Origin of the sequence: Gilliamella sp. B2785, assembly GCF_026537005.1 — a bacterium.
GTDB classification, from domain to species: Bacteria; Pseudomonadota; Gammaproteobacteria; order Enterobacterales; family Orbaceae; genus Gilliamella; species Gilliamella apicola_E.
The window spans coordinates 1-57,671 of record NZ_JAFNNC010000003.1; the positions used below are offsets into that span (position 1 = coordinate 1).

At 36.5% G+C, this 57,671-nt stretch carries 53 protein-coding genes, 1 pseudogene and 1 riboswitch (1 of these 55 running past the window's edge); of the genes and pseudogenes, 26 read left to right on the forward strand and 28 right to left on the reverse strand.

Annotated features, from left to right (window positions below; genetic code table 11):
• Positions 1-612: 612 nt before the first annotated feature.
• Positions 613-1,947 (reverse strand): hypothetical protein, encoded by a 1,335-nt coding sequence (locus J3U24_RS04275; protein WP_267337024.1) that lies wholly within the window; start codon positions 1,945-1,947, stop codon positions 613-615.
• Between the two features lie 595 nt (positions 1,948-2,542).
• Positions 2,543-3,586: a protease SohB gene (gene sohB / locus J3U24_RS04280; protein WP_065734628.1), complete on the reverse strand. Its 1,044-nt coding sequence runs from the start codon at positions 3,584-3,586 to the stop codon at positions 2,543-2,545.
• A 145-nt stretch (positions 3,587-3,731) separates the two neighbouring features.
• Here sohB and J3U24_RS04285 point away from each other — a divergent pair, with 145 nt between their 5' ends.
• Positions 3,732-5,438, forward strand: a complete 1,707-nt coding sequence (locus tag J3U24_RS04285) for a formate--tetrahydrofolate ligase (RefSeq protein WP_267337025.1) — start codon at positions 3,732-3,734, stop codon at positions 5,436-5,438.
• Positions 5,439-5,451: 13 nt separating this feature from the next.
• Positions 5,452-5,838, forward strand: coding sequence for an RnfABCDGE type electron transport complex subunit B (locus J3U24_RS04290; protein WP_065734629.1), 387 nt, complete (start codon positions 5,452-5,454; stop codon positions 5,836-5,838).
• 39 nt (positions 5,839-5,877) lie between these two features.
• On the opposite strand, the gene typA is transcribed toward J3U24_RS04290, so the two are convergent.
• Both typA and hemG read right to left on the reverse strand, forming a co-directional pair.
• Positions 5,878-7,701, reverse strand: coding sequence for a ribosome-dependent GTPase TypA (gene typA, locus J3U24_RS04295; RefSeq protein WP_065563548.1), 1,824 nt, complete (start codon positions 7,699-7,701; stop codon positions 5,878-5,880).
• 154 nt (positions 7,702-7,855) lie between these two features.
• The gene (gene hemG / locus J3U24_RS04300; RefSeq protein ID WP_081299578.1) at positions 7,856-8,392 is read right to left on the reverse strand and encodes a menaquinone-dependent protoporphyrinogen IX dehydrogenase; all 537 of its coding nucleotides are present in this window, start codon (positions 8,390-8,392) and stop codon (positions 7,856-7,858) included.
• A gap of 153 nt (positions 8,393-8,545) precedes the next feature.
• Here hemG and glmU point away from each other — a divergent pair, with 153 nt between their 5' ends.
• Positions 8,546-9,922 carry a bifunctional UDP-N-acetylglucosamine diphosphorylase/glucosamine-1-phosphate N-acetyltransferase GlmU gene (glmU, locus tag J3U24_RS04305; RefSeq protein WP_416380476.1) on the forward strand — a complete coding sequence of 459 codons (1,377 nt, stop codon included), beginning with the start codon at positions 8,546-8,548 and terminating at the stop codon, positions 9,920-9,922.
• Between the two features lie 3 nt (positions 9,923-9,925).
• Positions 9,926-11,758 (forward strand): glutamine--fructose-6-phosphate transaminase (isomerizing), encoded by a 1,833-nt coding sequence (glmS, locus tag J3U24_RS04310; protein WP_267330499.1) that lies wholly within the window; start codon positions 9,926-9,928, stop codon positions 11,756-11,758.
• Positions 11,759-11,916: 158 nt separating this feature from the next.
• On the opposite strand, the gene J3U24_RS04315 is transcribed toward glmS, so the two are convergent.
• Entirely contained in the window at positions 11,917-12,714 is a 798-nt protein-coding gene (locus tag J3U24_RS04315; RefSeq protein WP_267337027.1) for a hypothetical protein, read from the reverse strand.
• A 398-nt stretch (positions 12,715-13,112) separates the two neighbouring features.
• Here J3U24_RS04315 and J3U24_RS04320 point away from each other — a divergent pair, with 398 nt between their 5' ends.
• The 4 genes from J3U24_RS04320 (at position 13,113) to rlmKL (ending at position 19,105) form a co-directional block, all read left to right on the forward strand.
• Positions 13,113-14,996: a PTS mannitol transporter subunit IICBA gene (locus J3U24_RS04320; protein ID WP_267337029.1), complete on the forward strand. Its 1,884-nt coding sequence runs from the start codon at positions 13,113-13,115 to the stop codon at positions 14,994-14,996.
• A gap of 65 nt (positions 14,997-15,061) precedes the next feature.
• Positions 15,062-16,222: a mannitol-1-phosphate 5-dehydrogenase gene (locus J3U24_RS04325; RefSeq protein ID WP_267337030.1), complete on the forward strand. Its 1,161-nt coding sequence runs from the start codon at positions 15,062-15,064 to the stop codon at positions 16,220-16,222.
• A 6-nt stretch (positions 16,223-16,228) separates the two neighbouring features.
• Positions 16,229-16,771 carry an MltR family transcriptional regulator gene (locus tag J3U24_RS04330; protein WP_220225735.1) on the forward strand — a complete coding sequence of 181 codons (543 nt, stop codon included), beginning with the start codon at positions 16,229-16,231 and terminating at the stop codon, positions 16,769-16,771.
• Positions 16,772-16,984: 213 nt separating this feature from the next.
• Positions 16,985-19,105 (forward strand): bifunctional 23S rRNA (guanine(2069)-N(7))-methyltransferase RlmK/23S rRNA (guanine(2445)-N(2))-methyltransferase RlmL, encoded by a 2,121-nt coding sequence (gene rlmKL / locus J3U24_RS04335; RefSeq protein WP_267337032.1) that lies wholly within the window; start codon positions 16,985-16,987, stop codon positions 19,103-19,105.
• A gap of 329 nt (positions 19,106-19,434) precedes the next feature.
• Here the strand turns inward: rlmKL and J3U24_RS04340 are convergent, their stop codons facing one another.
• Positions 19,435-19,863, reverse strand: coding sequence for a universal stress protein (locus tag J3U24_RS04340; protein WP_065734636.1), 429 nt, complete (start codon positions 19,861-19,863; stop codon positions 19,435-19,437).
• Positions 19,864-20,001: 138 nt separating this feature from the next.
• Between J3U24_RS04340 and J3U24_RS04345 the strand changes: the two genes are divergently transcribed.
• Positions 20,002-20,412: a GNAT family N-acetyltransferase gene (locus J3U24_RS04345; protein WP_267337033.1), complete on the forward strand. Its 411-nt coding sequence runs from the start codon at positions 20,002-20,004 to the stop codon at positions 20,410-20,412.
• Positions 20,409-20,990, forward strand: a complete 582-nt coding sequence (locus J3U24_RS04350; protein ID WP_267337034.1) for a Maf family protein — start codon at positions 20,409-20,411, stop codon at positions 20,988-20,990. Before J3U24_RS04345 ends, J3U24_RS04350 begins: the two co-directional genes overlap by 4 nt.
• Before the next feature lie 24 nt (positions 20,991-21,014).
• Here J3U24_RS04350 and J3U24_RS04355 read toward each other — a convergent pair whose 3' ends face one another.
• The 10 genes from J3U24_RS04355 to J3U24_RS04400 all read right to left on the reverse strand — a co-directional run bounded on the left by J3U24_RS04355 (position 21,015) and on the right by J3U24_RS04400 (position 30,395).
• The gene (locus J3U24_RS04355; RefSeq protein ID WP_267337035.1) at positions 21,015-21,680 is read right to left on the reverse strand and encodes an ABC transporter ATP-binding protein; all 666 of its coding nucleotides are present in this window, start codon (positions 21,678-21,680) and stop codon (positions 21,015-21,017) included.
• The gene (locus J3U24_RS04360) at positions 21,680-22,885 is read right to left on the reverse strand and encodes an ABC transporter permease (protein WP_081299563.1); all 1,206 of its coding nucleotides are present in this window, start codon (positions 22,883-22,885) and stop codon (positions 21,680-21,682) included. Before J3U24_RS04360 ends, J3U24_RS04355 begins: the two co-directional genes overlap by 1 nt.
• Before the next feature lie 63 nt (positions 22,886-22,948).
• Positions 22,949-23,416, reverse strand: coding sequence for a DUF4418 family protein (locus tag J3U24_RS04365; protein WP_065563563.1), 468 nt, complete (start codon positions 23,414-23,416; stop codon positions 22,949-22,951).
• A gap of 20 nt (positions 23,417-23,436) precedes the next feature.
• Positions 23,437-24,096 carry an ABC transporter ATP-binding protein gene (locus tag J3U24_RS04370; protein ID WP_065563564.1) on the reverse strand — a complete coding sequence of 220 codons (660 nt, stop codon included), beginning with the start codon at positions 24,094-24,096 and terminating at the stop codon, positions 23,437-23,439.
• Positions 24,097-24,107: 11 nt separating this feature from the next.
• Positions 24,108-25,250, reverse strand: coding sequence for an ABC transporter permease (locus J3U24_RS04375; RefSeq protein WP_267337038.1), 1,143 nt, complete (start codon positions 25,248-25,250; stop codon positions 24,108-24,110).
• A 13-nt stretch (positions 25,251-25,263) separates the two neighbouring features.
• Entirely contained in the window at positions 25,264-26,532 is a 1,269-nt protein-coding gene (locus J3U24_RS04380) for an ABC transporter permease (RefSeq protein ID WP_267330489.1), read from the reverse strand.
• 22 nt (positions 26,533-26,554) lie between these two features.
• Entirely contained in the window at positions 26,555-27,775 is a 1,221-nt protein-coding gene (locus tag J3U24_RS04385; RefSeq protein WP_267337039.1) for a Fe-S-containing protein, read from the reverse strand.
• Between the two features lie 98 nt (positions 27,776-27,873).
• Positions 27,874-28,437, reverse strand: coding sequence for an iron transporter (locus J3U24_RS04390; protein ID WP_065734643.1), 564 nt, complete (start codon positions 28,435-28,437; stop codon positions 27,874-27,876).
• Between the two features lie 132 nt (positions 28,438-28,569).
• Positions 28,570-29,757, reverse strand: a complete 1,188-nt coding sequence (locus J3U24_RS04395) for an FTR1 family iron permease (RefSeq protein WP_065563569.1) — start codon at positions 29,755-29,757, stop codon at positions 28,570-28,572.
• Between the two features lie 11 nt (positions 29,758-29,768).
• Positions 29,769-30,395, reverse strand: coding sequence for a nitroreductase family protein (locus J3U24_RS04400; RefSeq protein WP_065563570.1), 627 nt, complete (start codon positions 30,393-30,395; stop codon positions 29,769-29,771).
• Positions 30,396-30,618: 223 nt separating this feature from the next.
• Here J3U24_RS04400 and J3U24_RS04405 point away from each other — a divergent pair, with 223 nt between their 5' ends.
• The 13 genes from J3U24_RS04405 (at position 30,619) to thiD (ending at position 42,581) form a co-directional block, all read left to right on the forward strand.
• On the forward strand, positions 30,619-32,061 hold the full coding sequence (locus J3U24_RS04405) for an LTA synthase family protein (protein WP_267337040.1): 1,443 nt from the start codon (positions 30,619-30,621) through the stop codon (positions 32,059-32,061).
• The gene (locus tag J3U24_RS04410) at positions 32,058-32,681 is read left to right on the forward strand and encodes a LysE family transporter (RefSeq protein ID WP_267337041.1); all 624 of its coding nucleotides are present in this window, start codon (positions 32,058-32,060) and stop codon (positions 32,679-32,681) included. The genes J3U24_RS04405 and J3U24_RS04410 overlap by 4 nt, the downstream gene beginning before the upstream one ends.
• A 170-nt stretch (positions 32,682-32,851) precedes the next feature.
• Complete coding sequence (gene gutQ, locus J3U24_RS04415) at positions 32,852-33,814, forward strand: arabinose-5-phosphate isomerase GutQ (protein ID WP_065563573.1); 963 nt, start codon at positions 32,852-32,854, stop codon at positions 33,812-33,814.
• A 188-nt stretch (positions 33,815-34,002) separates the two neighbouring features.
• On the forward strand, positions 34,003-34,524 hold the full coding sequence (gene aroK / locus J3U24_RS04420) for a shikimate kinase AroK (protein ID WP_065563574.1): 522 nt from the start codon (positions 34,003-34,005) through the stop codon (positions 34,522-34,524).
• 60 nt (positions 34,525-34,584) lie between these two features.
• The gene (locus tag J3U24_RS04425; protein ID WP_267337042.1) at positions 34,585-35,394 is read left to right on the forward strand and encodes an SPOR domain-containing protein; all 810 of its coding nucleotides are present in this window, start codon (positions 34,585-34,587) and stop codon (positions 35,392-35,394) included.
• A gap of 9 nt (positions 35,395-35,403) precedes the next feature.
• On the forward strand, positions 35,404-36,222 hold the full coding sequence (locus J3U24_RS04430) for a Dam family site-specific DNA-(adenine-N6)-methyltransferase (RefSeq protein WP_065563576.1): 819 nt from the start codon (positions 35,404-35,406) through the stop codon (positions 36,220-36,222).
• Positions 36,223-36,261: 39 nt separating this feature from the next.
• Positions 36,262-36,939, forward strand: coding sequence for a ribulose-phosphate 3-epimerase (gene rpe, locus J3U24_RS04435; RefSeq protein ID WP_065734647.1), 678 nt, complete (start codon positions 36,262-36,264; stop codon positions 36,937-36,939).
• The gene (locus J3U24_RS04440) at positions 36,932-37,627 is read left to right on the forward strand and encodes a phosphoglycolate phosphatase (protein ID WP_065563578.1); all 696 of its coding nucleotides are present in this window, start codon (positions 36,932-36,934) and stop codon (positions 37,625-37,627) included. Before rpe ends, J3U24_RS04440 begins: the two co-directional genes overlap by 8 nt.
• Before the next feature lie 23 nt (positions 37,628-37,650).
• A complete protein-coding gene (gene trpS / locus J3U24_RS04445) occupies positions 37,651-38,646 on the forward strand; it encodes a tryptophan--tRNA ligase (RefSeq protein ID WP_065563579.1) in 996 nt (331 codons plus the stop codon).
• 114 nt (positions 38,647-38,760) lie between these two features.
• Complete coding sequence (gene trkA, locus J3U24_RS04450; protein WP_065563580.1) at positions 38,761-40,122, forward strand: Trk system potassium transporter TrkA; 1,362 nt, start codon at positions 38,761-38,763, stop codon at positions 40,120-40,122.
• A 54-nt stretch (positions 40,123-40,176) separates the two neighbouring features.
• Positions 40,177-40,278: riboswitch (TPP riboswitch) on the forward strand.
• Between the two features lie 52 nt (positions 40,279-40,330).
• Positions 40,331-41,116, forward strand: a complete 786-nt coding sequence (gene thiM, locus J3U24_RS04455; RefSeq protein WP_267337043.1) for a hydroxyethylthiazole kinase — start codon at positions 40,331-40,333, stop codon at positions 41,114-41,116.
• On the forward strand, positions 41,116-41,757 hold the full coding sequence (thiE, locus tag J3U24_RS04460; RefSeq protein WP_267337044.1) for a thiamine phosphate synthase: 642 nt from the start codon (positions 41,116-41,118) through the stop codon (positions 41,755-41,757). Before thiM ends, thiE begins: the two co-directional genes overlap by 1 nt.
• 11 nt (positions 41,758-41,768) lie before the next feature.
• On the forward strand, positions 41,769-42,581 hold the full coding sequence (gene thiD, locus J3U24_RS04465) for a bifunctional hydroxymethylpyrimidine kinase/phosphomethylpyrimidine kinase (protein WP_267337045.1): 813 nt from the start codon (positions 41,769-41,771) through the stop codon (positions 42,579-42,581).
• 196 nt (positions 42,582-42,777) lie between these two features.
• Here the strand turns inward: thiD and J3U24_RS04470 are convergent, their stop codons facing one another.
• On the reverse strand, positions 42,778-42,984 hold the full coding sequence (locus J3U24_RS04470) for a heavy-metal-associated domain-containing protein (RefSeq protein ID WP_065563584.1): 207 nt from the start codon (positions 42,982-42,984) through the stop codon (positions 42,778-42,780).
• A 428-nt stretch (positions 42,985-43,412) separates the two neighbouring features.
• Between J3U24_RS04470 and J3U24_RS04475 the strand changes: the two genes are divergently transcribed.
• Both J3U24_RS04475 and J3U24_RS04480 read left to right on the forward strand, forming a co-directional pair.
• On the forward strand, positions 43,413-44,585 hold the full coding sequence (locus J3U24_RS04475; RefSeq protein WP_267337046.1) for a M20 aminoacylase family protein: 1,173 nt from the start codon (positions 43,413-43,415) through the stop codon (positions 44,583-44,585).
• A gap of 15 nt (positions 44,586-44,600) precedes the next feature.
• The gene (locus J3U24_RS04480; RefSeq protein ID WP_267337047.1) at positions 44,601-46,025 is read left to right on the forward strand and encodes an MFS transporter; all 1,425 of its coding nucleotides are present in this window, start codon (positions 44,601-44,603) and stop codon (positions 46,023-46,025) included.
• 89 nt (positions 46,026-46,114) lie between these two features.
• Here the strand turns inward: J3U24_RS04480 and mnmE are convergent, their stop codons facing one another.
• The 3 genes from mnmE to J3U24_RS04495 all read right to left on the reverse strand — a co-directional run bounded on the left by mnmE (position 46,115) and on the right by J3U24_RS04495 (position 48,736).
• Complete coding sequence (gene mnmE / locus J3U24_RS04485) at positions 46,115-47,476, reverse strand: tRNA uridine-5-carboxymethylaminomethyl(34) synthesis GTPase MnmE (RefSeq protein WP_267337048.1); 1,362 nt, start codon at positions 47,474-47,476, stop codon at positions 46,115-46,117.
• Between the two features lie 95 nt (positions 47,477-47,571).
• Positions 47,572-48,174: a YdcF family protein gene (locus tag J3U24_RS04490; protein ID WP_081303381.1), complete on the reverse strand. Its 603-nt coding sequence runs from the start codon at positions 48,172-48,174 to the stop codon at positions 47,572-47,574.
• 10 nt (positions 48,175-48,184) lie between these two features.
• A complete protein-coding gene (locus tag J3U24_RS04495; RefSeq protein WP_065563588.1) occupies positions 48,185-48,736 on the reverse strand; it encodes a DNA-3-methyladenine glycosylase I in 552 nt (183 codons plus the stop codon).
• Positions 48,737-48,979: 243 nt separating this feature from the next.
• Here J3U24_RS04495 and J3U24_RS04500 point away from each other — a divergent pair, with 243 nt between their 5' ends.
• The gene (locus J3U24_RS04500; RefSeq protein WP_065734657.1) at positions 48,980-50,329 is read left to right on the forward strand and encodes an MFS transporter; all 1,350 of its coding nucleotides are present in this window, start codon (positions 48,980-48,982) and stop codon (positions 50,327-50,329) included.
• Between the two features lie 72 nt (positions 50,330-50,401).
• Here the strand turns inward: J3U24_RS04500 and gorA are convergent, their stop codons facing one another.
• The 8 genes and pseudogenes from gorA to nadR all read right to left on the reverse strand — a co-directional run.
• Positions 50,402-51,754 carry a glutathione-disulfide reductase gene (gorA, locus tag J3U24_RS04505; RefSeq protein WP_220225717.1) on the reverse strand — a complete coding sequence of 451 codons (1,353 nt, stop codon included), beginning with the start codon at positions 51,752-51,754 and terminating at the stop codon, positions 50,402-50,404.
• Between the two features lie 192 nt (positions 51,755-51,946).
• Positions 51,947-53,371, reverse strand: a complete 1,425-nt coding sequence (gene hldE, locus J3U24_RS04510; RefSeq protein ID WP_065563591.1) for a bifunctional D-glycero-beta-D-manno-heptose-7-phosphate kinase/D-glycero-beta-D-manno-heptose 1-phosphate adenylyltransferase HldE — start codon at positions 53,369-53,371, stop codon at positions 51,947-51,949.
• A gap of 44 nt (positions 53,372-53,415) precedes the next feature.
• Positions 53,416-54,177, reverse strand: coding sequence for a twin-arginine translocase subunit TatC (gene tatC / locus J3U24_RS04515; protein WP_065563592.1), 762 nt, complete (start codon positions 54,175-54,177; stop codon positions 53,416-53,418).
• A gap of 14 nt (positions 54,178-54,191) precedes the next feature.
• A pseudogene (gene tatB, locus J3U24_RS04520) lies at positions 54,192-54,515 on the reverse strand (Sec-independent protein translocase protein TatB); the annotation flags it as partial.
• 3 nt (positions 54,516-54,518) lie between these two features.
• A complete protein-coding gene (gene tatA / locus J3U24_RS04525) occupies positions 54,519-54,731 on the reverse strand; it encodes a twin-arginine translocase TatA/TatE family subunit (protein WP_065563594.1) in 213 nt (70 codons plus the stop codon).
• A gap of 72 nt (positions 54,732-54,803) precedes the next feature.
• Positions 54,804-56,345 carry a ubiquinone biosynthesis regulatory protein kinase UbiB gene (ubiB, locus tag J3U24_RS04530; RefSeq protein WP_267337049.1) on the reverse strand — a complete coding sequence of 514 codons (1,542 nt, stop codon included), beginning with the start codon at positions 56,343-56,345 and terminating at the stop codon, positions 54,804-54,806.
• A 15-nt stretch (positions 56,346-56,360) separates the two neighbouring features.
• The gene (gene ubiE / locus J3U24_RS04535; protein WP_065563595.1) at positions 56,361-57,131 is read right to left on the reverse strand and encodes a bifunctional demethylmenaquinone methyltransferase/2-methoxy-6-polyprenyl-1,4-benzoquinol methylase UbiE; all 771 of its coding nucleotides are present in this window, start codon (positions 57,129-57,131) and stop codon (positions 56,361-56,363) included.
• Between the two features lie 62 nt (positions 57,132-57,193).
• Positions 57,194-57,671, reverse strand: partial view of a multifunctional transcriptional regulator/nicotinamide-nucleotide adenylyltransferase/ribosylnicotinamide kinase NadR gene (gene nadR / locus J3U24_RS04540; RefSeq protein WP_267337050.1) — the 3' portion only. 458 nt of this gene lie beyond the right edge of the window; 478 of the gene's 936 nt are visible here — the last part of the coding sequence; its start codon lies off the right edge, out of view; the stop codon is at positions 57,194-57,196.

Consider the following 57,671-nt stretch of genomic DNA (forward strand, 5'->3'; position numbering starts at 1 on the left):
GTAAAAAGTATAGTGATTGGAAAAACACGATGCAACACTTTTTTTCGCTCATTTACGTTAACTTTTGTAAATAGGATCTAAAAATAATCTAAGTTATAATTATTTAACCATTGTTTTAATTGAATATATCACAGTTACAAATCTTTAAAATTAGAGCAATTGATCCTCAAAAATTTTATTTTAAGGCTTTGGATTAGAAATTTAGTGATTTTGATCATTTAATAATTTTTAAGTGAAATTTAAAACCTCAAAAACCCCACTCCTCAACTTTTTTTGATAGAAAAACACAGCTACTAAAAAGCGCCATAGTTAGGGCAGAATTATTTATTTGAGACAATATTTCAAACCAGAATTTTTAACCCCAAAAACCCCGTTCCTCAACTTTTTTGATGGAAAAATAGAACTACTAAAAAGCGCCACAGTTAAAGCGGAATTATTTACTTGAGGCAACATTGCAGAATTTAGAACCCCAAAAACCCCGCTCCTCAACTTTTTTTGCGATAAAAAACTCAAAAAAACCGCCCCAATTGAGGCGGATGGTTTAAGTTTCGACACCATAAGTTACTAGAAAAATATAAGCTATTTTACTATCTCTTCCTCAAAAAATAAGAATTAAGGGGTGAGATCTGAAACACAAACCCCGTTGTAGAAGGTTGCAGGATCTACCCAATGAATAAGTCCGTGGTCGGCGTGCGCGTAAAAGTAATACTTATAATCACCACCATGGGTGTACATGTCATTAGTCCAATAATACAAATTAAAGTTAGTATTCGCGTAATATAACAGAAAGCCCCACTCGGTAATAAGACCTGCCCCAATGTTACGTTGGTAATGATTACCCGGTGATGGAGGTGTAGCGGTAATCAATTGGTCATTTGATGGATAAACCGCATTGGTTAAATCCCTTACATTAGGAAGGTGATAACCTATATTTGTACACCAAGATAATTGGTTGTCGTGATTTCCGATAACGTTCCCACGATTGACAAACCACTGCTTTAGTTCAAATCCATATTTAACGACAGCGTTACCACTACTGTCACGACCGACTATCTCGAATGTCTGGGGTAAAGATGGTTTAGCTACTTTTTCCGGATTACTAGAATTCCACTGTTCTAAGGTTGCAGCAGGGCCCGTTAATGTAACGCGGACACTAGTATTTGTTGAATTGGTCATCGTCGCAGTAATTCCACTATGAGAAACCGGATCCCACGTTAATGCCTGATCATTATTGCTAATATCTAAATCAAAGTACAAACCATTAGCGCCAGTAGTCGGGAAATTTAAACCATAAGATGATGGCGTCGCGGTTTGAGTTAGAAAGCCTTTACCATAATTCCAGATAGTTTCGGGACCTACATAGGGAGGTGCGGTATACGCTAGATTATTCGGTTTAGCAAAACAAATCGCAGGTGATTCTTTAGGCTTAAAATAATAGGTAACACTACCTGCTCCGAACGTAATACTATTAGGAACGCCATAACGAGTGGTCAATGTGCCTTCAGTATTAGTTAATGTCGCTTTATAAGGCGCTTTACAATACATAGGTACAGTATTTCGTGATACAGTTTGATTGTTTTTATCAACAATAGACAAGCTTATACTGCCAGTAGCAGTGACTTCACTATCTCCATCATCATCGCCCCAATAATTATAAGGTGCAGCAACAATGGTGTTTAAATCAACGGTATTACTATTAACTGGCACCAACATGCTAATATCAGCAAAACTTTCATCAATAGTTGGTAATTCGATAGGATTGGTTGCACTAGAATTATTATTTGATGGCGAGTATTGTTGACCATTAGAAAGATGGATCCCGAGCAAACCTTCGGTATCCGTTACTCGTGTATTACCACCGTCGAACGTAAAATAAGGCACTTCACCGTGAATAAAATTAGATGTTGTGGATGTTAACGCTGTACTAGTAAATGAAAACGCTAACAATATGCTAAGTACTAAAGGTAATAGGATCTGTCGGGATGATATTGATCTATGTGAGGATCGCGCAAAATTTAGCGTAATTTTATAGATCTTGGTGAAAAAATAGACTTTAGTGGAAAATGAAAAATAAGAGCTTAACTTTGACGAATTTAACTTATAGGTTGGCCAAGTTGCCTGTTGCCTGTTGCCTGTTGAAAATTATAGTGCATATTACTTAATCCTGTCAACTAAATTTATGATTTATTTACTCTTTATGTTTTTACTTAAATTTGGATCGCTTATATAAAACGGTGTAAAAGTATAGTGACTGAAAAAATACGATGCAACAATTTTTCACTTTAGATCGTTAATCTTTGTAAAGAAAAACATCTAAAAAAACAAAAATAACCGAGCAGATGCGGTTTAATTCAAAAACAGCTCATTTACAATTCTTAAAGGATCACATTTTTAAGATAAATTGTTTTGTATTAGAAATTAGACTTTTTAGTAATTTTGAGATTTTTAGATCAAATTTTAGGGTTAAAAAACCCCGCTCCTCAACTTTTTTTGAGGAATCGGGGTTTTAAAGATGTAAAATAGTGATTTTAGGTTAAACCTTTTACAGTCCGTTTCCTTGTCTAAAAAATAACTTTTCCATGCCTTTCACGACATTTTTGGAGAGTTTTTCGGACAGTTTTTGTTTGCGTTGATAGTTAACAGCAATGATTTTATGCGTTTCTAGGTGTGATAAGATAAAATCATCACTGGTGCTAATTTCGTCAACCAGTCCCATTTCTTTGGCTTGAGTAGCAAACCAGTGTTCGCCTGTTGCAACCTGATCTATATCGATATTTGGTCGATATTCTTTTACAAAGTCTTTAAATAATAGATGCGTTTGTTCAAGTTCTTGTTTGAATTTTTGGCGACCTTCGTCCGTGTTTTCACCAAACATGGTTAGGGTTCGTTTGTATTCTCCTGCCGTTTGTAATTCAATATCGACATCATGTTTTTTTAGCAATCGGTTGAAGTTAGGAATTTGGGCAACAACACCAATTGAACCCACAATTGCAAATGGCGCTGCGACAATTTTGCTCGCAGTACAGGCCATCATATAACCGCCACTGGCTGCAACTTTGTCAACCACAGCCGTAAATGGAATGTTACGTGTTCTAAAGCGTAATAGTTGGGAGGCAGCAAGACCATATCCATGCACTACTCCACCAGGGCTTTCAAGTTTTACGACCACTTGATCTTCAGGTTTGATGACAGCTAGGACTGCGGTGATTTCTTGACGCAGTTCTTCAACTTCATGTGCATCCATACTGCCGTTAAACGATAAGACAAATAATTTAGGCTTTGCATCTGATGATTTAGCATTATCATCTTTCTTTTTAGCCGCTTGTTTAGCTTGTTTCTTTTCAAGTTTTTTTTGTTTTTTGAGATCTTTTGTAAACTGTTTAGCTTCGATTTCATCCATGCTCGACGTTAGCATGTCATCTTTGACTTGTTCATATTCTTCGCTAATATCTTTGACAGATAAACGTCCAGCAATTGTTGATGATTTTCGGCGTTGACTTAAAATAAAAATTAATACCGCTAAAATAGCAATAACCACCGTTGCTGTTTCAGCCAAGAAGAGAGAATACTGCGAAAACCAGTTCATTTAATCATTATCCTTTAGTTGAAAATTTTCGCTATTATAACAAGATAATTAGAGATTGTGCCGAAAATCAATAAAGATTAAATTGTTGCTTTATTCGGCATTTTAAATTCTTTATACTGACAGCCTAATTTATTGTTATACGAGAATGAAAATGCCACTACGCCCAATAACTGAAATCGCTAAACAATGTCAGATCCCTGAACAATACGTGCTTCCTTACGGTAAATATGTTGCCAAAATTGATTTATCAATCCTTAATGCAAAGGAAAATCGCGCTAATGGTAAATTAGTTTTAGTTACCGCTATTACACCAACACCATTAGGTGAGGGTAAAACCGTCAATACCATTGGTCTAAGTGAAGGCCTTAATTATTTAGGTAAATCAGCTATCGCTTGTATTCGTCAACCAAGCTTAGGACCTGTTTTTGGCGTAAAAGGCGGTGCAGCCGGTGGTGGGCAAGCAGAAGTTTTGCCGATGGAGACGCTAAATCTTCATCTTACTGGTGATATTCATGCAATAACGGCAGCACATGATTTAGCATCTGCCGCGTTGGATTCTCGTCTTTATCATGAAGATCGTCTTGGCGATGAGTTTACCGCACAAACCGGTTTACCTCGTTTAAATATTGATGTTAATCGCATTGTATGGAAACGGGTTATCGATCACAATGATCGCGCTCTGCGTAATATCACTGTCGGTGTTGGTGGCGGTGTGAATGGTGTTGAACGCCGTGACGGATTTGAGATTACGGCAGCGTCTGAGCTAATGGCAATTTTGGCTTTGGCTTCTGATTTACATGATATGCGTGCGCGTATTGGTCGTATTATTTTGGCCTATAATACGCAAGGCGAGCCAATCACAGCTGAACAGCTCGAAGTTGCAGGCGCGATGACAGTACTTCTTAAAAATGCGATTAATCCTAACTTGATGCAAACCGTTGAGAATACGCCTGTACTAATCCATGCTGGACCATTTGCTAATATTGCTCATGGTAATTCATCAGTTATCGCTGATCGCATTGCAATGAATTTAGCCGATTATGTGATAACCGAAGCTGGTTTTGGTTCTGACATGGGTATGGAGAAATTCTTTAATATTAAATATCGTCAAGCTGGCATTAAGGCTTCTTGCGTGGTTTTAGTGGCAACGGTTCGTAGCTTAAAATCCAATAGTGGTAAATATAATATCAAACCAGGACAAGCTATCCCTAAAGAGATTTCAGAATCAAATGTGGAGTTACTTGAAATTGGTGCGGCCAATTTAGCTTGGCATATTAAGAATGCCAAGAGCTATGGTTTACAAGTGATTGTTGCGATCAATCGATTCCCACATGATAGTGAAGAAGAGTTGGCGTTTTTACAAAAATATGCCGTTGAACATGGTGCTTTTGCTTGCGAAGTAAGCGAAGTGTTCACTCAAGGTGGTAAAGGTGCTGAAAAACTTGCTAAACATGTTATTGAGGCATGTGATATGCCAAGCGAAATCAAATTACCTTATCCTGACAGTATGTCATTGATGGATAAGATCCAAACCATGGTTAAAAAGTACGGTGCCAATAAAGCGAACTTGTCTGAAACCGCGCTTAAAAATATTAAAGAGATTGAAGCGTTAAAACTTGATCACTTACCACTTTGTATTGCCAAGACGCCGATGTCGATTAGCGCTGATGCTAATTTAAAGAATGTACCAACTGACTTTGATGTTGATATCAGCCATTTAGCCATTTCAGCCGGTGCTGGTTTTATTCGAGTTTATGCTGGTAATGTGATGACAATGCCAGGGCTTGGCACTAACCCAGCTTATCGACATATTGATATTGACAAAGATGGTAATATTGTTGGTTTAAGTTAATTTAAATTTTATTATGCAATATAAAGCCTTTATTGATGAAGAAAATTGTATTGGTTGTGGCAAATGTATCCGTGTTTGCCCTACTGATGCTATTGTTGGTAGTAAACAGGTGTTACATACGGTATTACCGCAATTTTGCACTGCGTGTAGTAATTGTATTAATACCTGTCCAACTGATTGTATTACCTTAAGCACTCTTGGCGTTGAATTAAGTGAGCAAGAAGAGTTGCTGTTAACTGAGAAGAAACAACAACGCTTAAATCGTAATCAATTGGTTCCACCGACTATTTTATTTCCTAAGTCGATGCCAGCAAGCAATGCAATGACTCAGAAAGATCGTAAACAATCGATTGCCGATGCTATTGCTCGCGTTAGAGCTAAAAAAAACCTCGCTAATTAGCGAGGTTTTGTTGTTTGATTATTTAAATCATAATTCACATTATTCTTTATTACTTCTAAATGCACGTTTACGATCGTTTTCAGTTAGATGACGTTTACGTAGACGAACAGATAATGGTGTTACTTCAACTAATTCATCATCATCAATAAATTCTAACGCTTGTTCTAACGACATTTTTACTGGTGGTGATAAGGTAGTCGCTTCATCGGTACCTGATGCTCGCATGTTAGTTAATTTTTTACCCGTTAAGCAGTTAACGGTTAAATCATTTGAGCGAGTATGGATACCAATAATTTGCCCTTCATAAACTTCAGCACCATGACCAAGGAATAATTTACCACGATCTTGCAAGCTATAAAGCGCATAAGCCAAAGCTTTACCAGTACCGTTTGAAATCATTACCCCATTATTACGTTGGCCGATTTCACCCGGACGCACATCATCGTAATGGCTAAATGTTGAGTAAAGTAAACCAGTACCTGATGTCATGGTCATAAATTCAGTTCTAAATCCAATAAGACCACGGCTAGGAATCACATAATCTAGACGTACACGTCCTTTACCATCAGGTAACATATTGGTCAAATCACCTTTACGTAAACCTAAGGCTTCCATCACTGAACCTTGGTGTTGCTCTTCGATATCTAAAGTAACTTGTTCGAAAGGCTCTTGTTTTTTGCCATCGATTTCTCTGTAGATAACTTTAGGACGAGATACCCCAAGTTCATAACCTTCACGACGCATATTTTCAATAAGAACAGATAAGTGCAATTCACCACGACCAGAAACTTTGAATGCATCTGGATCTGGGGTTTCTTCAACACGAAGAGCCACGTTATGTACAAGTTCTTTATTTAAACGTTCAAGAATTTGACGAGAAGTTACATATTTACCTTCTTTACCTGCAAATGGTGAACTATTTACATTAAAGAACATGGTAACTGTTGGTTCATCAACGCTTAGTGCTGGCAGAGCTTCAACACAGCTGTTATCACAAATTGTGTCAGAAATACCAAGTTCACCTAATCCAGTGATAGCAATGATATCCCCTGCTTCTGCAACTTCAGCTTCATAACGTTGTAAGCCTAGGTGACCTAATACTTGTCCAACTTTGCCAGTACGTTTGTTACCTTCGCTATCGACAATAGTAACTTGTTGATTTGGTTTAACGCGACCGCGTTTAATACGACCAATCCCAATAACACCAACATAATTGTTGTAATCAAGTTGAGAAATTTGCATTTGGAATGGACCATCTAAATCAACTTTAGGTGGTTCTACATGTTCAACAATTGCTTCAAATAGTGGTGTCATGTCTTGTGCCATATCTTCATGATCAAGACCTGCAATCCCCATTAAAGCTGATGCATAAACGATTGGGAAATCAAGTTGTTCATCAGTTGCACCAAGGTTAACGAATAAGTCGAATACTTGATCCACCACCCAATCTGGGCGCGCACCCGGACGGTCAACTTTATTAATAACCACAATTGGTTTTAAACCATGAGCGAATGCTTTTTGAGTCACAAAACGTGTTTGTGGCATTGGTCCGTCCATTGCATCAACAAGCAGTAGTACAGAGTCAACCATTGACATTACACGTTCTACTTCACCACCAAAATCGGCATGGCCTGGAGTATCAACGATATTAATTCGGTAACCATTCCAATCGATAGCTGTATTTTTAGCTAAAATAGTAATACCACGCTCTTTTTCAAGCGCATTTGAGTCCATTATTCTTTCATTGTCATCACCACGCAAATTATCAAGCGTGCCTGATTGTTTTAATAGTTTATCAACCAAGGTTGTTTTACCATGGTCAACGTGAGCAATAATGGCTATATTTCTTAAATTTTCAATCACAATTAAAATCCCAGTTAGGAGACAGATTCTTTAGGCGCAATATTGTACACCTTTTTAGTAAAAAAGTTGATCTATATCACAAAGTTTCTTCAAAACAACTTTAAGACTTGATATTTAACGAAAATAGTGACTTATTTTATCAAGATAACTAAGATTAATTATCAATAAGTTCCACAAATTGCTCGGCAAATTCATCCACTTTTGTCCAATTTGTGTACTCTATTACTTCTTTTGTCACATCTGTATCACCCTTACCTAACCACATAATAAATCGAATCATATTACGATCAAACCAGTTATATTTAGGATAATAAAGCGCACCAGCAAATACCGCTTTGATAGTCGGTTGCCAGGCAATTTTGGCAAGGAATTTTTTAGTATATAGGTTAGTTTCAGGTGTATTTTTATTTGGTTTTCTAGCCACCACATTTACCCCAAAAAAACCAGTTTTTAACGCATTTAATTGCTGATAATTGGCATCAATAAACTTCTTCATGGTTTTACTGTAAAAACCATATCGAATTGAACAACCAATTAATACGGCTTTGTAGTTACCAAGATCAATCTTGGTATCGGGCAATAACTCAATCAAATCACAATCACATTTACCCTCAAGATGTGTTTTTATTCGTTGCATAATTTTAAGGGTTTGCTTTTCGTGAGTGGTGTAAAGCAATAAGACCTTGGTAATGCTATTCATAACAATGCTTCCTTTTATTAAAACACTTGGTAAATTTCAATAATTCTTTTTTTAGGATAAAAATTAACAATTACGGGATGATTTCGTGGAAAACTTTGATTATAGTATTAGCCTTATTTAACCAGACCGGAACTGATTATGGCAATTTCACCTCCAAAACGTAGTGCAATTATTTTGGCGGCAGGAAAAGGCACACGGATGTATTCCAACCTACCTAAAGTTTTACATAAAATCGGCGGTAAGCCGATGTTACAACATGTTATTGATACAGTTCAACAACTTAATACTGATCGCATCAATATTGTTTATGGTCATGGCAAAAGCGAGTTAGAAAAATCGTTACAAGATCAACCTGTGCAACTTGTTTATCAAGCAGAGCAGTTGGGTACAGGACATGCTGTTCAACAAGCTATTCCCTTTATTGAAGATGATGAAGATATCTTGATTTTATATGGTGATACACCTCTTATCTCAATTGAAACCTTACAGAATCTAATTGCCAGTAAACCACAAGAAGGCATTGCCTTATTGACAGTGATTTTAGATGATCCTACTGGCTATGGGCGAATCGAACGCAAAGACGGTAAAGTGGTAGCGATCGTTGAACAAAAAGATGCCAATGTTGAACAACAAAAAATTAACGAAATTAATACCGGTATTATGCTGGTTACCGGCAAGTTACTTAAAAAGTGGCTATCTCGTTTAACCAATAATAATGCGCAAAAAGAGTATTATTTGACCGATATTATCGCCTTTGCCCACCAAGATGGTTACGACATTTTAACGTCTCACCCAGTTAAAAAATTCGAAGTTGAAGGCGTCAATAATCGCTTGCAACTTGCAACTTTAGAACGGCATTATCAACAGCATCAAGCTGAGCAACTTTTACTTGCCGGTGTCACGTTGCTTGACCCTGCGCGTTTTGATTTACGTGGTAAATTGACTCATGGCAAGGATGTCACTATTGATACAAATGTGATTATTCAAGGTGATGTTACATTGGGTAACAATGTCGTTATCGGTTCAGGTTGTATTTTAAAAAACTGCACCATCGCTGATGATAGCGTAATTAGCCCTTTCTCAGTAATTGAAGATTCAATCATTGCTAAACACTGTACTATCGGACCTTTTGCTCGAATAAGACCTGGTAGCCAACTGGATGATCATGCCCATGTTGGTAACTTTGTCGAATTGAAAAAAGCTCATCTTGGTCATGCCACCAAAGCAGGACATTTAAGTTATTTAGGTGATAGCGAAATTGGCTGTAACGTCAACATTGGTGCTGGCACAATTACTTGTAACTATGATGGTGCGAACAAATTTAAAACCGTGATCGAAGATGATGTATTTGTGGGTTCCGATACTCAACTAATTGCACCAGTCAAAATTGGCAAAGGTGCAACCATTGCAGCTGGAACAACGGTAACCAATGATGTCAATGACAATGAGCTTGTGGTTAGCCGGGTAAAACAGAAACAACTTGCAGGTTGGAAAAGACCAACTAAATTGAAAGAGGAATAAACAATGTGTGGTATTGTGGGCGCGATCGCCAAACGTGATGTGGCAGAAATATTATTAGAAGGTTTAAAACGATTAGAATATCGTGGTTATGATTCTGCTGGGCTTGCTATTATCTCTCCAACAGGTGAATTACAGCGAGTAAGACGTGTCGGAAAAGTAAAAGCGCTTAAAGATGCGGTAGATGAGCATCCAATCAAAGGTTCAACTGGGATTGCTCACACTCGTTGGGCGACGCACGGCGAACCGGTAGAACACAATGCACACCCTCATGTATCGGGTTTTATTGCCGTTGTGCACAATGGTATTATTGAAAATTTTGAGCCTCTGCGTGAAACACTCATCGCAAAAGGATATCAATTCCGTTCAGAAACCGATACCGAAGTTATTGCCCACTTAATTCACGATATTATCTCAACCGAAGATTGCTCACTTTTTGAAGCAGTACAAAAAGCAATCCCACAATTACGAGGTGCTTATGGCACCGTTGTAATGGATACGCGTAATCCCGATATTCTCGTCGCGGCACGTTCAGGTAGTCCACTAGTGATTGGTTGTGGCGTTGGTGAAAACTTTATTGCTTCAGATCAATTAGCTTTATTACCGGTTACTCGTCAATTTATCTTCTTAGAAGAAGGTGATATTGCACTAATCACCCATCGCACTGTGAATATTTTTGATAAAAACCATCAAGAAGTTAACCGTCCATGCATCGAATCTGATGCGAAATATGACGCAGGCAGTAAAGCTGGCTTTAATCACTACATGCAAAAAGAGATTTACGAACAACCTAATGCTATAAAAAATACCCTTGAAGGGCGAATGGCTCATGGCAAAGTGGATTTATCTGAACTTGGCGATGATGCGGAAAATATTCTTAAGCAAGTTGAACATGTGCAAATTGTTGCTTGTGGTACCGCCTATAATGCCGGAATGGTTGCTCGTTATTGGTTTGAGGCATTAGCTGGTATTCCTTGTGATGTGGAGATCGCTTCGGAATTTCGCTATCGAAAACCCGCTCGCCGTAAAAACAGTTTATTCATCACCCTATCACAATCAGGTGAAACGGCAGATACGCTTGCAGCATTACGCTTAGCAAAAGAGAATAATTACTTAAGCACTCTTGCCGTTTGTAATGTGGCTGCCTCGACCTTAGTTCGTGAAGCTGATTTGGTGTTACTAACCAAAGCTGGCGTTGAAATTGGCGTTGCTTCAACTAAAGCCTTTACCACGCAATTAACCGTATTATTGCTTTTAGTTGCCAAATTAGGCCGACTTAATGACATGGCTGAAATCACTGAACAAGCGATCGTCCATGCCTTACAAACTTTGCCAAATCGCATTGAGCAAGTGTTAATGGCCGAGCCTGAAATCAAAAAACTTGCTGGACACTTTGTCGATAAACATCACGCCCTATTTTTAGGCCGTGGCGATGAATATCCAATCGCAATGGAAGCGTCATTAAAACTAAAAGAGATCTCCTACATTCATGCAGAAGCGTATGCCGCAGGTGAATTAAAACATGGTCCTTTAGCGCTTATCGATGCAGATATGCCAGTTATTGTTATGGCTCCGACCAATGACCTACTCGAAAAACTTAAAGCTAATATCGAAGAAGTTCGTGCCCGTGGTGGACAACTTTATGTATTTGCAGAGCAAGATGCAGGCTTTGTGAGTGATGACACAATGCATATCATCAACTTACCTCATATTGAAGAACTTACAGCGCCAATCTACTACACGGTACCAACCCAATTGCTTGCTTACCATGTAGCTTTAATCAAAGGCACAGACGTCGATCAGCCTCGTAATTTGGCAAAATCTGTGACTGTGGAGTAAAGTTCGTTGTATTAATGTGAGAAGTTAGTGGATGGTTTTGAAATCATCATTAAGTTCTCGCATTAAATCAATTAGAAAAGATTAAAGTATGGATTAATTTAGCTAATTACCATCTTATTTGTATTAACAAGTTTTGTGCCAATATTAGTTTTACATAATTACCAATACTCTATTTCTCTCGTAAAATTCCCTATATTTTTTTTATTTAAAACACAAGAACCTTTGGTCCAATCTCCATGTTTGTTATGGTCAGTAAAATAACAATCCATATTAATTACATCTTTGGTTTCACTTAAATGCATTGATTGTTTGGTTTGAAGAAGTTGATTAGCATCATCATATATATATTCTATTACTTCATTACCCATTTCATCCGATGGTGAAAGTTTTGGTTCTATAAAGCTTTCACTAGTAATTAATTTAGCTAAATTTTGGTTTGTATAATCAATTTTTTTTATTATAGAAATACCATTAACTTTTTCTTTAGAATCGATTAATCTTTTATTTTCGTCATAATTATAAATAGTGTTAATAGCAAAATAATCATTTTTAGATAGCGACTCTTTTTTAATATCATTATTTTCATTAAAAGTAATCTCAAATTTAGAAGTATTTGTAAATTCATAATCAGAACTTAAATTAAAAAAAGAGTTACTATGTAATCTAATTTTTTTATCGTAATCAATGTACCACGAACCTTTAATTTTTTTACCAATAAAAAAAATCAAACCATTCTTTTGAGACTCTATAATTGCATTTTCTCCAGCAACTCTAGTAAATATGATGTTAAAAGGTATCGTAGAGGAAATTTTTTGTCGTTTTATCGTATTGGAATGAGGTGACAATTCAGGAGTAGAGTATATTAAGTAATTATTATATATTTTAGTATTTACATCTGCATATGAACAACAACTGATAACACTAAGTACGGCTAATAAACATTTTCTCATCGTCATAATAGAATCTCTTTATTTACCTTTTCAAGATAATTACGATGATATTAAAAAATCATTTAAAGTACCAGCGATTTAGTTTAGTTCAGTTAGTTTAGTTCAGTTAATTTAGTTGCCTAAACAAAATTATGTAAAATTTCTTATCAAGTTTACGATTTAATCATTTTCTGACAAAAAATTACCTCACCAATACTCAAAACCACCAAATAAATTTAGAAAAATTGAGCTTAAAAGCGTTCTATCACTGCATTAATGTGATCCAGATCACAAAACCTAAAAATACCCCACTTTTAACAGTGTGATATATGTCACATTTTTTGATTATTTTGGATGAATCGTGTAACTAAATGCTTCTACAATAACAGCATAATGATTATATCAATCAATAAGGAAAGATTTGTATGACAACATCAAACATTAAACTTAAAGTCCAAAATTTTGGGCGATTTCTAAGTAATATGGTGATGCCCAATATCGGCGCATTTATTGCTTGGGGCTTTATTACTGCAATTTTTTTATATAATGCTAACGATCCATCTGCTGGAGGATGGTTCCCAAATGAAGGCGTATCAACGGCTTTTATTGGACCAATGATCACTTATCTACTTCCATTATTAATTGGTTATACTGGTGGTAAATTAGTTTACGGTGATCGTGGTGGCGTAGTTGGTGCGGTCACCACAATTGGCGTAATTGTTGGCGTAACGATTCCAATGTTTTTAGGTGCAATGATATCTGGACCTTTAGGTGGATGGTGCATTAAACAGTTCGATAAATTCATTGATGGTAAAATCAAAAGTGGCTTTGAAATGTTAGTTAATAACTTTTCAGCTGGCATTATTGGTATGATTCTTGCGCTTATCGCTTATTTTGGAATCGGTCCAGCTGTTGCTTCGTTAACTAATGTACTTATTGTTGCAGTACAATTCATGGTTGATCATGGTTTATTACCACTTACTTCAATTTTGGTTGAACCTGCAAAAATACTCTTCCTTAACAACGCTATCAATCATGGTGTATTTACTTCACTAGGTGTAACACAAGTAGCAGAAACAGGTAAGTCTATCTTCTTCTTGATTGAAGCAAACCCAGGTCCAGGTTTAGGTTTATTACTTGCTTATATGTTCTTTGGTAAAGGTGCGGCAAAAGGATCTGCTAGCGGTGCGGCAATTATTCACTTCTTTGGTGGTATCCATGAAATTTATTTCCCTTATGTTTTAATGAATCCTCGATTAATTATTGCGGTGATTTTAGGTGGTATGACAGGTGTATTTACTTTAACTTTATTTAATGCAGGTTTAACAGCACCAGCATCACCAGGATCTATTTTTGCGGTAATGAGTATGGCAAAAGGTTCATATTTAGGTGTAACGTTATCTGTGCTTGCAGCAACTACAGTATCATTTATTGTGTCGGCTATTTTATTAAAAACAACAAAAGATAATGGCAAAAGTTTAGACGAAGCCATGTCTGATGTCACTGCAATGAAAAGCGAAGCCAAAGGAGTAAGCGAAAATAGTAAACTTGATCTTGCTAAAGTGAAAAAAATCATCGTTGCTTGTGATGCAGGTATGGGCTCAAGTGCTATGGGTGCGGGTGTTTTACGTAAAAAAGCAGAAGATGCTCATTTAGATATCAGTGTTACCAATTTAGCAATTAATAACTTGCCAACTGATGCTGATATCATCATCACACATAAAGATTTAACCGCACGAGCAAAACAATATGCACCAAACGCTTATCATATTTCATTAACTAACTTTTTAGATAGTGATTTATATACTCAGTTAGTGAATGATTTAGTCAAAGCAAAAGGCGGTCATCAAGTTGTACAACCAACACCTACCCACCAACCGCTGTTTAAGTTGAATGCAAAAAATGTCTTCTTAGGTTTAACGGCGCAAACTAAGGAAGAAGCCATCCGTTTTGCTGGCCAAAAACTAGTCGAAAATGGTTACGTAAAAACAGCTTATATTGATGCCATGTTAGAACGTGAACGATTAACATCCACCTATTTAGGCGAATCGATTGCTGTACCTCACGGCACAATTGAATCTAAAGATGATGTGATTAATACAGGTATCGTATTTTGCCAATATCCAGCAGGTGTACAGTTTGGCGAAGAAGAGCAAGATAAAGCAAAAATCGTAATTGGAATTGCTGCTCGTAACAATGAACATCTTGATGTTATCGCCAAGTTAACCAATGCACTTGATGACGAAAAGATTATTGCAAAACTGACTACCACTAATGATATTGAAGAAGTCCTAGCAATATTAAGCTAACTTTCCTACGAAGGTAGGAAGTGTTTTAACAGATTAAAAATGATTCAAAATTAAGGATTATTATTATGCAAGCATTACATTTTGGCGCCGGCAATATTGGCCGTGGTTTTATTGGTAAATTATTATCTGATGCCGGTGTCCACGTCACTTTTGCAGATGTTAATCAACAAGTTATTGATGAACTTGCTAGCCGTCATCAATATCCAGTCAATGTGGTTGGAGAGCAATCGGTTACCGAAACAGTGAAGAATGTTGATGCCATCAACAGTACTTCACCTAAAGTCGCTGATTACATCGCGAAAGTTGATCTAGTTACCACAGCGGTCGGTCCTCAAATTTTAGCGCGCATTGCGCAAAGTGTGGCACAAGGCATTATTGCTCGACATGCTCAAGGTAATAACGCTCCACTCGATATTATTGCTTGTGAAAACATGGTACGTGGCACGAGCCAGTTCAAACAGGAAATCGTAAAGTATCTACCAGAAAATCTTCACCAATGGGTTAATGAGCATATTGGTTTTGTTGATTCTGCGGTTGACCGCATTGTGCCACCTGCAACTTCTAAAACAGGTGATATTTTAGAGGTGACGGTTGAAACATTCTCTGAATGGATTGTCGATAAAACTCAATTTATTGGCACAATCCCTCAAATCAAAGGTATGGAGCCCGTTGATAACTTAATGGCCTTTGTGGAGCGTAAACTATTTACCTTAAATACCGGACATGCTATTACAGCCTATCTCGGTTTTTATAACAATATTGCGACCATTCGGGATGCGATTTTAAACGATAAAATTCGTAAAATTGTACGTGGAGCCATGGAAGAAAGTGGACAAGTACTGATCAAACGCTATGACTTTGATCCAGCCAAACATCAAGCCTATATTGAAAAAATCCTAACTCGATTTGAGAATCCTTATCTACATGATGATACCGCACGAGTAGGACGTCAACCAATACGCAAACTAGGTCCTGGCGATCGTTTGATCAAACCATTACTTGGCACATTTGAATATAAACTTAGCAATCAAAATCTGCTTATCGGTATTGCAGCTGCACTTAACTATCGTAATGATGACGACGAACAAGCAATCGAACTGGCAAATCAAATTGCTAACAAGGGTTTAAAACAAGCATTTTGCGATATTTCTGGTATTGAAAGTGATAATCCAGTTGTTAGCCAAATCGAACAACTTTATACTGCTATGCAAAATCATCAATTTTAAGTGACAATGCAAACATTAGCAGAAGACACCATCCTCGAAAAACTTAATCAGCAAGCTGATATACACAGCTTGCTGAAAGTTGCGATCAATTTGATTAATGACAGTGTCAATCAATTGATTCTAAAGGTTTTTCGTAAAGAGCCTCATGCTATCAAGTTTGTTATTCCATCATTGGTGGGCAAGAATGGCCCACTTAATGATACCTCTGTCTGTTTGAAATTACTTTATGCACTAGGCATCATCACGCGTGAAGATTATGAAGATATTGAATTGTTAATGGCAATTTTAGATGAACTAGAACAAGACGATAAAAATTACACCTATCTGGATGACGAAATCCTAGGTCCAATCAGCTTACTGCACGACATGATCCTTCCCCCTAACTCTCCATTAAATAACCCGCAAGAGAACGGTATTGTCGATACCTTAAAATCATCCATTTACCAAAACCGTTATCAACAAATGATTCGCTCAGCGTTGATCATCGCCATTACAGATTTAACCTTACGTATCGTAAATAAACAGAAAATTGATTATTTCCCTGAGTAATATTAATTTATAGAGATGAATTTTAAGTATTAATATAAAAAGGATATTAAGTTAATAGTCAAAAATTGGGCGATTTTGAAGCTCAAAAACCCCGCTCCTCAACTTTTTTTTGATTACTTTTTAGTTAGATTGGCTGTTGTTTAGGGCAATCATTTCCCACTCTGGTAATTAGTCGGTATAATGCCTGCAATTTTATTGTTAAGTGGATTATGCATGAAAACGCTATTTGCCAGCACATCACGCGGGCTTGAAGAGTTATTAAAAAAAGAGTTAGAAAATATTGGGGCGAATCATTGTCGGGTGGCGCAGGGTGGTGTCTATTTTGATGCTAATGAGTCAACTATGTACCAATCGTTATTGTGGTCTCGTTTAGCCTCTCGTATTTTATTGCCAATTGCCGAGTTTGACATCTATAGTGATTTAGATCTTTATTCATGTGTGATGAATATCAAATGGACCAATATCTTCGCGGTAGATAACTCATTTGTTATCAACTTTGTTGGTGTTAATGACTTTATTCGTAACAGCCAATATGGTGCGCTAAAGATCAAAGATGCCATTGTTGATCACTTTATGCGACAAACCAATCAGCGCCCAAATGTTGCAAAGCAAAATCCTGATGTTCGTTTACATGCTTATCTTAGCAAAAATCGAGTTACACTATCATTAGATCTTAGCGGTGAAAGCTTACACCAACGTGGTTATCGCCAACAAACAGGGCAAGCACCGTTAAAAGAGAGTCTAGCCGCGGCTATTATTCTCCGTTCTGGCTGGCGGTTTGATGAGCCACTTATCGATCCAATGTGTGGTTCAGGAACGTTACTGATTGAAGCTGCGATGATGGCGTCTCATATCCCACCAGGGCTGCTACGCAAACAATGGGGATTTTTTGCTTGGAAAGAATTTAACCCGACACTTTGGAATGACTTACTGTTTAGCGCTAAGCATAATGTAAAAAAAACTAACACCATTTTTATCGGTTATGATAATAACCCTACAGTACTGGAGCGAGCCAAACAAAATGCGATCCAAGCAGGAGTTGGTGATTTAATTACGTTTGCATTGCAGGATGTGACACAATTAACCAATCCACTTGATCACCATATACATGGCATGATCATCAGCAATCCGCCTTACGGTGAACGGTTAGAAAGCGAACCAGCACTTGTAGCTTTACACTCAGCACTTGGTCGCCAAATTAAACAACAATTTGGTGGGTGGAGATTATCGTTATTTAGTGGTACTCCACAGCTTTTAGATTGTTTACAAATGCGTGCTGACAAACAATTTAAAGCCAAAAATGGCCCTTTAGATTGTCTACAAAAAAATTATTCGATTGCGGATCGTCAAGTGGATCAGGCGGTCATATCAACAAATTTACCAGCTGCCGACTTTGCCAATCGTTTACGTAAAAATTGTCAAAAATTGGAAAAATGGGCCAACCAAGAACAACTTGAATGTTACCGTCTTTATGATGCTGATTTGCCGGAATATAATGTGGCTATCGATCGTTACAAAGATAAAATTGTAGTACAAGAATACGCTGCACCTAAAAATATTGATCCACAAAAAACGCGACAACGACTGTTTGATATTATTAATGCTACCATGTCGGTATTGAAATTAACCGCCGATCAATTGGTACTAAAAACCCGTGAAAAGCAAAAGGGAAAACAACAATATCAAAAACTTGGGCAAAAACAGGATTATTTTTTAGTCCATGAATATCCAATTAATCACAAAAAAACGCAGTTTTGGGTTAATGTGGTGGATTATTTGGATACTGGTTTATTTTTAGATCACCGCTTAGCCAGAAAAATGATCGGACAAATGAGTGCAGGCAAAGACTTTCTAAATCTATTTGCCTACACGGGTAGTGCAACCGTCTACGCAGGTCTTGGTGGAGCAAAATCGACCACGACAGTTGATATGTCACGCACCTATTTAGAGTGGACCGATCGTAATCTAAAACAAAATGGCTTAACCGGTAAAAATCATCGATTAATACAGGCTGACTGCTTGCTCTATTTATCTCAAGCTGATGAGCAGTTTGATTTAATTTTTATCGATCCTCCAACATTTTCCAACTCTAAACGGATGAACGATACTTTTGATGTTCAGCGCGATCATCTTAAATTAATGAGTGATTTAAAACGATTATTAAGACCAAACGGTGTAATTGTCTTTTCTAATAACAAACGAGGCTTCAAGATGGATGCCGACGGTATGCAAAAATTAGGTCTGACGTTTCAAGACATCACCGACAAAACCTTATCGCTCGATTTCAGACGCAATAAACAGATCCACTGCTGTTTTCTTGTTAAACATCAATAATAAAATACCGCCGAAAGGCGGTATAATCTTAGCTTAGCTATGATGTTCAATTCTTTAGGAAAGCCCCACGAGAAATCATGACGGCATACCCCCTACTCCATCATTCCGTCTTCGCGTATACTAGATTATGCCATTAATTATCTCTAATTTATAAAAAGACAGCCTTTTGCACAACAATCTTATTTGGAGTAAATAAATTCTTTATTATGGTTTCCAGCACTTACTTTTTGTGAATATATTGGAGCTTAAAATCTTTTTTAAAATCAAAAAAGGTTGAAGATTTTGAGCAAAAACTGATGTCCTTTTGGAGGACATCAGAAAAATAAAAATTAACGTACTACTAGCACTGATGTTTGTGCACCTCTCACTACACCAGAAGCATTTGATCCAAGTAGATGTGTTGAGATATTTGGGCGTCTAGATCCTATGATAATTAGATCGGGCTCAATCTCTTCCGCTAGATGTAAGATCTCATCTCGTGGATTACCAAACGCGATTGAAAAAGATAAATTTTCTTTTGGTAAATTAATTGAGTCAATCAAGCGATGTAGCCATTGCTCTGTTTGTACTGTAGCTTGATCTTTAAACTCATCAAAACCAAATGAGTAAGCATTTACAATAGCCGATGCAACCGGTAAGGTATGAAAAAAGATAACTTGCGCATTGGATAACTTCGCTAAACACTCAACATGGGGGATCACTTTTTGAGTGAGTTCATCTTCAAGGACATCAATCGGAACTAATATTTTTTTGTACATACCGCCTCCTCATTTTAACTTATCTTTCTTAATTAATTTAAGATGGTGTTAATTTTAAATTAAATCTAATATTGTTATCCTAACGCTAATTTAAAATATTGAAATAACTTTTTTGCAAAATCATGATGGAGATCAACTATGGATAATATTATTTATCGCCATGACATCAAACCCAGTATAGAACAAGCGACATTATTATATTCTCGCTGCTCATTGGCGGAACGTCGACCAATAAGTGATGAACCTCGTTTTCAAGCAATGTTAGATAATGCTAATTTAGTCATTACCGCATGGCATGATCAGAAACTTGTCGGTATTGCCCGCTGTTTAACTGACTTTGTCTACATAACTTATTTAGCTGATTTAGCCGTTGATGAAGCTTATCAAAAATCAGGTATTGGTAAACAGTTGATAAAAGAGATTCAAATTCATACCGATAATCAATGTGCAATTACTTTGCTTGCAGCACCTCAAGCAGTCGATTATTATGGTCATATTGGTTTTAATGCTCATCCTTCCGCATGGATTTTACAAGAACAGTTAAAATGAAAATTATCCTAGCATCAACATCACTATCACGTAAAAAAGTACTTGAAAAATTAGCTATTCCTTTCGATTGTGTGCCACCGATTTGTGATGAAACACCTCTACCAAATGAAAGTGCACAGCAGCTGGTGGTACGATTGGCTAATGCTAAAGCGCAGTCATTGGTGGCAAGCAATCCTGATAGTTTAATTATTGGTTCCGACCAAGTAGGTGTTTTAGATGGAAAGATTGTATGTAAACCCCTCACTATTGAAAACGCCCAGCAACAATTAAAAAATAGCAGTGGCAAAGCGTTTTACTTTTATACAGGAATGACCGTCATTAATACTCACACAGGCCAATCTCAAACGATTTGTGAACCGTTTAAAGTCACCTTTCGTCAGTTAACTGATGCAGAAATTGACGCTTATATCACTAAAGAGATGCCACTACAATGTGCTGGCAGTTTTAAATGTGATGAGTTAGGGATTACTCTTTTCGATAAGCTTGAAGGCGATGATATAAATTCTTTAGTCGGATTACCGCTAATAAAGTTAAATAAAATTATGATTGATATGGGCTGTAATCCGCTGTTTTTATAATTGCTGATAATGACAGAGCCAAATTTAATCGATTAACCGCCCCGCTGACATTTTCAGTATTTTTTGGCTATAACTTGCTACATCACTATCATGAGTAACAATTAAGAGTCCTGTGCCTTGTTGATGAATATCGGCTAATAATGCCATAATTTGTGTTGAACTCTCATCGTCAAGATCGCTGGTGGGTTCGTCGGCAATGACTATTTGTGGCTGGCAAATTAGTGCACGTAAAATAGCTATTCGACGCATTTCACCACCTGACATGTTGGCTGGATAAGCATCTTTTAAATAACTAATTTGGGCTTTTTCTAGCAGTTCCATTGCAGAATTTAAGCTCGATTGGTTTTCACGTTTCGTTAAAGAAAACGGTAAGCGAATATTTTCCAGAGCAGTTAAATTAGGTAATAAACTGCTGCCTTGTGGAATGTAACCAATATTTTGATTACGAAATGCCGATACTTGTTTGTCATCAAGATCGAATAAATTGGTGCCGTTAATCGTGATTTTACCTTGAGTAGGCGTTAACAACCCAGCAATCATATTAAGTAGCGTCGTTTTACCACTGCCTGATTTACCCATAATGCTGATAAAGTCACTTTGTGCCATTGAAAAACTAACATTATTCACCGCTGAAAAGTGTTGTGATCCGCGCTTGTAATCTTTGCGAAGGTTTTTGATATCCAATAACATTATTCACCCTCTCTTAATGTTTGATAAGTATCAAACTTAGTTAATGATAATGCTGAATAAATACTAGACAGCGGACCAATAATTAATGTCAGCAAAAATACGATGAATGCATAAATTAATCCATCCGTAATTGAAATATTCATACATGGCAAACCTATCGTTTGGCATATCAATAAGCTGAAGGCATAAATTAATACGCCAGCAACCACTATACCTGCAAGGCCACCTAAAGCACTAATGATAAGGGATTCTCGCAGTAACATTTTAACCAGATCACTGCGCGATGCACCTAGAATACGTAATAAGCTGATTTCGCGTTTTCGTTCATTAAGGGATGAGGAAAATATTACAAAGATCACAATAATCGCTAACACCCAAAATATTGCCGATAAGCTATAGACAATAGTTGAGAAGCCATTTAACCATTTAGATATATTACTTAACATACCTTTGGTCATCACAAAATCAATATTGTAATCGATAGCATATTTGGGCATGATTTGATTAACAATATCTTTAGACTGATAGTCAGGGTCGACTTTAACAAAAATCGATGACACATAGTTAGCAAAGTGGTCAGTATCGCCTTCAATTAAATTGGCTTCTTTCATAAGCGAATGAGCAGCAGGAATGGTCATAAAAACTGAGGTGTCAAAGCCCATCCCTGTGCTATCCATTTTAGCGGCAATTTTAAAGGGATGATTGAAAAATTTAATTTCATCACCTACATTTGAGGTAATTTTGCTGCCTACCACGACCTGATTGTCTTGCAATGGTTGCTCTAACTGAGTTTGTAGCCAAGGTTTGATTACAAAATCACTTTGCTGATCAAAACCAATTAATTGAACTTTAGAAGTACAACAACCAGCACTTAACGAAGCAATGAATAGTTGTGGTGAGACCGCTTCGATTCCTTTGATATCTTTGATTTTATCAATTAAGTCAGCTTTTAGATAAAAGCTACTTGGTTCGCCTCTTAATAAGGCGACTTCAAGATTTTTTTCATAACCATAAGGCACAATAAGAATGTCCGCACCTAACCGATTAGCCATGCCTGAAATTCCTAAGCTTAGGTTTTTCATCAATACACTACCACCAAATAGCGTAGCGGAAAAAAGCATAATGATGATAATCAAGCAACAACTTCGAAAAGGTCGTCGTTGGATATTTCGCCATGCTAAATTCGCTATAGTTATTTCTTGCATGTTTGAGTTCTCTATAATTGGTGTTAAGGCTGACTAATGCTTTTTATCAGTTGCTAACCGTTACTAGCGGTTAGCTTGTTTATTTAAATATATCACATTGATAATAGCAACAATCGCTAATACTACTGACAATAATATCAATGCTGGTTTAGCTCCCATATTGCAACGCATCATTTCATTACCACATACACCAATTAAAATAGTTGGAATCGCTGCTGCTAAGACCGCAGTACAAGCTATAGCCATACTTAATCCCATACGTACAAATAACGAACGGCTAAGTAATACCAAGGCACCAATGGCTATCACTAAACTACCAATACCAATTTCCGCCCTTGATGTCCAAAAACATTTCATGATTTTGCCACCCGCATTGTGCATGTGCCCATCCATTGGTGCAGAATGCATAGCATCGGCTGGCATAGATTGCACATCCGGCAGTGGGCAGACGGGTAAAATATAAAGCGGGAATAGAATAAGTAACGCTCCGATTAAGATAAATAGTATAGATGAAACAATGCGATTTTTCATAAATATAGACCTTATAATCATTAATTATTGATAATACTTGCTACTTTACCATGTTCAAGAACTACCGTTGTTTGCGCATGTTTTGATACTTCCGGTGAATGCGTAACAACGATGATTGTGCTTCCTTCTTCGTGAAGTTGATGTAGTAAGTTCATGACCATTGCTTCATTGCTTTCATCTAAATTACCGGTTGGCTCGTCAGCTAAAATCAGTTTTGGGTAATTGATTAATGCCCTAGCAATACAAACGCGTTGTTGTTCACCCCCCGATAATTGACGCGGTAAATGTTTGGCCCGCGCTGCAAGCCCCACACGCTCTAATGCTTGTAAGGCTTCTTTTTCATCTACCATGCTATGATAATATTGTGCCACCATCACGTTTTCTAATGCGGTTAAATAAGATACAAGGTGAAATTGTTGAAAGATTAAGCCGATTTTATCACGCCGAATTTCCGTTAGTTGGGGTAATGAAAGTTGGGTAATATCTTGTCCATCTAGAATTACTGAACCCAGCGACGGTTTATCCATACAACCAATAATATTCATTAACGTGGTTTTACCACTGCCTGAAGGTCCCATAATGGATAGCCATTTACCTTCTTCAACGGTTAAGTTAACTTCTGACAAGGCATGTAAAGAGCCATAGATCTTTGAAACATTATTAACTTCTAGCATATTCATACTTTACTATCCTATTCGCCACGTAAAACTAATGCTGGTTCAACTTCAAGTGCACGTTTTACCGGAATCAAACACGCAATGATGGTTACCACAGCCGAAATGACAATCGTTGTTGGTATCAAATAAAATTCAATGACAATTGAGCGCCCAAATACATTGGCGCTGATTACTTGAGCAAAAATTAAACCACAAATAACCCCAATCACCCCACCAATAATACCTAAAATTAGCCCTTCTACTAAAAACTCTTTGGCAATACTCCTATTGGTTGCACCGATGGCTTTTTTCAGTCCTATCTCTTTGCGACGCTCCATTACTACAGTCATCATGGTAGTGGCCACACAGATCATAGTCAAAATTAACACCACTAAAGTTACTAGGTAGAGTAAAGATGATAGCTTACCGAGCACAGATGCTTCTGATTGCGTTACCCATTTTATAAGATGCGGTTCGATCGTGGTGGAGTGTTCTTTAATGGTTTGAATATAGTGCTGTAACTCATCTTGGGTTGCTGTAATACTAATTTCGACTACTTCAGCTTGATTGCTTTCTTCAAGTAGCGTTTCAAGAACGCTAAGATCGATAAAGATAAAATTATCTTCAACACGGCCAGTTTTCACGATACCAGTAATAGTTAAATCTTCATCAAAACGAGAGTTTTCTTTAGATTTTCCTGAAATCGGCATGGTGCTACCAATGCTAAGTTTAGCAAACTGGGCTATATCGGTACCGATTATAATTTCATTGGCTTTTTGAGGTAATTCACCTTCTATTTTCCAATAAGGACTGGTTTTGGTGACCTGATCAAATTGTGTGCCAACGATGGTATAGGGTTGTTGATTACTGCGGATAGAGTTATAACGAAAAGGTGTGACACCTAGTACTTTATCTCTCGGTAGTAAATCAACCGCTTTTTTCACCTCAGTCATTGATATGGTAGGTTGATTATTGGCTGGCATCATTAATAAATTTGCGCCATAAGAGCGGAACTCTTGTCCCATTTGTCTTGGAATATCATAACAAAGCGTCACCATACCAAGTAATACTGTCGCTCCAATTGCTACGCCGAGTAGAGCAATAATAATCCTAGAACGACGGCGAATTAGCGAGCTAAATATCGTTTTTAAAATAAAACGTTGGTTTCTATTCATCATTATTTAGCCTCGCTTATCGTCCGTGCAATACATCGGTTGGGCGTAAAAACATCATAATACGTAATGCTGGCAAGCTACCTAATAAGGTAATCAGGCTTACCATAATTAATACCAATGGAACAATAATCATTTTAGGCTCAACAAACGAACCAAACACCGTCTGGCCAATAATTTGTGCAAAGCCGAGACCAATAAAATAGCCGGCCATACCGCCAAATAATGCAATAATCAGTATTTCGCTAAGAATCAACATGGATACTGAGGTATTAGTTGCGCCTAGTGCTTTTAATAAGCCAATTTCAGTGCTACGTTCAATCACGTTAGCAGTAACTAAGTTAGATATCGCCAGTGCCGAACAGATTAACGATAAAATTGTCAGCAATAACATTAATAATTGTGTTTTTTGTAAAATAGAGCCTTCTGATTCAGCTACTTGCATTATCGCTTTTACTCGAATATCTGGCATTAATTCTTCTAATTGATAGGCGATCGAACTGATGTAAGCAGTACAATACCATTTATCCCACTCAGCTCGCGTTAAGCTGTTGGGATCTTGTGCTGCTTTACGGGCTAAATCGTTTTCAGGAGTGGTGAGAGCACTTACTTCAACCCGTTCTACCAAACCTTCTTTGTTCGCCATATACTGAGCAACTGGCAGTGATACATAAAGATCGTTGTCTTCAACACCACCACTATGAAAGATGTTATTCACAGTTAGGGTAGTTTTTTTAGTAGCTGAAGTTATCTCAATATTATCACCTAATTTAAGATTCAATTGCTTGGCAATAGTTTCTCCCACCATTACGCCTTGCAAATTATCATCCTTCATGGTGTTGCCTTCAATCGACCACCATGACTTCATGGCTAATATTCCAGTATCAACTTTGTCACCAGTTGGAATAGTCAGATGTTTATTAAACCATGTTCCAACTAGTGTAACCGGTTTATCATTAACCGTAACTTGGGTGGTTAAATAAGGGGCAAAATCAACAATGTTATACGCCCAGAAAATCATTTTAATTTTGACTAAATCATCTTGCTTAATATATGCGTTTTGTTTGTCATCGAGCTGATATAACTCATTAACCATCGACGCACCTTTTGGCACAATGCTTAAGTTAGCGCCATAGGCTTTTAACTCTTGGTTAACTTTGTCACCAACATCAAACATCACATTTAACATGGCAGTCGCAAGTGAAACACCTAAAGCAACGGTTAAAGCAATTAAAAATAGCTTCTTTTTTTGACGAACTAACACGCTAAGTAACATTCTACGAAACATATTTTCTTCCTTTTTATACCGTCTACTTAAAGCGGCTCTTTTCTGCTTCAAGATGAGTAGGTCGAATAATCATATTGCCATCTAAAATTTCGTATTTGAGCGGGACAGGATTACAGCCACCAGAAAAACCAATCGTGGCAATGTTCATCACCACATCACACAAAATGCAGACAACTTGATTACCGCGCTGATAGTAACCACTTGCACCACAGATGTCACAAGCATCAAAGCCAACACCATAAGCATTTTCACTTTTCTTTATTACAATAAATCTGATTAATGTTCCATCCGTTGCTTTGTAACCATAACGATGCAGATTGCCATCATTGACTTTATCTAATGGGATTACAATCAAACCATCGGCATTAGGTGTTACTGGCTCAGCCGGGGTTAATTCCACCCCTTTTTCAAAAATATAGCGCGCACGAGTAACGGTGTAAGCGGTGATAGCAATGCCCGCCATTAATAATAATGAGGTCCGACGATCCCTGCGTAAACTTGCTTTCAATTTACGCACTTGGGCAGGATTACTGCCGACTAAGGAGGTAGTTTTGGATTTAATGTATAACAAAATACTTAGTACTAGCACCAATACAATAAAGATAAAGGTAAACAAATTGACATGATCTAAAACGGAAGTCACTAAATCCATCATCCACTTTTGTGGCGAGATAAACCGTCTCACAATTAGGATTCGAAGTAAGTTAATTGCATTTTGTGCAGTAAAGAAAATAATGGCTAGCGATGTAATGGCAATTACAAATCGAGTTGAAAACCTTGTACAAAGCCGATAAACAAACAATCCAATTAAAATACAAACGAATAAAGCAAAACCGTAACCCACCCATTTAAACAGATAATCATTATTGAAAATTGAGTCCATGCCAACATCAAATTCAAATGGGTAAAGCAAAATATTCGGTAGGCTTTGTGAGGTGATAATTCCGGTAGCAATCACTATTAATAAAATATTGAGAGCTTGAGATTTTTTAAAAAATAAACTAATAAGCAATGGAACAACAATGATGCACCAAGCAACATTGGTACCAAGATCATAAAATTCACGAACTGCAATACCCGTATTTCGTTTTAATATTGCATAAATAAACGCGGCTATCATGCCCAATACAAAACCGATGATAAGATGTTTTTTACTTAATTGAATAACTGTCGCACTAAGTAATGCAAACATGATCACAGGTATAAAAGTATTATCGGTAATTTTGATAAGATATTGGAGCATAATAATTGCCTAAAAATTACAACGTCTATTGGCGAGCTGTTATACTCGCCAATATTACAACTAATTATTTATTAATTTAATTCAATTAAAAATAATTATTACCATGCATGAGGGATATAGTTAAAGTCCCAAGAAACTTCAATTGGTTTAGTCCAGAAACGACCTTCAACGCCAGTTTCTTTATCAACATGTAATAAATAACCTTGTTTTTCAGGGTTTTCGATAGTAAATGTTACTTTGTATTTACCTGCACCATCTAACTTAATATTGTTACCATAGTGAGGACCATCTGAAGCATTCATAGGCATAAAAGTACCTTCGATAGCTTTATCACTGCCTTCTTTTTGGATTTTATATTTTACAGTTAAGTAAGGCACGAAATCACCAGTACCAAAACCTAAGTTATTACCTTCAGCCGCTGAAATATCAGCTTCAATATGCATATCAGATTTTGAAGCAGGTAAACCACCCATACCAGCAGGTTCCATATCAACAGGTTGGAAATAAACTGCACCAATATGTAAAGGACCAACAGTTACTTCATCACCAATTGGAAACTCTTCGAAGCCTTTTTCTTCACCTGGTGCAGGTGCAGCAGCATAAGCCATTGAAGAAAGTGCAAGTATTGATGAAATACCAGCAGAGACTAATAGTTTTTTCATTGAAAACTCCTTAATTTTGTTTTTCACTTTTGATCACTAATCAATAAAATCATGACTAGTCAATAACAATTTACTACCAATGTATTTACGATTTATCACTAATCATTAATCGTTTTTAATGTTTTATATTAATTATTTCTTTTTATATTTTGTGGAATAGATAATCGACCCTATCACTGCCACTACCATGAACAACTGTGGTAGTAATGTTTCAACTGTTGGATAGATACCCAATATCTCAACCGAATGAACAAAATCGACCGGTGTAACCTGAATAATATCAGCTTCTTGCAACTCTTTTACACCACCACCAGCAAACGCAATCGCCATCAGATACATTAAGGCACTGGTACAAATAAAGAACGGTTTAAGTGGCAATTTAACCGTACCAAAGCGAATAATAACAAACACAAACGCTAATACAATCATTCCCACGCCCAAACCATACCACACCATATCCATATGCTCATTAGCATCTGCTAACATGGCTTGATAGAAGATGATAGTTTCTGCGCCTTCACGAAATACTGCTAAAAAGGCAGCAAATCCTAGAGCAAAACTACTGCCTGTAGAAACCGCATTTTGGACCTTACCTTCGACATAGTTTTTCCATGCTATGGATTCTGACTTAGACAGCATCCAATTACTAATAAAGAACAGCATTACCGTTGCCAATAACATGGCGCAACCTTCCATAATTTCTTGGTTGGCACCGCTTAATCCCACAATTGTATGTAACGCTATCGCCGCTAAAATACTAGCGAACACCGCAAACAAACTGCTAAGATAAACGACTTTAAGCATCGGTTTATTATTTGAGCGAACAAGATAGGCAGAAATAGCCGCGATAACCAATATCGCTTCTAACCCTTCACGGAAAATGATGATAAACGACGCTAAAAATACACTCCAACCACTCTCTTTTTTACCATCTAACTCGTTGGCATCTTCATGGAGCATTTTTAAAATAACGTCAATTTCTGCTCGCACCGTTTTATTCGGCGCATTTTGTGTCATTAATCGTTTAATTTTTGCAAACTGGTATTCAGTATCAGTACCGCGCTTACCTGAAATATAAGACATCACTGCGCGCTCAACGCCATGCTTTTCGTAAAATCCAAAGTAAGCATTGTTAACACGGGCTTTAGCACCTTCGACGTCTTTCATAAAATAGATGTTGTAGGCATCATTCAAAATGATATCCATCTCATCAATAATTGCATTCCAGCTTTCATATTTCTTTTCGGCTGCATAAGAAGGGGAACTAAAAACAGCTAAACTTGCAATTAGTAGAACAACTAAAGTTAAATACCTTTTCACTTCCTACTCCTTTATTTTCCTAACAACATAATCCCTATTGGTTTGCTGTTTTCTGGCAATTGTAATGATTGACTAATAAATTCAGGATTGATTGAATGGATATAACGTGTGCTGAGTTTTAATGCTGTCGCCGACAAATAAACATTTTGGCTCATTGCGCCAACAGCAATTTGACTAAAATCATTGGCTTGTTGGGTATCATAATCTTTAAGATTGTCACCATCAGACACAAAAATAAAAATATAAGGTGCACGTTTAGTAAAACTTTGTTTACCGATGTCGCCACGAATATCTTGATTATTGATCTCACGAAGATAGTGCCCTTCCCACTCGTATATAAAGGTTCCCTTTTCACTTGCAACATACAGGCGAACATAAGGCGGTTTACCACTTGCCATTGGTACTGTCCAACCGTTTTTACCTCGATTTAAGCCACTGGCTGCCCAAAGTACACTTGAAAGCTCATCGTCAGACACCATACCTGTTGGAAATCCTCCACCCGGCGTTGAAGCACGCTTTTTAAGACTATCAAATAATCCCATACCCTCTTTCTTTTGTGGGGCCGGTAAAGTGACATCAGCATAGCTATAGGAAAAACAAGATAATAGCAAAACAATGGCAAATCTACGTAACAACATAGCATAAACCTTTCAGCTTTAGGAAATAAAATAATTGTTGCTATCTTATTGCTAATGCTTTCAATTATCAACAACAAACAATAATAATTATCATTAAGCTTGTTACATATAATAAAATCAATGCATTAATATTACCTTGCAATCTACGGTTTTTATTTTTCTGATCAAAACGTATATACTGATGCAATATTCCCGTTTTAAGAAAATCTGAGTATCATTAACTATGCCGTTTTCGACTTTAATCGTATTACCACTTTTTATCTTAACTATTACCTTAGCTTCTTTGTTTAAACAAAAAAAATGGCAACTGCTCACCATTGTCTTAATGACCGTCATCATTGTTATGGAACTCACCTCTATCTATTTTAGTGGTGGATTTATTGATTATCAGTTTTACGTGAATTTAAATGTGAATGACATTATTGAAGGATTATTTATCTTCAAGTTACAGGCTGTATTAGTGATTGTAGTCTTTTTAGGATTAGTTTTTATAATTAGTAAATTAGCCAACTTATTTCGCAATAAATGCCGATTGTTATGGCGCTTATCGTTTGCTGTCATCGCAATTGCTTCAATTAGTTATCATAATGGTCCAATTAGTCGCCTCTATGAAATCTATCAAGTCACCTGTGCGCCAAAAGCAACCTTTGAACAAGCATTACAAACGCTCAATATGAATGATTATGTTGCCAAATCACAGTTAAACAGTCAAAAAGGCAAAAATATTATTGTGTTATCGTTAGAATCTTTCGAGCAAGGATTTTTAGATTTTGCTGATATTACGCCTAATTTAAGACAGCTAAAGCAACAATATACCTTTTATCCAAATATGCCAATGAGTGCAGGTAGTACCTGGACAACCGCCTCAATGTACACTTATATGACCGGTGTACCATTTTTAATTGGTGAGCATTCAACATCGCCTTTAAAAAACGCTAACTCGACTAAATTAGTCACTTTAGGTGATGTATTAAAACAAGCGGGCTACCAAACTCGTTACGTTATGGCTGGTCCTGAATTTGCGAGCATTGGCCACACAGCAGAAGTAGTTGGAATGCAAGTGGTATCTGAAAAAAACTATCCAGGCAAATACCCAAATGCGCCATTTGGGTTATATGATAAAGATATATTAGACATCGCCGAACAGCAAATACAAGAGATGAAAAATAATGACAAACCATTTGCGCTATTTGTTTCGACCGTCTCAACCCATGCACCAAATGGCTTTAACGATGAACGCATGACCTTTGTTATTAGCCCAAAGCATGACAACATGTCTTTTGTAGCCGCATCTCTCGATTACAATTTAGGGCAATTTATTAACCACCTAAAAGAGCAAGGTTTACTAGACAATACCGTATTTTATATCTTCCCTGACCATTTAATGATGGGTGCGGGTACCGAAACCGTTAAAAAATTGTCGGAAAAAGAACGCAAATTGTACTTATTAACCAATGCGAATAGTGATGATTTACAAAAATCATCCAACCAAACCATTTACCAAATCGACTTACCAAGAATGATTTTGAATGGTGCACAAATTAAAACGAATGCAAAATTCTTAACTGATTACTTAATTGGTGAAAACTTCGATAAAAAGCAATTTATCGAACAACATAAATCAAACATCGCCACGTTAAACAATGCAGCACAAGAGCAAAAATGACAGTCGATACCTTAATTTTGGTCATAACCATTAGTTGTTTAGGCATGATATCACCCGGGCCAGATTTTTTTCTGGTCTTAAAAAATAGTTTAAGCTATAACCGAAAAATAGCATTAATGACCTGTTTAGGAGTAATTAGTGCTATCGCCATTCATATGAGTTACTGTGTGGCAGGCATTGCTGTATTAATCACCGCCACCCCTTGGCTCTATAATGCATTACGTTATGCCGGTGCCGCTTATTTGTTATGGATTGGCGTTAAAGCGTTACTAGCCAAAAGCAGTGGCACCGCCTATGTTTCCAAACAAACGCAGGAACTGGATGTCACAGCCAAATCTGCGTTTATGCAAGGGCTATTATGTAATTTACTTAATCCAAAAGCCACGCTGTTTTTTCTAGCTATCTTTACTCAACTACTTAATGCCAGCTCAACGATAGTAGATAAACTGGTAGTTGCTTTTATAATCTGGCTTGAAGCTGCAATTTGGTGGCCGATGGTAGTATTCGTCTTCCAAACCCAAATTGTCCAACGTCGTTATTTTAAGTTACAGGTGATTATTGATAAGTTGTTAGGCGTGATATTAATCGTGCTTGGAGTTAAAGTTGGATTAGGATTCTAAAGCTTTAAAAACCCCGTTCCTCAACATTTTTTATTCCAAAAAGTGCGCTCCTCAATTATTTCTTATCTTTTTATTCTAAAAGGCTTTTGAATATTGAATAGTTAATTGCTAGACTATTAATAATTTAATCAATATATATTTTTTAGTTTTAATTTGATGAGTGGCTAAAAATGGACAAATTATTACAATATGGTCGAGAATTACTTGAACTTGAGCTTCATGAGGCACAGAAGCTGCCTGCTCGGCTTGGTGAGAGTTTTGTTAAGGCTTGTCAGTTAATTTTGTCAACAAAAGGCAAAGTTGTAGTGTCAGGCATTGGTAAATCTGGTCATATTGGTAAAAAGATCGCAGCATCATTAGCCAGTACTGGTAGCCCAGCATTTTTTATGCATCCATCTGAAGCATTACACGGTGATTTAGGAATGGTGACCGAGAATGATGTCGTGATTTTGATTTCTTATTCAGGAAGAGCTAAGGAATTTCAATTTATTTTACCCATTCTTGCAGCAATGAATATCCCAGTTATTGCCATAACAGGTGGACTTGATTCCCCATTAGCATTAGCTGCGCAAGCAGTGCTGGATATTTCAATCGAAAAGGAAGCGTGTCCAATGGGATTAGCTCCAACCTCAAGCTCAACTAATACGTTAATGATGGGCGATGCGCTGGCAATTGCCGTTATGCGAGCTCGTGGATTTAAGGAAGAAGATTTTGCTCGTTCACATCCAGCTGGCAGTTTAGGCGCTAAACTATTAAATCATGTAAAAGATATTATGCGTAAGGGTGATTTAATTCCTAGAGTACCACAATCAGCAACAGTACTTGATGCCATGTTAGAATTAAGTCGTACTGGTGTGGGGTTAGTTGCAATATGCCAAGATGATAATAAAATAGTTGGCGTTTTTACAGATGGCGATTTACGCCGTTTGTTACTAAAACATGGTACATTACAAGATAATATTGTCGATGTAATGACAAGTCCAGGACATCAAATACCTGAAACTTGGAAAGCGGTCGAAGCTTTAAAATCATTTAATGATCATAATATTACTGCTGCACCTGTGGTAAATAATCACGGCGAATTGGTTGGTGCGCTGAATATTCATGATCTGCATCAAGCAGGTATTAGTTAATCGATTAATAAATACCTGTTGCAAAATGGGGCTATCTATTGAGATAATTACCGACCTAAATTTTTGTCGTTAGACGGAGATCCAAGTAAGTTACACAATTCAATACCGAAATGATGAGTTATTTAAGTCATTATAAATTGATATTGTGTTGTAAATTTTAACCAAAATTAATAGATGATGAAACTACAATGGCAGAAAAGCGAAATATCTTTCTAATTGGCCCTATGGGGGCAGGAAAAAGCACAATAGGCCGACAAATTGCACAACAGTTAGGTATGGAATTTTTTGATTCTGACCAAGAGATCGAGAAACGTACAGGTGCTGATATTGCATGGATTTTTGACTTAGAAGGTGAAGACGGATTCCGAGCCAGAGAAGAGAAAGTCATTAATGAGTTGACTGAAAAACAAGGTATAGTTCTTGCTACTGGTGGTGGTTCGATTTTATCTAAAGAGACACGTAACCGTTTATCAGCTCGCGGTATTGTAGTTTATTTAGAAACTACAATAGAAAAACAGATGGCAAGAACCCAGAAAGATAAGCGTCGTCCTTTATTACAAGGTGGCAATACTCCCCGTGAACTTTACGAAGAATTAGCCGAAGAGCGTGATCCACTTTACGAAGAGATCGCTGATATTACGATTAAAACTGATGAGCAAAGTGCTAAAGGTGTTGCTGGATATATTATTGAAAAAATAGAACAAATTTAAAATTTCAATTTTTTAAATTCGGCTGGCCATGAGGCAATAAACCATTTGAAAGGAGTTAATATGCGTGTAGATAAAGATGATCGTTATATACCAGAACAATCAAGTAAGTCTTCTACGCCTTCTTTTAGTATATCAACTTTTTTTCAGCATTATTCGAAGAAAAAATTGATTATTATGGGATTAGCTTTAGCTATTATTGTCTTGTTGGTTTGCTTTGTGATATCTCGTCCTTCAAAAAAAACAACCATACTGACTCCTCCGGAAGTCAATGGTGTTTCGTCGACGCAAACGCCTGATTCAACAACCAGTGGCGATAGTGGGGCGTTAGCGCAAGGTCAACAAAATTCTGCACCTGTGCCACCAGCCCCAATTAATAGTAATGTTAATGAGCACGATAATGGGGTTAGTCAACCTCCAGCATCAACACAGTCAACATCGGGTTCTAGACCAGAGCTGCAACCAACGGGTAACAGTACAACTCAAAATACTAGTGGTTCATCAACTAATTTAAATAAACCAATAAATCCAGATAGAGGCAATCCTACTGTTTCTAACTCAAATAATAGTGTAATAACAGGTAATAATTCAACTTCGATTGCCAAAATTAAGAATGATCAGTTTTCAATTCAACTTAGTTCTTCTAGTTCAGTTGATGGTTTGAAAAGATTGGTTAAAGAACATAATCTTACTAATTACCAAATTTATGAAACCAAACGAAATAATGTTAAATGGTATATCTTAGTTAAAGGTACATATGATTCTGCTGACGAAGCCAGAAAAGCGATCAAATCTTTACCAAGTGCACTACAAAAAGATAAGCCTTGGATTAAATCTGGCGAAACAATTAATAAAGAAAAATCAGCAAAATAGGAGTTTCCGTTGAAGAAGCAACGAGCCTTTTTAAAATGGGCTGGAGGAAAATATGAGCTTGTGGACACAATTAAACAATATCTACCAGAAGGGGACCAACTCATTGAGCCCTTTGTAGGCGCTGGTTCTGTTTTTTTAAACACAAACTTTAAAAGTTATATTTTAGCTGATATCAATCATGATCTAATTGCGTTATTTAGGTTATTACAATCCAATCCTGATAAGTTTATTAATGATCTTAAGCTATTATTTAATCATCAGAATAATCAAGCTGAGGCTTTTTATCAGCTACGAGATGTCTTTAATTATAGTAAAGATCAATATCTACGATCGCTTTTGTTTGTCTATTTGAATCGCCACTGTTATAACGGTTTATGTCGCTATAATAATAGCGGGCTTTTTAATGTACCCTTTGGACGTTACAAAACTATCTATTTTCCTGAGAAGGAGCTCTACTATTTTGCTCAAAAAGCACAAAAAGCTGAGTTTATTTGTACTCCTTATCATGAAGCAATGAAAATGGCAAAACGCAATTCTGTCATTTATTGTGATCCGCCTTATCTTTCTCCAAATGAATCTATCGGTTTTACGGCTTATTATTCCAATAATTTTGGTTTTGAAGAACATAAGCGATTGTCACAATTAGCTGAAAAAATAGCTTATAAAAAAAATATTCCTGTACTACTATCAAATCACGATACAGAGTATACCAGAACGTTATATAGTAAAGCGCGCCATCTTTACCGTGCAGAAATGCGACGCTCAATTAGCTGTGCTGGCGAAGGACGCAAAAAAATTGATGAAATATTAGCCTTGTACCAAAAATAACCTATTTTATGTATAAGGTTTTATTAGTAGAGGTATGTTATGAAAGAGTTTATTATTGCACCATCAATATTATCCGCTGATTTTGCTCGACTTGGAGAAGATACGCAGAAAGTATTAGACGCTGGTGCCGATGTTGTCCATTTTGATGTAATGGATAACCATTTTGTACCAAATTTGACGATGGGTAGTATGTTTTGTAAGGCTCTTCGTGACTATGGTATTAAGGCTCCGATTGATGTTCATTTGATGGTTTCGCCGGTTGAAGATTTAATTACCTCATTTGCCAAAGCTGGCGCAACTAATATCTCTATTCACCCTGAAGCTACTATTCACCTTGACCGTTCTTTGCAATTAATTAAAGATCATGGTTGCAGTGCGGGAATTGTACTTAATCCTGCAACGCCGTTAGATTATTTAGATTATGTGATGGATAAAGTCGACATTATTTTATTAATGAGCGTTAATCCAGGTTTTGGTGGACAATCATTTATACCAAGTACTCTAAAAAAATTGCAACAAGTTAAACAGCGCATTATTGAGTCTGGCAGAAAGATTCGTTTAGAAATTGATGGTGGTGTTAAAGTTGATAATATCGCTGAAATTGCCAGAGCGGGTGCTGATATGTTTGTTGCTGGTTCGGCAATATTTGGTCAACCGGATTATAAAGCCGTAATTGATGCAATGCGTAAAGAATTAGAAGGTGTTAACCATGGCTAAGTTAAATGATATTCAAGCTATTGCTTTCGATTTAGATGGAACTTTAGTCGATAGTGTGCCTGGCCTTGCCTTAGCTGCACAAAAGATGTTAGCAGATTTGGAGTTACCCACCGTTACTAATGAGCAAGTAAAAAACATGGTCGGTAATGGCATTGATGTCATGCTCGAACGCGTATTCAACGTGATTGGTCGCAATCCGTCTAAAGAGGATTTCAATAAAGCGAAACAGTTGTTTAATCATCATTATGATAAGGTTATGGATGAGCAAACAACGCTATTCCCGCATGTTAAAGAAACCTTAAAAACGCTTTATGAAAATCATTATCCCTTAGCTTTAGTTACCAATAAACCTGCACAATTTTTACCTGCTTTATTGACGTCATTAGGTATTAAAGAATACTTTTCATTGGTACTTGGTGGTGGTGATGTGATTAAGTTGAAACCACACCCTGCCCCACTTTATCAAGTCATGGCAACCTTTGGATTGTTTAGTGATCAGTTGCTGTTTGTTGGTGATTCAAAGAATGATATTACTGCTGCTAAAAATGCTAATTGCCCGACTGTAGCATTAAGTTATGGTTATAATTATGGGGTGTCGATTGCATCTAGCAAGCCTGATTTTTTATTTGATGATTTTAAAGATATTTTAACCTTATTACCTCAGCCAAAGGCTGATGCAAAAAAATAATGAGTATAAATTAGGAATAAATTATGAGTAAACCAATTGTATTTAGTGGCGCTCAGCCATCAGGAGAACTAACATTAGGCAACTATTTAGGGGCTTTGAAGAATTGGGTGTCTTTGCAAAATGAATATGATTGCGTTTATTGTATTGTCAATCAACATGCGATCACGGTCCGTCAAGATCCTAATAAGTTGCGAAAAGCAACACTTGATACGTTAGCGCTTTATTTGGCGTGTGGTATCGATCCACAAAAAAGTACTATTTTTGTTCAATCACAAGTACCAGCTCACGCTGAATTAGGTTGGGCGTTGAACTGTTATACTTATTTTGGTGAACTGAGCCGTATGACGCAGTTTAAAGATAAGTCATCTCGTCACTCTGAAAATATTAACGCCGGGCTATTTGATTATCCAGTATTAATGGCTGCTGATATTTTGTTATATCAAGCTAATTTAGTTCCTGTAGGTGATGATCAGAAACAACATCTCGAGTTATCACGTGATATCGCTATGCGTTTTAATGCACTTTATGGCGATATTTTTACTGTTCCTGAGCCGTTTATTTCTAAAGTAGGTGCTCGTGTGATGTCTTTACAAGATCCAACCAAAAAGATGTCTAAATCAGATGAGAATCGTAACAATGTTATTGGTTTACTTGAGAATCCGAAAGATGTCGAGAAGAAGATTAAACGGGCAATGACCGATTCAGACGAACCACCTGTTGTACGTTATGATTCAAAAAACAAAGCCGGTGTTTCAAATCTGTTAGATATTTTGACAGGTATTACAGGTAAGCCGATTGCTGAACTTGAAAAAGAGTTTGAAGGCAAAATGTATGGTCATCTAAAAACCGAGGTGGCGAATCAAGTTATCGAGATGTTAACCGGTTTACAAGCAAAATATCATCAATATCGAGATGATGAAAATTATCTTCTTTCAATTATGCAAGAAGGAGCACAAAAAGCTCGCGCTAAAGCAGAGCCTACGTTGAAGAAGGTTTATGACGCAATCGGTTTTGTATAATCTAAAATAAGATTGCGATTATTACTAAACAATATCAAACGGCTTTAATTGATATGAGCTCTATTGTTCTAATAATGAGTTAGCTTGAGGCCTTTTGATTATAATAGGTTTATTATGAAAATTATCATTCTTGGTGCAGGCCAAACTGGTAGTGCACTTGCTGAATATCTAGTAACTGAAAAGCAGAACGATGTGACTGTCGTTGATGAAGATCATGATAAATTGCAATCTTTGCAAGAGCGTTTTGATTTACAAGTTATTTGCGGTAAATCCTCTTACCCACAAGTATTAGAGAGTGCTGGCGCGGAATCAGCCGATATGTTAGTTGCCGTTACCAATTCTGATGAAGTAAATATGATGGCTTGTCAGATTGGGCATGTGATGTTTAATATTCCACAAAAAGTTGCTAGAATCCGTGCTCCTGAATATAACGATGAAAGATACCCATTCTTCAATAAAGATTGTATCAACATCGATCATATTATTGCTCCTGAAAACTTAATTACAAATCATATTAGCCAATTAGTTCAATATCCTGGTGCTCTACAGTTTGCTTCGTTTTATGATAATCGTGTCTGTTTGGTTGCTGTAACCGCTTATTACGGTGGTGCGTTAGTGGGGAGCGAACTATCCGAACTTAAAGAGCATTTACCACATGTCGAAGCGCGTGTTGTTGCTATTTATCGTCAAAATCGTTTTATTCGTCCAATAGGTTCGACTTTAATTGAAGCTGGAGACATGGTTTATTTTATTACCCCTCCCCTCAATATTAAAGCAGTAACCAGTGAACTACAAAGGCTAGAAAAACCTTATAAACGTATTATTATTAGCGGTGGCGGTGGCGTTGCCATTGCTTTAGCTAAACGTTTAGAGAATGATTATCAAGTTAAGTTGATTGAACGTAATGCAGAAAAAGCTGAATTAATAGCTGAGCAGTTAGTTAATACCACCGTGTTACATGGTGAATCATCAGACCAAGAATTATTATCACAAGAGCAAGTCGAGTTAACCGATCTGTTTGTGGCGGTCACTAGCGATGATGAAGCCAATATTATGTCATCTATGCTGGCAAAAAGAATGGGGGCAAAAAAAGTCATCGTTCTTATCCAGCGACAAGCCTACTTAGAATTGATTAACGATAGTGTTATTGATATCGCGATTTCACCACAACATGCCACTATTTCAGAACTACTAAGCCATGTTAGGCAAACGGGTGTAGTTAAAGTTGTCTCATTACGCCAAGGTGAATCGGAAATTGTCGAAGTAGTTGCTCGTGGTGAAGCGGAAAATTCAAAATTAGTCGGTAAAAATATTAACAGTTTAAAATTACCTTCAGGTGCTACGATTGGTGCCGTGGTTCGTGGTGAAGATGTAATTATAGTAAATACGGATTTAATGATTGAAGATGGCGATCATTTAATAATTTTCTTACCGGATAGACGAGCCATTAGTGATATAGAAAGATTATTACAATAACTTGTTTAATTTTTAAACTCAGTTCATAATAGATTCAATTTTATCCAAATTTGTTATTTAGACTCGGGGTGTTTTTTGTTAGAGCAAAAAACTGAGAATTTACCCGTTGAACCTGATCTGGATCATGCCAGCGTAGGGAAGTCTCTGTCTTAATTACCGCTTTTGACACATTCTTCCCTTAATATTATTTATTAGATAAGGAAAGAATATGTCGGTCATTAAATTATTTTCAAATCAAGATGCCATTCCTTTTATTGAGCAAGTTCATCAGAAGCGACCTTTAATCCATTGTATTACCAATGATGTGGTACAAAATTACACCGCTAACGTTCTTTTGGCGATTGGGGCTTCACCAGCGATGGTGGTAGCTGAGCAAGAAGTTGAGGACTTTGTTGCCATTGCAAATGGTTTGTTAATTAATATTGGTACGATCAATAGTCATAGCGCTAAAAGCATGTTACTAGCCGCCGCAAAAGCTAATCAAACTCCTTGGGTATTAGATCCTGTCGCAGTTGGAGCAGCATTGAAATATCGCACTGAAATTGCTAAGCAATTATTAAAATTTAAACCGACAGTTATTCGAGGAAATGCTTCAGAAATTCTAGCATTAAGTGGTCAACAATCATCATCAAAAGGGCCTGATGGACTGGATTCTACTGATTCTGCATTAAATGCGGCAATGCTATTAGCCAAGAAATATCAAACCATTGTTGCAATAACAGGTGAGACCGATTATGTCACAGATGGTGAGCAGGTTTATAGCATTGTTGGGGGTGATATCGCGCTAACACAAGTAACTGGTACTGGTTGTTCATTATCTGCGATTGTGGCAGCATTGATTGCAAGTTCTGAAGATCATTTAAAGGCTACTGCTTCAGCCTGCTTTATGATGAAAAAAGCGGGTGAACTCGCTAATAAACAGCAAGGGCTAGGTACTTTTGCTATGTCAATTATTGACCAACTTTCTCTTTTCACCACAAATAAGGATTTTTGATGAAGAAGCAACTTGATTTAACACTCTATTTAGTACTTGACCCAGTACTTTGTGATGGCATAAATGGTATGGTTAATACCACTAAGTTTGCAGTTGAAAATGGTGTTACTGCCGTTCAATTACGTTCAGAACAAGAATATTCAGGTAGAAATTGGTATAAAGCTGCCCAAGCTTTAAAAGAAGTATTAATCGACACTCAAGTTCCACTATTGATTAATGATCATATTGATATAGCTTTAGCTGTCGATGCCGATGGTGTTCATGTTGGACAAAGCGATCTACCTGTCGAAGTTGCACGACGATTAATTGGAGAAGATAAATGGATAGGGCTTTCAGTCTCTAATTATTCGCAACTTGAGCGCGTTCCTTGGCAACTAGTCGATTATCTAGGTATTGGTCCTATCTATCCAACCCCCACCAAAAAAGATGCAGCAGAAGCAATAGGCATCGCCCAATTGACTGAACTTGTTAAAGCAAAACAATGCCCTGCCGTTGCGATCGGTGGTATCGGTGTAAACAATTTAACTGAAGTGATTCAAACTGGCATTGAAGGTATTGCCGTTGTATCCGCAATTTGCGGGCAAGGAGATATTGCTAAGGCCACATCTGATTTGATTAGAAAAATAAGACAAGTAAGATAGGAAATTAAACCATGACAACAGTTTCATTAACTATAGCTGGTAGCGATCCTAGTGGCGGTGCAGGTATTCAGGCCGATTTAAAGGCCTTTTCAGCGCTTGGCGCTTATGGGATGTCAGTCATTACTGCTTTAACCGCACAAAGTACACAAGGTGTTAATAGCATATACCCAGTGCCACCCGAATTTGTTGAGGCTCAATTTAACACACTTTATCAAGATATCCATATTGATAGCGTTAAAATCGGTATGCTGATGAATAAAGAGATTGTAACCACGGTTAATCATCTATTAAGCAATAATCCTATTGCCAATATTGTTCTTGATACGGTAATGATAGCCAAAGGGGGGCATCCTTTATTGAGAAATGATGCCATTACCGCTATTCGAGAATTGCTATTACCATTCGCCACCATCATCACCCCTAACCTTCCAGAAGCAGCAGCATTACTTGATTGTCATGAGGCACAAAACGAAGATGAAATGCAACAACAGGGTTATGAGCTACTCAAATTAGGCTGTCAGGCAGTATTAATGAAAGGAGGGCATTTGCCAAGTCAAGAAAGTCCTGATTATCTAATCACGCCAACTAAGATCATCAGAATGGCATCACCACGTATCCAAACTAAAAACACACATGGTACAGGTTGCACATTATCGGCAGCTATTTCAGCATTACTACCAAAATATGAGTTAGAAGAAGCCGTTAAACAAGCAAAAAAATACCTACAAGGTGCCATTGAAAATGCAGATAATTTGAAAATTGGTAAAGGAATTGGACCTACTCACCATTTTTATCAATGGTGGAACACCGCAGGAAAAGGCTAGAAAGCTAAATGTGGTATTTTCGGCAAACGCTATTTTCAACAGCTATATACTTCATCGACAATCCGTGCCAATGAAGTATATGAAAACTTTTTTAGTGCATTATCTAGTCAAATAGAGGCTATTGGATATTTGTATTATCTAGTATTTAAGCGATTGTCTTAATCGTTTAAAATGAGAAATTGTAAATAGTATTGCCTTAATACGAAATACCCACAAACTCAAACCCCGCTTGATTAACGGCTTGAATTGCAGCTTCTTGTGAGATAGTACCACCTTCTATATCAACTTCATGTTTCGCTAAATCAACAGTCACTTTAGCTTTAGGATCAATATCATTAATTGCTTTAGTAATGGTTTTAACACAATGTTGACAACTCATATTATCGACGATTAATTTCATCATTATCCCCTTTTGTTATCTATAATTCATCTAGTGCAACGTTGGAACATCTATAATTAAAATAAATTTGTCTGCCATATAAAGTATAGTGATTATATTACGCCAATAAGCCTACAAAAAAAACACCTCAGAATAGTGAAAATTTATAAGATTTATATCTGTTATTAATAAAACGTAATGATTGAGCGTTTCTGCTCCTTTATACTCAAATAAACCATGGTGCCAAGAAAAATAAGCAAGGTTATCCTTCAAGAATAAAAAATGAATAACAGAAATAATCGACTTATACAAAATTAGATTGTATATTTATTCATCTATGTGGTTTTGATAATAAAGTTAGTTTTTGTTTTTAAATATAATTTTAACTTAGATGTATAGTTCCATTTTTATTTTTTCTCATAAACGATATTCAGGTTAATTAGGAGCCTAAAATGCAGCATATTATGGAAACGATTAGAAAAACAGAACAAGAATTTGTTGATATTCGACATCAGATTCATAAACATCCTGAGTTAGGTTTTGAAGAGAAAAAAACCAGTGATTTAGTTGCAAATAAGCTATCTGAATGGGGCTATGAGGTTCATCGTGGTCTAGCAAAAACTGGCGTCGTTGGTGTTTTGAAAAATGGCGCTTGTAATAAGAAAATAGGTATTAGAGCTGACATGGATGCATTACCTATTGTTGAAGCTTCGGGTAAACCTTGGAGCAGTGTTAGCCATGGTAAATTCCACGGTTGTGGTCATGATGGGCATACCACTATTTTGCTATGTGCAGCTAAATATCTTGCCGAAACACGCAACTTTGATGGGACTTTACATGTCATTTTTCAACCAGCTGAAGAGTTGTTATATGGTGGGAAAGTGATGGTCGATGAGGGTTTATTTAAACAATTTCCTTGTGATGTGATTTTCGGTATTCACAATATGCCCGGATTTAAGGAAGGCCATTTTTATTTTAAAAGCGGTGCTCTTATGGCTTCATCCGATACGATTCATATCACCATCAAAGGGAAAGGTGCTCATGGAGCCATGCCTGAGCGAGGAATTGATGCGACGCTTGTTGCTTGTTATATTGGCATTGCTTTACAAAGTATTGTTTCCCGCAATGTTTCACCCTTTGAGAAAGCTGTTATCACGATTGGTTGTATTCAATCTGGCGAAGCCCCCAATGTGGTGAATAGCGATGCATTGATGAAGCTAACCGTCAGAGCATTAGATAATAATACCCGGACTTTATTGCTCAAGCGTATTACCGAAATTGCCACTTCGCAGGCGGAAAGTTTTGGCGCCTCAGTTAAAATCGAACATATCAATGGTAGCCCTGTTTTACATAATGGTGCTAATGCAACAAAATTTGCATTAGAAGTTGCTCAGAAATTAGTCGGTAAAGATCGTGTTCATGATAATTGCCATCCTTTTATGGGCAGTGAAGATTTTGCTTTTATGTTAGAGAGCAATCCAAATGGTTGTTACATGATTATCGGCAATGGAGACGAACCAGGATTTTGTAGTGTTCATAATCCTGGTTATGATTTTAATGATAAATGTATTGTTCCTGCTGCGTCATATTGGGTTGCATTAACTGAAACATATTTAAGTAAATAAGGATAAATCGCTTCTATGTCTGGTTTAAATATGTCAACTTCAAAGAATTCTAGCACCAAGCAAGTTAAAAGTTATAACCGGTTAACATTAGGTATTGTATTAGGAGTTATTACTTTTTGGCTGTTTGCTCAATCAATAGTCAATGTTGGACCGGCTGTTCAGAATACTGTTGGTATCACTCCAGCCTCTTTTAATTTAGCAGTAAGTTTGACTGCACTTTTCTCTGGCTGCTTTATTGTGGTTGCTGGTGGTTTAGCTGATCGCTTTGGACGAGTTCGTTTTACTTACTTTGGTTTTATTTTAAGTATTATTGGTTGTCTTTGTTTGATTTTCGCCCAAGGAGAAATATTATTTACCTTTGGACGCATTATTCAAGGCTTATCTGCAGCCTGTATTATGCCATCGACTTTAGCATTAGTGAAAACCTATTATCAAGGCAAAGATCGTCAGCGTGCATTGAGTTTTTGGTCGATTGGATCTTGGGGCGGCTCGGGCACTTGTGTGCTTGCTGGCGGTGCAATAGCGACTTATTTAGGTTGGCAATGGATCTTTATAATCTCTATTATCTGTGCTGTATTAGGTATGCTTTTGTTGAAAGGAACTCCTGAAACCAAAATTGAAGATCCTTCGAGTCTGCCAAAATTTGATTATGTAGGGCTATTTGTTTTTGTTATTACGTTAGTTTCATTAAATCTTGTGATAACCAAAGGTTCTACTTTTGGATGGACTAGTCTAACAACATTATCGTTGGCTACCGTTTGTTTTGTTTTTATGATTTTATTTTTTGTTATTGAAAAAAGTAAAGCGAGTGGCGCTTTCATTGATTTTGCATTATTTAAAAATATCCCTTACCGTGGTGCTACCTTATCCAACTTTATGCTAAATGCTGTTGCAGGCACGTTAATTGTGGCCAGCACTTATACCCAACAGGGGCGAGGGTTTACCTCTTTCCAAAATGGATTATTAACTATTGGTTATTTAGTTTCGGTTTTATGTATGATTCGTGTTGGTGAAAAAATCTTACAAAAGGTAGGTGCGAAAAAACCAATGTTAATGGGACCGTTAATTACTGGTTCCGGAATTGCATTGATGACGCTGACATTTTTACCAGATATGCTTTATATTATTTCAGTATTAGGTGGCTACATTTTATTTGGTCTTGGTTTAGGTTTTTATGCGACACCTTCGATCGACACAGCAATTTCTAGCGCCCCTGAAGATAAAGTTGGTATTGCATCAGGGATATATAAAATGGCAAGTTCATTAGGCGGTGCTTTTGGTGTTGCCATTTCAGCATCAATTTATGCTGCAGTTATTGCCAGTGGTCAAAGTATAGCAACTGGCGCAGCAATTGGATTATGGATTAATGTCGGATTTTGTCTGTTATGTTTTATTTCAATTTTATTTTTAGTTCCAAATAATGCCGGCAAAAATAAATAGCTTAAGTTAATTTTTAATTCTTAAAACACTTCATAGGGATATGACTTTTTATTTATATCCCTATATTTCTAACCAACATTATGTTCAGCTTATTTACCAATGCAAAATGAGCTGAATATGCGCCCTAGTAGATCATTGGAGGTAAATTCGCCAGTGATTTCACTCAATGACTCTTGCGCAAGCCGAAGTTCTTCTGCTAATAGTTCGCCAGCATGAAATGTTGTGAGCTGGTATTTACCATTATTTAAATGCTCTGCAGCTTTTTCAAGTGCTTGTAAGTGTCGTCGACGAGCTAAAAAGCCCCCTTCTGTACTACTAGTAAAGCCCATTACCTGTTTAAGATGATCACGTAATAAGGTAATACCTTCTCCAGTTCGTGCTGATAGTTGGATAAGGCAATAACCATTTTGTTCACTATAGCCTAATGGTTCACCTGTTAAGTCTGCTTTGTTTCGAATAACGGTTACTGGCATATTTTTAGGCAAGCGTTCAATAAATTCTGGCCAAAGTTTTTCTGGGTTGGCCTCATTGGTTGTTGTGCTATCAACCATAAATAACACCCGATCCGCTTGGTCAATTTCTTGCCATGCCCGTTCAATACCGATTCGTTCTACTTCATCGCTGGCTTCTCGTAGTCCGGCAGTGTCAATGATATGCAAAGGCATACCATCGATATGAATATGTTCACGCAAAACGTCACGTGTTGTCCCTGCTATGTCAGTAACAATAGCCGCCTCACGACCGGCTAATGCGTTAAGTAAACTTGATTTACCCGCATTAGGTCGACCGGCAATGACAACTTTCATGCCTTCCCGCAGTAATGAACCTTGTTTGGCTTCATGACGAACTTCATTTAATCGTTGAATAACTTGGTCAAGCTCTGCTTCTATTTTTCCGTCAGATAAAAAGTCTATTTCTTCTTCAGGAAAATCAATAGCTGCTTCAGTAAAAATACGCAAATGAATAAGCGATTCAACTAATTCATTAATCTTCTTGGAAAACACGCCTTGTAAAGAGGACAAAGCAGATTTGGCCGCTTGCTCTGAACTTGCATCAATTAAATCTGCAATAGCTTCAGCTTGCGCAAGATCTAATTTATCATTTAAGAAAGCTCGCTCTGAAAATTCACCTGGTCTTGCTATACGCACACCAGATATTTCTAATATACGATTTAGCAGTAGATCTAAAATAACGGGTCCACCATGGCCCTGTAGTTCAAGCACATCTTCACCTGTGAACGAATTTGGATTAGGAAAGAATAAAGCAATGCCCTCATCTAACGTTGTTCCATCAGCGGCTAAAAACGGTAGATAATGAGCATATCGCGGTTTAGGTAAGATACCTAAAACTGTTTTGGCAACCTCTTGTGCTTTAGGACCAGAAATACGCAATATGCCAACACCACCACGACCAGGTGGTGTTGCCTGTGCAACAATTGTGTCTGAATTCATATTTATTAATTGTAATTAAAAATAGCAATGATTAATCATACCATGACTATCATTAAAAATCTGTAAAGGCAAGCTATCTAACTTAATTAGAATGGCTAATTATTATTTTCAACATAATCTAATGGATGGTCAAACAGCCATGAATTAAGTAAAGCTAATGGCTCTCTTATCATTGCTATATATTTATCAATATTGGTATAAGCTAACGGTGCAGGTAAACCAGTAATATCACTAATACCCGAGCGTTTAGCTAGCATAATTGAACGAAGAATATGAAAATCATTGGTCACAACAACTGTTTTGCCTAGTGGTAAAATTTGATTAGCATAAACAAACTGTTGAGCCGTTCGCCTTGATCTGTCTTCAAGATATACTCTTGAGGAATCAATACCTTTTTTAATTAGGTAATCAGCCATCACACTTGCTTCAGTTGCAGATTCATCGCTTCCTTGCCCACCACAAACAATTACTTTGGTATTTGGATTACTCTGCAAATAATTAAATGCTGTATCTAAACGATTTTGTAAGGTAAGTGGCGCTTCAGCTGGTGTTCCAACCACTTGTGATCCTAATACGACTAAAGTATCAGCATTAGTTGATGGCTTTTGATTAGCGTAAATAAAAATAATGATATTACAAACGATGAAATAAACTAATATTAATATTAGGCAATATTTTATTAATTTCATGATTGTCATCAATTTCTCCTCATTTTTTAAAGCAATCTTCGAAATGGTCGTTAACTAAGCCCATCGATTGCATAAATGCATAACAAATTGTTGATCCTACGAATGAAAATCCTTTCTTTTTCAGTGCTTTTGACATTTTATCGGATATTTCTGTACTAACAGGAACCTCACTTTTATCTTTGTAGTGATTGACTATTGGCTTACCATCAACGAATGACCAAATAAATTGTGAAAAGTCCTCATTATTATTTTGCATAGCTAAATAGGCATGGGCATTTTTTACAATGCTTTTAAGTTTTAAACGATTTCGAATTAATCCTTTATTTTTGATTAATGACTCTATATCAATAGCGTTTAATTGAATAATTTTTTCTGGGTCAAAATTAAAAAAACATCGACGATATTCTTCTCTTTTTTTTAGTACGGTAATCCAAGATAATCCAGCTTGTTGTCCTTCAAGACAAATTTTTTCAAATAGTTTAAGGCTATCATATTGTGGATAACCCCATTCATTATCATGATAATTTATATATAACGGGTCTTTTGTAACCCAACTGCATCGTTTTGCCATTATTTTTATCCAAATATTTTAAAATTATTATATGCGATATATAGATAGAATTTTAGCTTAATATCATTTTTTATACATATTATAAATCAAACAAACATATCGTTATTGTTGATTAAATTTTTTTATGATTAAACAAAAGACTACTTTTTATGGCAGAATGCCTTTTCAAGATTAAAATTTATCAAAGAATAGTCATTTCCTTTACTGGCTATATTCATTTAATAATAAAAATAAGGTTTTTTCATGAGTCAATCTGAAATTAACGCTGAATGGCAACCGGTCGCCCGACCATTGAATAGTAAGGATTTTAAAACATTAATATTGTCATCTTTAGGCGGAACGCTTGAATTTTATGACTTTGTTATCTATGCGCTATATATTGATACCATTGTCAAGCCACTATTTTTACCACATACCTTGTCACCATTAACCTTAGATTTATTTGCATGGGGGATTTTTGCTGCTGGTTATTTAGTTCGTCCTGTTGGCGGAATTATTATGGCCCACTTTGGAGATAAAGTTGGCCGAAAACGGATGTTTACCTTAAGTGTAGCAATGATGGCTTTACCTACTTTTATTATCGGTATTTTACCGACCTATGAAGCAATTGGTATTGTAGCACCATTATTATTGTTGTTGATGCGTATGTTACAAGGCGCAGCTATTGGTGGAGAAATGCCTGGTGCATGGGTATTTATCGCAGAACATACACCAAAACAACGCTATGGTTTGGGCGTTGGTACGTTAACATCAGGTATTACAGGCGGAATTTTACTTGGATTTTTCGTTACAATTATTGTTGATCTCTATTTTACTAGCCAAAATATTTTAGATTATGCTTGGCGTATACCGTTTATTATTGGTGGAATTTTTGGTGTGATTTCAGTCTATTTAAGAAAATTTTTATCTGAAACGCCAATCTTCAAGGAATTAGCTGCACGTAAAGCATTAGAAAAAAGCATTCCTGTTGTTACCGTACTAAAAAAACATAAGACAGCTTGTTTGATAGTCGCTTTGTTAACTTGGTCATTATCAACAGCAATTATGGTTGGTATTTTAATTACTCCTGGCCGTATCGTTGGCGGTATGTATCATTTTGCTAATCTGGATTGGCGTATTGGTGGATGTATTGCTGCCTTAACATTATCAATTGGCTGTGTTATTTCTGGTTGGTTAGATGATAAATTAGGTACAGCAAAAACAGTCGTCATAACTTGGGGTGGATTGGCTGTGGTAAGCATCTATTTCTATAGTTCACTAACGCCAGATATGTCATTAGCTAAACTATATTCGATTTGGGCGATATTTGGCTTATTTATCGGATCAATCGCTATGACACCAATTATAGGAACTAGAACCTTTCCACCAGCCATTCGCTATTCTGGTCTATCATTATCTTACAATTTAGCCTATGCATTGTTTAGTGCAATAACGCCGACTTTAACTATCTACTTATTAAGTCCCGATCATATATTAGGTGAATACAGTTATCTGGGAGCAGGTATTTACATCTCAGCAGTGGCTTTACTTGCTGTTTTAGTTGGTTTTTCATCATTAGCTCAAAAGGGTTGGCAAAATAGATTAGATAATTAATCATTTAACACCATATAAAAACAGGGCTAAAGCCCTGTTTTTTTTAACAAGATATAATAAATTTTCTATGCATTAGCGCATTGTAACAAACTCTTCTGCCGCTGTTGGGTGAATGGCGATGGTGTTATCAAAGTCTTTTTTTGTTGCACCCATTTTTAATGCGACAGCAAAACCTTGTAAAATTTCGTCCATACCATAGCCTATACCATGAATGCCGACTATTTTTTCTTGTTCACCAATACAAACTAATTTCATTTTACACGGTTGGCGATGAGAAGTTACGGCAGTATACATAGCAGTAAACGTAGATTTATAGACCTTCACGTTTTCAGGGCCATATTGTAACATTGCTTGTGGTTCTGTTAACCCAACTGTCCCGATCGGTGGATGGGTAAATACTACCGTTGGAATATTAGTATAATCTAGATGTTCATTTGGTTTATTGTTGAAAAGTCGTTCAGATAAGCGTCGACCAGCAGCAACTGCAACTGGTGTTAATGCCGCTGCTCCAGTATCATCGCCAACAGAATAAATTCCTGCTACATTAGTATTTTGATACTCATCAACAATAATAAACCCATTACTGTCAACTTTAATGCCAGCTGCAGATAAATTCATTTCTTTAGTTGCAGGTTCTCGTCCTATTGCCCAAATTAAACAATCAACAGTATAATTTTTACCATCTTCTAATGTTAACGTTAATGATTCATCAACGTTTTTAGTGACAGAAGATGGAATTGCAAAAGTATGCAAATGCTGACCATCATTAGTTATAACTTCCATTAATGTTTCAACAATTAATGGATCGAAAGCACGTAAAGGTGTGCCTTGCCGAACAAATTGATGAGTTTCAGCACCTAGCGAGTGTAAAACACTGGCAATTTCACAAGCTATATAGCCTGCACCAACAACGGCCACTCTTTTTGGTAATGCTTTTAATTCAAAGAATCCATCAGAAGTAATTCCATATTGCGCTCCGGGAATATTGGGTATACTTGGCTTACCACCGACAGCAATAAGAATATGATCGGCACTATAATGCACACCATTGACATCAAGCGTTTTGCTATCAATAAATTTAGCATATCCATGAATAACATCGACATTATTATTGTTTAATACTCGATCATAAGATTGATGAACACGATCAATATAAGCTGTTCGGCTAGCGATTAGTTTATCCCAATCAAAATGATTAATTGTCGTATCAAAACCATAATCAGGGCCATAATGATTAATCGCCTCAGCAATTTGTGCACCATACCACATAATTTTTTTGGGAACACACCCAACATTGACACAAGTTCCGCCTAATAATTTAGCTTCAATAATAGCGCACTTTTTACCGTAAGATGCCGCTCGATTAATTGAAGCAATACCCCCACTACCACCACCGATAGCAATATAGTCATAGTGTTTAGTCATAAAAGAAATCCTTTAAATAAATTAGCATTTAGTAGTTGATAGGTTTGCATAAAGCAGATAATAAAAAAAGTATTAATTATGAAATTTAACGATAGTTATTATCTATTGATTGGTTTTAAAATATATCCAAACCTAAATTATTCGATAATTGACTAATTAGTTACTTAAATAAATAGCTAATTATTATATTATTTATTTCCGTTTAATCTTATCAATGATGTTTGTGGTCGAACAACCATCTTCAAAATTAAGGACTTTAACTACTCCACCTGCTTCTATAACTTCTTTTCCACCAGCGATATCTTCAGGTTTATAGTCACCACCTTTTACTAATACATCAGGTAAAATACTGGCAATCAACCTTTGTGGAGTCTCTTCTTCAAAAGGAACAACCCAGTCAACTGAATCAAGTGCACCTAATACTATCATTCTTTGCATTAATGGATTTATTGGTCGGGATTCCCCTTTCAATTGTTTTACTGAGGTATCACTATTTACTGCTACAATCAAACGGTCACCAAGCTTGCGAGCATTAGCAAGATATGAAACATGCCCAGCGTGTAAAATGTCAAAACAGCCATTAGTCATGACAATTTTTTCACCACGTAATCGTGCTTTACGAATTTCTTCTTTTAATTCATCTTCAGTCATCACCCCAAAACCATCATCTGCGCGAGCCCGAATAGCATTACTTAATTCAACTTGCGAAACAGTTGATGTTCCCAATTTACCGACAACTACACCGGCTGCAGCGTTTGCTAAATAACAGCTTTCTTCAAGTGATTGCCCTGCAGCTAATGAAGCTGCTAAAGTTGCGATTACAGTATCACCCGCACCGGTAACATCAAATACCTCTTTAGCTTGAGTTGGTAGATGGTAAACAGGTTTATCTAATTGTATTAACGTCATGCCTTTTTCACTACGAGTAACAAGCAAGGCTTTAAGATCATATTGCTTAATAAGTTGAGAACCTTTTTCAATGATCTCTTCTTCTGTTTTACATGTTCCAACTACAGCTTCAAATTCAGACATATTTGGTGTCAGTAATGTTACACCACGATAACGCTCAAAATCAGTACCTTTAGGATCAACCAATATTGGTACATTAACTTTTCGTGCTTGTTTTATCATTTCTTGTACAGCAGTTAATGCACCTTTGGCATAATCCGATAGAACCATTACTTTAGAAGTTGTAAGTGCGGTATCAATACGCTCTAAAATAGGAGTATGATCCACATTATTAAAACCTTCCTCAAAATCAATCCTTATTAATTGTTGATTTCTTGATAACACTCTTAATTTAGTAATAGTTGGATGTGTTGAGACAGATACAAAATCGCAATGAACATGTCGATTAGTAAGTTGCTCATCAAGCACCTTAGCAGGTTCATCCATTCCTGTAAGACCAATTAAACGCGCTTTACCTCCGAGGGAGGTAATATTGAGTGCAACATTAGCTGCACCGCCAGGACGTTCTTCAAGAGAATCAATTTTAACAATTGGTACAGGCGCTTCTGGTGATATGCGATTGGTACCGCCATACCAATAGCGATCTAACATAATATCGCCAACAACAAGAACATTTGCCAGATTAAACTCAGGAAGAGATGTTTTCATTTAGTTATCCTTTACTCGTATTCATTGGATCAATTATCAATCTATTATTCATCGTCTATATTTTTATCATCATCTTGTATGATTTTTTTTCTTGGTTGATAAAACCGGGCAAAGAATGTCCCAACTTCAAATAATAAACAGATAGGTACAGCTAATAAAATTTGTGAAAATACGTCTGGTGGTGTAACAAACATAGCTACAGCAAATACTGCTACAATAATATAAGGTCTTTTTTTACGTAGATTTTTAGGGGTCGTTACTCCTGTCCAGCACAGCAATATTATTGCAACAGGGACTTCAAATGCAAAACCAAAGACTATAAATAATGTCATGACAAAATCAAGATATTTAGTTATATCGGTATTTATCGCAACATCAACTGGAGCAGTGTGAATAAAGAAGTAAAAAGCGAGAGGAAATACCGCAAAATAAGCAAACGCAATACCAATATAAAAAAGTACCGTACTTGAAATTATCAATGGCATAATTAGACGTTTTTCATGTTGATATAATGCAGGTGCAATAAATCCCCATACTTGATACAAAATATAAGGAATCGAAATAAATATCGAAACAACAGCAGTCAGTTTAATAGGAGTAAAAAATGGTGCCGCAATGTCAGTTGCAATCATGCTACTACCTTTTGGCAATTGACTAATAAGCGGATTAGCAACAATATGGTAAATATCATTCGAGAAATAGAGTAAACACGTTAATACAATTAATATACAGATGATACATCGTAAAAGCCGTGTTCTTAGTTCTACTAGATGACCAATAAGTGGTTGCGTTGCGTCGTCTGTCATAATTTATCTTTATCTGAATGAATTGTTGTATCTATTTGAGAGACAGAATCGATCTCTTTTTGTAGTGTTTCGGTTACGCGTTTTAATTCATCAATGGATTCTTGAATTTCCGGTGTTAGGGTATTTAGCCCACTTTGTTCTGCTTTTTTTAAACTATCTTGTAACTCTTGTAATTTTAGCTCTTTATTTAATTCTAACTGAACAGTTGCAGACATACGGCGGAGTACTTTTATCCAGCTTGCAACAGTTTTAATTGCAATAGGTAGACGCTCTGGCCCTAATACGACCAACCCGATAATTAAGACTAATAGTAGCTGACCAAAGCTAATATCAAACACAAGTTACTCTTTATTGGTGTGGTTATCATCAGATGAGTTAAGACGTTCCACTTTTTGTGAATCATCTGTCTCTTTTTGATCATCGTCGTCATTCATAGCTTTCTTAAAACCTTTAATGGAAGCCCCAAGATCAGAGCCCAATGAACGCAATTTTTTTGTTCCAAATAATAGAACGATAACCGCTACAAATATGAGTAATTTGGGCAAACTTGGCATATGATAAGTCTCCAATAGCTTAAAATAGTAAAATTATACACTTAAATGGTGAGATTCCAAAAAATAACTCGCTTAATGCCCGACAAGTAAAGCAATACATAAAAGACTAAGAATACTAATTGCAAACATTAATCTTTGTTGGTTTCTTTTACTACGTTGAAGTTGTTGATTAATCTGTTTTAACTGAACATGCATCAGCTTAGTCATCCGAGCCTGATCATTCAACTTTTCCGGTAGCTCAACAACAAGGTTTTTCCATTCTGGTAAGGAAGTCCAAACTTGATGTAATAACTTTTTAGCACTGTATTTATCTTCATACCAATTTTCTAAAAATGGTTTAGCTGTTTGCCACAAGTCAAGTTCTGGATAGAGTTGACGCCCTAACCCTTCTATATAAAATAACGTTTTTTCAAGTAAGGTTAATTGAGGTTGAATATCCATCTCAAATTGACGTGCAACTTGAAATAGTGATAATAAAATTTGCGAAAAGGAGAGCTCACCAAGTGGTTTAGCAAATGCAGGTTCGCAAACATTGCGCATAGCCATTTCTAATGCGGCAACATCCGTTGTTTCAGGAACCCAACCAGATTTGATATAAATTTGTGCAATTTTTCGATAATCTTGGTTAAAAAATGCAAGAAAATTTTCAGCCAAATAGCGTTGATCATCTTCAGTCAAAATACCTACAATTGCACAATCTATCCCAATGTAACGAGGATTTTGGGGTTCACTTATATCCACAAAGATATTGCCCGGGTGCATATCTGCATGAAAAAAATTATCCCTAAATACTTGGGTAAAGAAAGCTTGAACACCACGCTCTGCTAATAACTTCATATTGACATTATTTCTTTTTAATTCATCAACATTAGCTATCGGAGTACCGTAAATTCGCTCTTCAACTAAAACATTTTTTCGGCACAAATCTTGGTACACATAGGGAATATAAAGGATCTCACTATTAATGAAATTGTCGCGCAAACGAGCTGTGTTATAGGCTTCTTTCTGAAGATCCAATTCTTTTAGAAGCGTGTTTTCATAATCACTGACAATTTCTACAGCCCGTAACTTTTCACCAAATTTTATCCGTTTAGTAAATTGGTTAGCAATCCAATACATTAAGCGAATGTCAGATTTAATTATAGGTAAAATATTTGGTCGCAAAACTTTGATTACCACTTCAGCTTGGCTACTTTTTAAAGTTGCTGTATGAACTTGTGCGATGGATGCTGATGCTAATGGTTGATCATTAAAATCTGAAAAATAAAAATCTATAGGACACCCTAGAGCAGTTTCAATAATTTGTTTTGCAATTTTTCCATCGAAAGGGGTAACTTGGTCTTGTAATTTGGCTAGAGCATCGACAAGACGTTTTGGCAACACATCGCGTCTTGTTGAAACCATTTGCCCAAATTTTATCCATACCGGGCCTAGCTCTTGTAAGGCTTGACGCAACCTTTCACCAATCTCTTGTTGATTTGATTTAGGTCTAACCCAAAACAAACAAAACAATAATACTCGTAACCACCTTGAGACACGGTGTTTTGGTAATAGCTCTTCTAATCGATAAGCTCGAAATATGGTTAATATTTTATAAAGTCGAAAAAATGTCATTATTTGTTTATCATATTAAAATTTAAAACCAGTATGTAAGGCTACAATACCGCCTGTCATATTGTGATATTTAACATCGACAAACCCAGCATCTTCCATCATTTTTTTCAGTGTTTTTTGATCTGGGTGCATTCTGATAGATTCAGCTAAATATCGATAACTATCTGAATCATTCGCTACGATTTTTCCCATTAATGGCAACATAGTAAATGAGTAAAGATCGTAGGCTTTATTTAAAATTTGGTATTGTGGTTTAGAGAATTCTAGAATCAATAAACGCCCTCCTGGCTTTAAAACTCGCCACATAGATTCTAGCGCTTTTTGCTTATCAGTCACATTTCGTAGACCAAATGAGATAGTGATACAATCAAAATAGTTATCTGCAAATGGTAACTCCTCTGCATTTGCTTGTACATATTCAATATTTTTAAATAAGCCTTTATCTCGTAGTTTATCTCTACCAACCTTAAGCATCGACTCATTGATATCTGCTAATACAACTAAGCCATCATCTCCAACTATTTGTGAGAATTTAGCTGTTAAATCACCTGTACCACCAGCTAGATCAAGGACTTTTTGTCCTTTCCTAACACTACTATACTCAATAGTTATTTTTTTCCAGATTCGGTGAATACCAAATGACATTAGATCGTTCATGATATCGTATTTATCTGCAACAGAATGAAACACCTCTGCTACGCGTTTTACTTTATCTTGTTTTGGAACTTGGGTGTAACCAAAATCAATTTTATCCTGATTTTCATTTGGTTGAGAAGATTGAGACATAAAAATTCACCTATCACAAAAAGTTAGCTTATTTTAACATAAGCTAACCTAAATGTGATGAGCTAAATCAATAACGATTCAACCATTTTAGAAACAATTTCAAAATGCTGTAATGGAGTGGAATTCGCCGGTAATTCGTTTTCATGAATAATTAAATCAAATTGGTAACTACTTTTTAGTCCAATTAAAACTTCATTAGATTTGCCAAAAATTTGCTCGTAGTAGTTAGATAATGTCCCAAAATCGATCGAAGTAAAGAGAAGCTTATTAGCATTTTCTAATGATTTACTCATTCTCTCTACATGTAACATTGCAATTCTTAGATAATCATTTTCACTTAAGTAACGTTTATTTTCTAGAGTGGAAATTTCTCGTTGAATATAATTTATATACCCATTTGAAACATATTGTGTATTATAAATATTAGCTAATTTTACGGGCAATTCATTAAATTTATCATGTCCTATGATGGCGACTTTTTTAACAAAAAAAGGTCTAGCTGCTTGGGCAATAAAAGACCAATTTTGATAAGGATTTTCT

What these genes read in the sequence shown, in the direction of transcription:
- sohB (WP_065734628.1), bottom strand. Translation starts at nt 3,586, where the DNA reads ATGAACTGGTTTTCGCAGTATTCTCTCTTCTTGGCTGAAACAGCAACG.
- J3U24_RS04285 (WP_267337025.1), top strand. Translation starts at nt 3,732, where the DNA reads ATGAAAATGCCACTACGCCCAATAACTGAAATCGCTAAACAATGTCAG.
- J3U24_RS04290 (WP_065734629.1), top strand. Translation starts at nt 5,452, where the DNA reads ATGCAATATAAAGCCTTTATTGATGAAGAAAATTGTATTGGTTGTGGC.
- glmS (WP_267330499.1), top strand. Translation starts at nt 9,926, where the DNA reads ATGTGTGGTATTGTGGGCGCGATCGCCAAACGTGATGTGGCAGAAATA.
- J3U24_RS04315 (WP_267337027.1), bottom strand. Translation starts at nt 12,714, where the DNA reads ATGACGATGAGAAAATGTTTATTAGCCGTACTTAGTGTTATCAGTTGT.
- J3U24_RS04320 (WP_267337029.1), top strand. Translation starts at nt 13,113, where the DNA reads ATGACAACATCAAACATTAAACTTAAAGTCCAAAATTTTGGGCGATTT.
- J3U24_RS04325 (WP_267337030.1), top strand. Translation starts at nt 15,062, where the DNA reads ATGCAAGCATTACATTTTGGCGCCGGCAATATTGGCCGTGGTTTTATT.
- J3U24_RS04330 (WP_220225735.1), top strand. Translation starts at nt 16,229, where the DNA reads ATGCAAACATTAGCAGAAGACACCATCCTCGAAAAACTTAATCAGCAA.
- rlmKL (WP_267337032.1), top strand. Translation starts at nt 16,985, where the DNA reads ATGAAAACGCTATTTGCCAGCACATCACGCGGGCTTGAAGAGTTATTA.
- J3U24_RS04340 (WP_065734636.1), bottom strand. Translation starts at nt 19,863, where the DNA reads ATGTACAAAAAAATATTAGTTCCGATTGATGTCCTTGAAGATGAACTC.
- J3U24_RS04345 (WP_267337033.1), top strand. Translation starts at nt 20,002, where the DNA reads ATGGATAATATTATTTATCGCCATGACATCAAACCCAGTATAGAACAA.
- J3U24_RS04350 (WP_267337034.1), top strand. Translation starts at nt 20,409, where the DNA reads ATGAAAATTATCCTAGCATCAACATCACTATCACGTAAAAAAGTACTT.
- J3U24_RS04355 (WP_267337035.1), bottom strand. Translation starts at nt 21,680, where the DNA reads ATGTTATTGGATATCAAAAACCTTCGCAAAGATTACAAGCGCGGATCA.
- J3U24_RS04360 (WP_081299563.1), bottom strand. Translation starts at nt 22,885, where the DNA reads ATGCAAGAAATAACTATAGCGAATTTAGCATGGCGAAATATCCAACGA.
- J3U24_RS04365 (WP_065563563.1), bottom strand. Translation starts at nt 23,416, where the DNA reads ATGAAAAATCGCATTGTTTCATCTATACTATTTATCTTAATCGGAGCG.
- J3U24_RS04370 (WP_065563564.1), bottom strand. Translation starts at nt 24,096, where the DNA reads ATGAATATGCTAGAAGTTAATAATGTTTCAAAGATCTATGGCTCTTTA.
- J3U24_RS04375 (WP_267337038.1), bottom strand. Translation starts at nt 25,250, where the DNA reads ATGATGAATAGAAACCAACGTTTTATTTTAAAAACGATATTTAGCTCG.
- J3U24_RS04380 (WP_267330489.1), bottom strand. Translation starts at nt 26,532, where the DNA reads ATGTTTCGTAGAATGTTACTTAGCGTGTTAGTTCGTCAAAAAAAGAAG.
- J3U24_RS04385 (WP_267337039.1), bottom strand. Translation starts at nt 27,775, where the DNA reads ATGCTCCAATATCTTATCAAAATTACCGATAATACTTTTATACCTGTG.
- J3U24_RS04390 (WP_065734643.1), bottom strand. Translation starts at nt 28,437, where the DNA reads ATGAAAAAACTATTAGTCTCTGCTGGTATTTCATCAATACTTGCACTT.
- J3U24_RS04400 (WP_065563570.1), bottom strand. Translation starts at nt 30,395, where the DNA reads ATGTTGTTACGTAGATTTGCCATTGTTTTGCTATTATCTTGTTTTTCC.
- J3U24_RS04405 (WP_267337040.1), top strand. Translation starts at nt 30,619, where the DNA reads ATGCCGTTTTCGACTTTAATCGTATTACCACTTTTTATCTTAACTATT.
- J3U24_RS04410 (WP_267337041.1), top strand. Translation starts at nt 32,058, where the DNA reads ATGACAGTCGATACCTTAATTTTGGTCATAACCATTAGTTGTTTAGGC.
- gutQ (WP_065563573.1), top strand. Translation starts at nt 32,852, where the DNA reads ATGGACAAATTATTACAATATGGTCGAGAATTACTTGAACTTGAGCTT.
- aroK (WP_065563574.1), top strand. Translation starts at nt 34,003, where the DNA reads ATGGCAGAAAAGCGAAATATCTTTCTAATTGGCCCTATGGGGGCAGGA.
- J3U24_RS04425 (WP_267337042.1), top strand. Translation starts at nt 34,585, where the DNA reads ATGCGTGTAGATAAAGATGATCGTTATATACCAGAACAATCAAGTAAG.
- rpe (WP_065734647.1), top strand. Translation starts at nt 36,262, where the DNA reads ATGAAAGAGTTTATTATTGCACCATCAATATTATCCGCTGATTTTGCT.
- J3U24_RS04440 (WP_065563578.1), top strand. Translation starts at nt 36,932, where the DNA reads ATGGCTAAGTTAAATGATATTCAAGCTATTGCTTTCGATTTAGATGGA.
- trpS (WP_065563579.1), top strand. Translation starts at nt 37,651, where the DNA reads ATGAGTAAACCAATTGTATTTAGTGGCGCTCAGCCATCAGGAGAACTA.
- trkA (WP_065563580.1), top strand. Translation starts at nt 38,761, where the DNA reads ATGAAAATTATCATTCTTGGTGCAGGCCAAACTGGTAGTGCACTTGCT.
- thiM (WP_267337043.1), top strand. Translation starts at nt 40,331, where the DNA reads ATGTCGGTCATTAAATTATTTTCAAATCAAGATGCCATTCCTTTTATT.
- thiE (WP_267337044.1), top strand. Translation starts at nt 41,116, where the DNA reads ATGAAGAAGCAACTTGATTTAACACTCTATTTAGTACTTGACCCAGTA.
- thiD (WP_267337045.1), top strand. Translation starts at nt 41,769, where the DNA reads ATGACAACAGTTTCATTAACTATAGCTGGTAGCGATCCTAGTGGCGGT.
- J3U24_RS04470 (WP_065563584.1), bottom strand. Translation starts at nt 42,984, where the DNA reads ATGATGAAATTAATCGTCGATAATATGAGTTGTCAACATTGTGTTAAA.
- J3U24_RS04475 (WP_267337046.1), top strand. Translation starts at nt 43,413, where the DNA reads ATGCAGCATATTATGGAAACGATTAGAAAAACAGAACAAGAATTTGTT.
- J3U24_RS04480 (WP_267337047.1), top strand. Translation starts at nt 44,601, where the DNA reads ATGTCTGGTTTAAATATGTCAACTTCAAAGAATTCTAGCACCAAGCAA.
- mnmE (WP_267337048.1), bottom strand. Translation starts at nt 47,476, where the DNA reads ATGAATTCAGACACAATTGTTGCACAGGCAACACCACCTGGTCGTGGT.
- J3U24_RS04490 (WP_081303381.1), bottom strand. Translation starts at nt 48,174, where the DNA reads ATGACAATCATGAAATTAATAAAATATTGCCTAATATTAATATTAGTT.
- J3U24_RS04495 (WP_065563588.1), bottom strand. Translation starts at nt 48,736, where the DNA reads ATGGCAAAACGATGCAGTTGGGTTACAAAAGACCCGTTATATATAAAT.
- J3U24_RS04500 (WP_065734657.1), top strand. Translation starts at nt 48,980, where the DNA reads ATGAGTCAATCTGAAATTAACGCTGAATGGCAACCGGTCGCCCGACCA.
- gorA (WP_220225717.1), bottom strand. Translation starts at nt 51,754, where the DNA reads ATGACTAAACACTATGACTATATTGCTATCGGTGGTGGTAGTGGGGGT.
- hldE (WP_065563591.1), bottom strand. Translation starts at nt 53,371, where the DNA reads ATGAAAACATCTCTTCCTGAGTTTAATCTGGCAAATGTTCTTGTTGTT.
- tatC (WP_065563592.1), bottom strand. Translation starts at nt 54,177, where the DNA reads ATGACAGACGACGCAACGCAACCACTTATTGGTCATCTAGTAGAACTA.
- tatA (WP_065563594.1), bottom strand. Translation starts at nt 54,731, where the DNA reads ATGCCAAGTTTGCCCAAATTACTCATATTTGTAGCGGTTATCGTTCTA.
- ubiB (WP_267337049.1), bottom strand. Translation starts at nt 56,345, where the DNA reads ATGACATTTTTTCGACTTTATAAAATATTAACCATATTTCGAGCTTAT.
- ubiE (WP_065563595.1), bottom strand. Translation starts at nt 57,131, where the DNA reads ATGTCTCAATCTTCTCAACCAAATGAAAATCAGGATAAAATTGATTTT.